This is a genomic window from Synechococcus lacustris str. Tous, from assembly GCF_003011125.1.
In the GTDB taxonomy this organism is placed as follows: domain Bacteria; phylum Cyanobacteriota; class Cyanobacteriia; order PCC-6307; family Cyanobiaceae; genus Synechococcus_D; species Synechococcus_D lacustris.
In genome coordinates this window covers 57672-115342 of record NZ_PXVC01000001.1, presented here as the reverse complement: position 1 = coordinate 115342, position 57671 = coordinate 57672, and the positions used below count along the sequence as shown (strand labels likewise).

The window sequence follows — 57671 nt, the reverse complement described above, 5'->3', positions numbered from 1 at the left end:
ATAAAGTTTTGTTCGACCTTTGAGTTTATATGCCAAAAATATGTTGWTAAAAGCCCAGGYGCCAAATTAGCTTCGCCTCAAAATTTGTCGTTAAACATTGTGAACACAGTTCAAGGATAGAGGCGTTATTGGTCAGAATCMCATCGACGGGATAGGCAGAGCTTTCGGCCCTCCCAGACCAACTCTGTGGTATCCACCAGCAGCAATCCAAAGGAGTTTTCACAATGTTCGACGCCTTCACGAGGGTTCTTGCCCAGGCAGACGCCCGGGGACAATTCATAAATCCTGGTGAGATCGATGCTCTCGCGAAGATGGTTTCGGACAGCAATAAGCGTCTCGATGCTGTCAACCGCATCACCAGCAACGCTTCAACCATCGTGGCCAATGCAGCCCGCCAGTTGTTTGCTGAGCAACCCGCATTGATCGCACCAGGGGGCAACGCTTACACCAGCCGCCGCATGGCAGCTTGCCTGCGCGACATGGAGATCATCCTCCGTTATGTCACCTATGCAATTTTTGCCGGTGATGCTTCAGTGCTCGAGGATCGCTGCCTAAACGGCCTGCGCGAAACCTACCTAGCCCTTGGCACCCCTGGCTCTTCTGTGGCCACCGGCGTGAATTTGATGAAGCAGTCTGCCATCGCGATTGCTAACGATCGCAATGGCATCACCGCTGGTGATTGCACCGCCCTAATCAGTGAAATTGGCACTTATTTTGATCGTGCTGCAGCCGCTGTTGCTTGAAGAATCCGCCGGAATTTTCTAAACCTTTTCACCCAATCAACCAATGAAAACCCCCCTTACCGAGGCTGTTTCAGCCGCAGATTCCCAGGGTCGCTTTCTCAGCAACACTGAGATTCAAGGTGCCTTCGGTCGCTTCAACCGTGCAAAAGCTGGCCTTGATGCGGCTAAGGCCCTCACTGCAAAAGCCGACAGCCTCGTAAACGGTGCTGCCCAAGCGGTGTATTCAAAGTTCCCCTACACCACCCAGATGCAGGGCCCTAACTTTGCCGCCACCCCTGAAGGCAAAACCAAGTGCTCCCGCGACATTGGCTACTACCTGCGCATGGTTACCTACTGCCTAGTGGCAGGTGGCACMGGCCCCATGGACGACTACTTGATCGCCGGCCTTGATGAAATCAACCGCACTTTTGAGTTATCTCCYTCCTGGTATGTAGAGGCTCTCAAGTACATCAAAGCCAACCATGGCTTGAGTGGTGAAGCMGCCACCGAAGCAAACAACTACATCGACTACGCAATCAACGCTCTCACTTGATTCTCAGTTGATTTGTTTTCTCAAACCCCCCTTCTCTGAAGGGGGGTTTTTTCATGTTCTTCAAATAAATTGGGGCAATGGTTAACAGCATCCCAAGTAATGAGCCCATAAGCGAAGCCGAGGCCCTTGAGCGCCTAAGCCAACAGGACGACCCCAGCCTGCAGTGTTAYGGCGCYTGGTGGTTAGGTCGCATGCGCTCAAGCCAYCCTGAGGCAATCCCGCTATTGCTTAATTGCCTTAAYAGGCAGCTGAATTCCATTCAATTAGAACCAGAGGCACTTGCCGTTGGCAGGAGTGCTGCCCGTTCCCTGGGCAAATTGCAAGCTGARGCGGCCTTACCGCTACTGCTCAAAGCCTTAAACCATCCAGACCACGGCCTCAGGGAAGCAGCAGCCCGCTCCCTKGGTGARCTRGGCRACCCAGCTGCCATTGCGGCGCTGATGGGGCGGTTACAACAACCATTGGCCGGCGAGCCAGTGGGCAATGGTTTGAATTTGGCAGAGCCCTGTGAGGCCCTCCTGGAAGCAATTGGCCAGATYTAYCTGGTGAGCGGCRTTAAAGCCAGTGCAGAATCAACTAAARCCCTTGAAGCATTTCAGTGCCACAGCAGGCCYTTGGTAGCCAGTGCTGCCTCACGGGCCCTACTACAACTGAGTGGCGAAGCGAAATGGGCTGAACCCATGGTGGCGTTACTCCAACATCCGCAATTACAAATGCGCCGTGCTGCCCTGATGGATCTTGCCGCCTGCGGCTGGCGGCCGGCGGCAGAGGCAATCAGCGGCTGCTTGGCAGAAAATAGTTTGAAATTGATCGCCCTACGCCGTTTAGTTGAGGMGCCCCTGGGGGAGCCCCATCCTGGGGCGCTTGGYGCCAGGGAAAAAGAACTGCTCGCCCTAATGGATGGCTTGCTTTGAACCCGTTATTGAATTCTTATTTAMTAGCGGTGCAAACAGCAGCCAGCGYCCAGGAATTGGTGGATACCACACGCAATTTGGTGGAGTATTGCCCCAATTTAGAGCCCGATTCCARTGATCAAAAAGCAGCTATTAGCTGCTTAATCGCCTTACTTGGCATAAATAATCCCGGTGCTGCCGTGGCAGCCGTTGATGGCTTGATTGCCTGCGGCGGCGCAGCGGTTGATTRCTTACTTAACAACTTAGATGAACACAACTATGGAGCCAGGGCTTGGGCTGTGCGCGCCYTAGCCCATATCGGTGACCCCCGCGGCTTGCCCGTGCTGAAAAGAGCGATCGAGCAAGATATCGGCCCCAGTGTGCGGCGRGCTGCCGCAATGGGTTTGGGTTACCTAAAGCTAAATGAACTACCCGAATCGCAACGCATAGAAACCATGCAGATTTGCCTTGCTGGCCTCAGCCTCGGTTGCGCCGATGGCGAATGGGTGGTGCGCTATGCAGCCGTTGTGGGTTTGGAGAATTTTCTTGTTAATGCCTCTGCTGCCTATGCCGAGGCCAGCCGCAAATTGCTGCTKTGCCGTTGCCAAATGCAGGAGGAGGTTATCCCTGTGGTGCGCCTGCGGGCTGCCCAGGCTCTGGAAAAATGGCCCGCTCCTTGAACCAGGCCACGATTTGGCTAACCACTTGCTCAATAGCCATGCCATCACTCACTAGCTCAAGSGCATCTGGCGMTTTGCATAGAGGCGCAACAGCCCTGCTGGAATCAACCTGATCCCTYTGGCTAATTTCTTGCTCCAACTGGCTCAAGGCTGGCACCGGCAAACCGCGGGCCGCCAGATCAGCCGCCCGGCGCCGGGCCCTYTCAGCAACGGTTGCCGTTAGGAAAACCTTGAGCTCAGCCTGGGGAAACACTGCGGTGCCAATGTCACGCCCTTCAGCCACCAGGCCGCCCTTGGCGCCAAAACGGCGCTGCTGGCTGGTGAGYGCCGAGCGCACGCTTGGTAATGCTGCCACCGCAGATACCCCAGCTGTTATTGCTGCCGTGCGGATCTGCTCGGTTACGTTTTCGCCATTCACCCATACCAATTGATCCCCCTCCGGCTGGGCCTCTAGCCGCAAATTGAGTTGCCCAAGGGCATTGGCCAATTCAGGGCTCTCCTCGGGCGCAAGGCCCTGGCTTTGCAGCAACCAGGTAACAGCTCGATACATSGCTCCGGTATCTAGGTAAACCAGGCCCAGCTCCCGGGCCACCAAGCGGGTAACAGTGCTCTTGCCGGCGCCGGCGGGGCCATCGATGGCAACAATTGGGAGTCGGGTCATCAAAATACGGTGATCGATTAATCGGGTGCTGCCGCATCGCACGGCAGCAGCAAGTAGTGCAGAACCCTCCAGCTGCTGCAGGGGCTGCAAACTCAAGGGCTGCACCAGTTCCAGATACTCCACTGCTAAACCTGCGGCCTCAAGGCGAGCCCGCACCCACAACAGCAGTGATTCCCCATTCTGCATTTCAGCATCAACATCCAGCTTCAAATCAGCCAGGGCCTGGGGCAAGGCCGCCGCCTGTTGCCGTTGGGCAGCACTGAGATAGGCATTGCGGGAACTAAATGGCAGGCCATCGGCTTCCCTCAGGGTGGGGCAGGCCACCACCTGCACGGGCAAACCCAGATCCAACACCATGCGGCGCAGCACCTGCAGCTGTTGCCAATCCTTTTCACCCAAATAAATTCGGCTGGGATTCACCAGGGCCAACAGGCGGGCTACCACCGTGCAAACACCCTGGAAGTGGCCTGGCCGTTTTGCKCCACAAAGATGTTTCACCAAATCAGGGGCAGGCATCACCTGGGTGAGTCCCCCCTGGCCAAGGGGATATATATCGATGCTTTGGGGAGCCCAAAGGGCATCTGCTCCATGGGCCGCCGCCAAGTTCAAATCTGCCTGCAATTGGCGGGGATAGCGTTCAAAATCCTCAGTGGGGCCAAATTGGAGCGGATTAACAAACACGCTCACAAGCAGCCTTGCTTCAGGCGCGGCGGCCAAAGTRAWAAGCCCACCATGGGCAGCATGTAAGCCGCCCATGGTGGGTACGAAATGAATTGGTTTACCGCTGGCTCTTTTCCAWTGCTCCAAATCTTGAAGGGATTGGAGCAGGGCGATTTCAGCCATGGGAAGTGCTTACTGGAGCACTTCTAGCTTCACCTTTGCGGTGCCGGAAGCAATCAAACCGAGTTCGTGGGCGGCCCCGTGGGCYAAATCGATCACCCGGGCGCCATGGAATGGGCCCCTRTCGTTGATGCGCACCACGGCAGTACGGCCATTCCAGAGGTTGGTAACCCTCACCTTGGTGCCGAAAGGCAAGCTGCGGTGGGCTGCCGTGAGGCTACCGGGCCTAAAAACCTCACCGTTAGCGGTGCGATTGCCAAAAAAGCCWGGGCCATACCAGCTCGCTTCCCCTTGGCTGGAGGCAAGCACCCTTGGGGTGGGCCTCAGGGAAGGGGTTCTTGGTGCAACKGGCAAGGGTGAATCCAGGCCGGGCAGCTCAAGGTTGAGAGATGGGGTGGAAGCGGGCTCAGCAATCGCTGTGAGCTTTAGCAAAGGCTCGGTGTTCTCYTGGGCCAAACCTGGGGCCTCCGTTGAAGCAACGGTGCCAATGCAGAGCAGGGCGCTGGAGATCAGGAGCTTTGCAGCGTGAAAATTTTGCATAACAAACGAAACTGGCTGTTAAACAGCAACTGGGAGACCTTGATCCACCCAACTCAACGGTTAAAAAAGATGCAATTAGTGATCAGAAAAAACAAGATTCTGATAACGAAAAGCCCGTTGCAGTTCCTGATGATTTGAACAACGGATCGAATTTAAACCAAATAAACGGTGGGTTTCGTTCAGACAATCGCCCTAATCTCTGATTAGGAAATGCTATCAATCGCTAAATCAACGTGGTAGCAGAGGCTCTCGCCGCAAATTAAGCGAACAAAGTATCAGGAAATCCGATCAGCGCCATAAGCGGCACTGATCAAAGCTTGTGCCAATCTCAAATGCGTCTAGCAAATTCGGGCGTGGTTTTTGCTTTTGGGTAGGTCAGCATGGCCAATAAAGCGAGGTTTGCTTTGGATTACCGCAGCGCTGGCGTTGATGTGGAAGCTGGCAGGGCCTTTGTTGATCGGATCCGCAGCAGCGTGGAAGCCACCCGCAGGCCAGAGGTATTGGGGGGGTTGGGCGGTTTTGGCGGCCTCTGCCGCCTGCCAGCCGGCATGCGCAAACCAATCTTGGTGGCTGGCACCGATGGGGTTGGCACCAAGCTGGAACTGGCTCAAAAMTGTGAACTCCACCATGGCGTGGGCATCGATCTAGTAGCCATGTGCGCCAACGATGTGATCACCTGCGGCGCTGAACCGTTGTTTTTTCTTGATTACATCGCCACGGGAAAACTCAGCCCCGATGCCATGGCCGAGGTAGTGCTGGGTATTGCCGAGGGCTGTCGCTTGAGCGGTTGCGCTCTCCTMGGGGGAGAAACCGCTGAAATGCCTGGCTTCTATCCCGCCGGTAGATACGACCTCGCTGGCTTTTGCGTAGCTGTTGTGGAAGAGGATGARTTAATCGAYGGCAKCAAAATCACAGCCGGTGATCGCTTGCTGGCAGTTGCTAGCAAYGGGGTKCACAGCAATGGCTTCAGCCTGGTGCGCCGAATCATTAGCGATAACAACATCGATCTSCATGCTGCCCAGCCCGCCCTTGGGGGTAGCTCCGCCGCCACTGCATTACTGCAACCAACACAGTTATATGCACCTCTTGTGAAAGTGCTGCGAGCATCGGGTTTAGCCCTGCACGGCATGGCCCACATCACCGGCGGCGGYATACCTGAAAACCTTCCCMGMTGTTTGCCCCAAGGGGTAAGGGCCCATGTGGATTCAAATAGCTGGGTAAAACCCGCTTTATTCAGCTGGTTGCAACAGCTGGGCGATGTGCCAGAGGCAGATATGTGGCATACCTTCAACCAAGGGGTTGGTTTTGTTTTGGTGGTGCCGGATGTTTCCTTAAATCCCTATCTAGAGCTYATTAATGGCCTTGGCCTAAACGCCTGGCCCCTAGGCCAGATCGAAGCCGGCTCCCCTGGTGTAACTGGATTACCAGCTGGGGCCTAATRCCCCCGAAGATCTGTCAAACTAAATGATCAATTTGCAAGTACCCCTGGCTAACCAGGTCTCTTAACCGAAGTGATTTCAAGCGAAGTGTCCCTTAATCAGCCCCGTATCACCCGCCGTCGTAGTTCCGCTGGCCCGATCCCACCAAACCGCCCCCAGCGTTTTGGCGCAGAGCAGCAAATGCGCAATGGCCCTAGGCCCACTTACCTCACCCTGGCCGACCACGGCAAGGTTTATGTGGCCGACCTGCCACAGATGTCTGATGGTCAATTGGAAACCGTTGAGAAGGAAGCCCAGGAGGTTTTTGAAAGCCTGCAACGGCGAATCACCGAATTRGAACAGCTGGGGGGGGCGAACCTGCGCGATGACGGCTTAATCCGMGCCTGCACCAAACGCGACGTTACCGACCGTTTTTTGCGTTCGGTRGCCCATGAACAGGCCCGTCGCCGGGACAACCCCAGATTGCATGCGGCCGCTGGCGAATCCCTTGCTCGCGCCTTTCTTGAGGTKGCCCGCCATCGCCTGCCAGGCCAAACCTTTGATTCGATTTTGCAAGAGGCGCTTACCGCCTGTGAAACCCAACCACAACCSGAAGCAAGCGGCGATCAAGCCAACGCAGACGACGCCTCTGAACAAGCACTAAAACMACCATCGGTGCTGCCTGTGGTGTTGAGCCCTGAYCTTTRAGTAGCTGATGCCCTCCACCATTGAGGAGCGAAGCAATCCACCAACTGGGCCAGCAACCCAGGAAGTAGCTGGCGACAAAAAGCAGGAGCCAGTTTTATGCAACCACTGCGGCCGCACTGCAAGCAACGGGATTAGCTGTGAAGGTATCTGCGTTGCCGACAGCGGCTACTAATCCGATCACAATGCCCCCAGCYAGTGCTTTGCCATGAAACGGTTTCTGCCCCTGTTTGTCCTATCTCTATGCCTTGCTGGCTTMTTTAAYTATCCAGCCCTAGGYCAAAGAACAGCCGAAAACATTGGCACTTTGATGTTGATCACTAAAAGTTGCAGTAGGAATTTGGAAGATCAAGCCCAAGGCCCCTGTAGCCGTTTGGTGCTTGATCAACTCCAAAARGATGTGATCAGTTTGCGTTTTATTGCCCGTGGCAAGCAGATTGATACCAGTGATCAACTCACYTTTGCAGGCACCAGCCAAGGATCATTGCAATGTAAAAACACCCGTTGCGCATTAAACGGGCCACTTGAACTTGAACTCAGCAGCCTTAGCGAAGTGGCCTACAACCGCAATGGCGTTGCAGAAGAAATGCCAAAGGCTTGGCCAGTRCTTGGTAGTTGCAAACTGGAAGCCAAATCAGTGAGCTGCAAAGCCCGCTCAATCCAAGGACAACGCTGGGAAGCCACAGCCACGTTTTAACCCCTAAAGGCGGCACCCAGATTCGAACTGGGGATAAAGGATTTGCAATCCTCTGCCTTACCACTTGGCCATGCCGCCGGCCCGGGAATCAAAATCCCAAGATCGGATCGTACCAGTCGCCCCAATGACAACTCGCCTGCTGCTGCTCAGCAATGGCCATGGGGAAGACCTAATCGCCATGCGCTTGATGAAGGCCCTGCAAGAACAAGCCAGTTGCCATGGCGAAAATTTAAGGATCAGCGTTCTTCCTCTGGTGGGGGAGGGCAATGGTTTTGCCGCTTTAGAAAATGTGGAACTGCTTGGCCCCAGGCAACACCTACCCAGCGGCGGCTTTAGCAACCAAAGCCWTTGGGCCCTGCTCAAAGATCTCTGGGCAGGSGTTGGCTTCTTAAGCCTGGCTCAAATCAAGAGCATCCGGCGCTGGTGCCGCCAAGGGGAGGGGGCGGTGCTGGCGGTGGGAGATCTATGGCCATTACTRCTGGCCTGGGGCAGCGCTAAGCCCTATGGCTTCATCGGCACACCAAAGAGCAATTACACCTGGAGTAGTGGCCCCGGCCATAGCCCCATGGCTGATGCGTACCACAGGCTTAAAGGCAGTGAATGGGACCCCTGGGAATGGGCCCTGATGGCACGGCCCAGATGCCGCTTGGTGGTGTGCCGTGATCCGCTCACTGCAAGGGGTTTAAGGAGCCATGGAGTGGCTGCTTTAGCGCCTGGCAATCCAATGATGGATGGCTTCCAAAGCCAGCCACTACCGCCTGCCATAGGGGGGATGCAAAGGGTTTGTGTGCTGCCTGGCTCCCGCTGCCCGGAGGCCCTRAGCAACTTAAAAAGTTTGCTATCAGCGATTGCCAACCCAGAAACCACAGCTAAGCGGCTACTGCTACTTGCCTGTGGTTCAAGGCCCACCGCAGCAGAACTAAAACCCTTGCTATCCGCCTTGGGTTACCGCAGCACTGCCATACCTGCCGGCACCATGGCCCAGGAGGCATGGTGGGGGCCCGSTGGCTTGCTTTTGCTTGGTAGCGGTTTATTTGCCACCTGGGCCCCATGGGCCCAGGTGGGGGTGGCATGCGCCGGAACTGCAACGGAGCAGCTCGTTGGCATTGGTTGTGCAGTTTTGTCTTTGGCGGGGCCGGGGCCCCAATTCACCCTTGGCTTTGCCCAAAGGCAAAGCCGCCTCTTGGGCGGTGCCGTGCGGGTATGCCGGCGGGGCCCAGAGCTGCAAAGGGCCCTTGAATTACTGCTAACTACTCCMGCCCTWCAAMTGGAACTGGGCAGGATTGGCCGCAAACGCATGGGCCCTCCAGGCGGCAGTGCGGCCATCGCTGCATTAATCCGTAAGCGATTACTTGATTAGCTGCGATGTTCAAATATTGAACCGAAATGCAACCGATCCAATTCGGAAAAAACCGGAATGCATTTRAAGCACTGCTGGGCCAGCTCCAACCGCTCTTCCCGCTCCAACATGCGATGCAGTTGCTGCCTAGCGGSCAGCAGATAACGCACATCATTGGCGGCATAGGCCAACTGCTGATCACTTAATTCATCCACCCGGCCCCAATCACTGCTTTGGGCTTGCTTATCTAGCTCCACCCCCACAAGCTCCTGCACCACATCTTTAAGGCCATGGCGGGGGCTGTAGGTGCGGCCCAAACGGCTTGCCACCTTGGTGCAAAAAATCGGATTCACCTTTATTGCCAAACCGGCAGCAAGGGCAGCCACATCAAAACGGGCGAAATGAAACACCTTTTCAATTGTTTCTGCTTCCATTARTTGCTGCAGCTTGGGGGCTGCGCTTTGRCCACGGCCGATGCGCACACAACACACCCGATCCTGGTCGTCGCAAATTTGCACCAAACAAAGCCTGTCGCGGCCATGCACTAAACCCATGGCTTCCGTATCAACAGCTAAGGCGGCAGTGCCGCGRTATCGCTCAAACCATTCATCATTCAAGTCAGAGTCAAAAACTACGAATTCCTTAGCTGGTGGCAATGGTTCTGGGGCCATGGGAAGGGAAAACAAAGGGAACCAACCTGGCCAATCTGCACGATCACGGCTTTCTCACTTGCAATTCAAAACAAGACTGGGTTAGTACTTGAGGAGAGCAAAACCTCRCCATGTCCCAGCGACGCCTTCACGAAAACCACAGACTGATYGATATCAAGCGGTTCTTCGACCAACCACCCCTCCAATACCTGGGTTTAGAGCTGGCCGTTTGCTGGATTCTCGATTGCCTACTAGAAGCTGATTCCTATCCCACCGCATTGATGAATCGCCTGGCGGATCTTCACCCCAGGTTGCGTTTATCCGAAACAGTGCTGCAACAGGCGATCAGCTTTTTGGATCAACAGGGTGCCATCGGTAGCTACACCCAGCGCTGCCCCAGCCGCGGCCGCCCCAGGCGCATGTTGCACCTGAGCGAGGGTTACCGCCAGGAGGCGCAAGAGTTGATGCCCGCTTGGCAGCAGTGGCTGGAAGAGGCCCATGCCGCCGCAAATTCCGCTACAACAAGTTCCCTAACCATCAACGCCCTACCCCTACCAGCCGCCGTTTTAAGCCGGTAGTTGGCTAACTGCCATGGATTCGGTGCTCTCTTCTACTTTGCTGCTCACCCTTTTGATGGGTATCGGCTTGCTGTTCTTTCTGAGGGCGGCTAGTAAAGATCGCACCACCGTGGTGGAAGTAAACAGCTCCAGACCACCCCTGGAGGTGCTGGAGGGCCTAAATCAATGGTTGCTGCAACGGGGATGGCAAACCATCGCCGGCGATCCAGAGCAGCAGCTACTGCGTTTTGAGGGCCAGGTAGAGGCAAGTGTGCCCTTGGCGGTGCTGCTAAGCGTGCTCGGCGCTTCAGGGGCCACCGCCCTTGGTTTGGTGCTGCGTCAATTATTGCCAGCTCTCAGTTATTGGCCCCTGCTGCTTGCCTTGTTGGGTCCGCTAGCAGGACGCATTTACCTGATCAGGGCCCGCCGGTTAGAAACCCTTGAGCTGCGTCTTTTGCCCCAACAAGGTTTTGTTCCCACCACCTTGAAACTGAGGGCCCATCGCGATGAATTAATCGCCCTTGAACGCAGCCTCGGCCGTTCCCTTAATCTCCACAGCGATGGCAGGTTGCTTAGTTCACCGCTTTAAAAAACCGCTTGCCAGCTGGCTTGCCTCCCTTTTACTAACTGCCCTATCAACACCAGCTGGGGCGTTAGAACAAGCCAAAGGATTACTRGATCTGCTCAATAGYGTTGGCGTTGATGCCCCAACCCTTCAGCCAAGGGATTTCTCCCTGCCGGTGCCAGCGGGCCGCACTAAAAATTGGCTTGGCACCCGCAGCCACCCCCAAGAACTAGCGATCCTTGTTCTTGCTGGCCATGCCGATTCCCARCGCCTGGGCGGTTCTGGCACCCCTGGCGCAGCGGTTGGCCTTAGGGGTGCAGCACCGATGGATCCAGCCATAACCGATGAGTTGTATTGGAATTTGCTCACCGCCCAAAAGGTGGTGCAAATAGGCAACCAGCGGGGTTTAAATCTGCGCTTCTACGACCCCGGTTTGCGCACGATTGCCAACAGCAATGATCCCCGCAGCAACTGGAGTGTGGGGGCAGCCCATAGCGCCCTGGGCGGTTATGTGCTGGAGATCCACTACGACGCCTACAGCCCCCATGGCAGTGGCCCAGGAATWATTCCTGCTGTGCTCTACGAATTTTCCCGCCTTGATGAGGCCCTAGCCGAGGAATTTGGCAGTTATCCCTAYAACTATCGCGGCATGCTTGGCGCCCCCCGCCGGGGAATTTCGATGCTGGAAATAGATCGGCTTGAGGGGGCCCTTGAGCGCAATTTACGCAATCCCCTCAGCCGAGATGCCAGCCTCACWGCCATCGCCGAACGGGTGGTTAGGGCACTGCAGAGAGGCCTAGCCAACGGCACCACTGGCGGTGCAGCGCTCAAGCAATGAGCCATCTGCAAGCCAATCCTGAGGTTTGGTGAATAAATCGGTTAACAGCGCTTCCCTACTGCCCGGYTCCACTTGATAACCATATTCCCATCGCACTAATGGGGGTAAAGACATCAAGATTGATTCGGTGCGGCCATTGGTTTGCAAGCCAAAAATTGTGCCCCGATCAAATACCAAATTAAACTCCACATATCTGCCACGGCGATACAACTGAAACTGGCGTTCCCGCTCCCCATAATCAAGCCCATTGCGACGTTCAACAATCGGGCAATARCTATTTAGAAAGGCATTGCCACAGGCGGAAGCAAGCTCAAAAAGATCCTCCCAACTGCGCTCTGGCACCAGGCCTGCCCCCAGCTGAGCAGCCGCTCCATCTGGATTTTGACCGCGGTAAAGGGCAGCTCCTGGCTCTTGATAATCATAAAAAATTCCTCCAATCCCGCGGGTTTCAGCCCTATGTTTTAAGTARAAATATTCATCGCACCATGGCTTAAATACTGGGAAATAGGCTGGATTAACACTATCGCAAGCTGCCTTTAAACAGCGGTGAAAATGTTTCGCATCCTCTAAAAATGGGTAATAGGGAGTTAGRTCAGCGCCACCGCCAAACCACCACACCGGCCCCGCTTCGAAATAGCGGTAATTGAGGTGCACGGTGGGCACATAGGGATTGCGGGGGTGCAGCACCATCGAGGTGCCAGTGGCAAACCATGGCTCACCCTCCGCCTCCGGCCGTTGGCTCAAAATTGAAGGGGGCAGATTTATGCCCTCCACTTCTGAAAAATTCACCCCACCCTGTTCAAATACTCGGCCTTCCTTCATCACCCGCGAGCGGCCACCACCCCCCTCTGGCCGCACCCAACTCTCTTCGGCAAATCGCCCTTCCCCGTCTAAAGCCTCTAAACCGGAGCAGATGCTGTTTTGCAGGCCCATCAAGAGGGCCTTYATACGCTCACGGGAATCGGCGGGGCGGTTGAGATTTAGCAAAACATCACACAATGATGCCGTTACCTTTTCATGGATCCCCCAACCAGAGCAAGGCTTTGTAACGGGGCTCCCTAGGATGGAAACCATGGTGAGCACTGATGAGGCCCTCAAGGCCCTAGAAAGCATTCAAGACGCCGGCAGCGGCAGGTCGTTGCTCGACCTGGGCTGGATTAATCAATTACGGCTGCAACAGGGCCGAGCTGTTTTTCAACTCGCCCTACCCGCCTTTGCCCAAGGCCAACGGGAGCGCATCGTGAAGGAGGCCCGTGAGCTGCTTGAACAGCTTGATGGCATTGATTCGGTGCAAATTGAACTGGGCGCCGCCCCCCAAACCCAAGCGATTGGGGCAGCGGGCCACGGCCAATTGCAACCACCCCAAGCAATTCCTGGCGTTGCCAGGGTGATCGCCGTWAGTAGTGGCAAAGGCGGKGTTGGCAAAAGCACCGTTGCCGTAAATCTCGCCTGCTCCCTTGCCCAGCAAGGTTTAAAAGTGGGTTTGTTGGATGCTGATATCTATGGCCCTAATGCCCCAACCATGCTCGGGGTTGAAGGACAAACYCCAGCCGTTGAGGGGGAGGGGTCGAGTCAGCGCYTAACACCTATCGCCAGTTGCGGTTTGCTGATGGTGTCGATGGGGCTATTGATTAACCCCGATCAACCGGTGGTATGGCGAGGGCCAATGCTCAATGGCATCATTCGCCAGTTTTTATATCAGGTGAATTGGGGAAACCTTGATTTATTGGTGGTTGATCTACCGCCTGGCACAGGTGATGCCCAACTCAGCCTTGCCCAAGCGGTGCCCATGGCCGGTGTGGTGGTGGTTACAACCCCCCAAAAAGTTGCCCTTCAAGATGCCCGCAGGGGCCTTGCAATGTTCCGCCAAATGAATATTGCAATTTTGGGAATTGTGGAAAACATGAGTTGGTTTATCCCCCCAGATCAACCGGAACGCCGCTATCCAATTTTCGGGAGCGGGGGTGGCAACAGCCTGGCCGAAGAAGCCCAGGTGCCTCTGCTAGCTCAAATACCCCTTGAACTRCCAGTGCAGCAAGGCGGTGATCAGGGGCGCCCCATCAGCCTGGCCCAGCCAGAAAGCGCTGCTGCCCTTGCCTTTGCCAACCTTGCCCGCCAGGTGTGGCAGCAATGCGCCTCCAACTAGCAATAAAAAGTGGCCCAAAGGGCCAACGCAAATGGCCCTGGGGTAATGCCGATCCGTTGCTCTGGGGCCTACCCATCGCCATCACRTTGCTAGCTGGGCTCCTAATCGCCAGCACCCAAAGGGATTCACCCCTGGCCGATTGGAAAAATCACTGGATAACAGGTGGCGTTGGTTTAGCGATTGCAATACTGCTAGCCAAGCTCGATCTAAGCAAACTAAAGGGGCTATTGATRCCCATTTATCTGCTTACATTGGCTAGTTTATTTGCAGTTAAATTCATGGGCACCAGCGCCTTGGGTGCCCAACGCTGGATATCAGTTGCAGGCTTGCATGTGCAGCCCTCAGAATTCGCAAAATTAGCAGCAATTTTATTACTAGCTGGCATTTTAGCCAAGCATCCCATTGAAAGACCMGTTGATTTAATTCGCCCCCTTGCAGTTATTTCGTTGCCATGGGTGATGGTATTCATACAGCCCGATCTAGGCACCTCGCTTGTTTATGGCGCCATCTTGCTAATAATGCTTTTTTGGGCTGGYCTACCCCTTCCYTGGCTACTGCTATTGATGGCGCCTTTATTTACKGCGATCATTGCGGGCACCTTCGCCTGGGGTTTGCTGCCATGGYTTGCTTTATTGGCTGTTTTGGCCTGGCGCAGCCTGCCCTGGAAACAAATTGGTAGTGCCATCATCCTGGCCATCAATTCTATATTCGCCATACTCACGCCCTATCTCTGGACCCATGGRCTCAAGGATTATCAAAAGGATCGATTGATTCTTTTTTTGGATCCTTCCAAAGATCCCCTGGGGGGTGGTTATCATTTAATTCAAAGCCGCATCGGGATAGGTTCAGGGCAACTATTTGGAACTGGCTTACTGCATGGCAACTTAACTAAATTACAATTTATTCCTGAACAACACACGGATTTTATTTTTAGTGCCCTCGGAGAAGAGCTTGGTTTTATTGGTTCGCTTTTGCTGCTGGTGGCCTATGGCCTAMTGGCTTGGAAACTGCTGCAAATAGCAGGTAAGGCAAGCAACGATTTCGAATCATTAGTGGTTATTGGCATTCTCGCCATGCTGATGTTTCAGGTGGTGATCAACATTTCGATGACGATCGGCCTAGGCCCAGTAACTGGCATCCCGCTGCCTTGGCTCAGTTATGGCCGCTTTGCAATGCTGGTGAACTTCATCAGCATTGGGTTRGTGGCGTCGGTGCAGCGGCGCGCCCAAAGAAACGGTTTCAAATTGCGCTGAACCTTTGCCAAACCCCTCACCATTGCTGGAGGAATTGCGCCAGGAATTAGCTGSGCCAGTGCCCCCTGGCCGCGGCGATGAGGAGGGGGCAAGGCGGCAATGGTGGGCGGCCCTGGCAGTGCTGCAAGACACCCTGCTGGAGCAGCCAAGCCCCCATGGCCTATGGCTGGCCGCGCCCCTGCCTGCCCTATATGAACCAACCCTGTTGCAACGCTTCCAGGGTTGGGTTTGGACGCCCCCTGCCCCCTCAGGTTTGCGGCCGGAATTACCCGGCAAGGGTGTGGGCTTAAACCCCAAAATCTGGCAGCTAGCCCTAAAGGAAACAGACGGCACCGATCCCCTGTTGGTGTTGATCACAGCCAAATTGCAGGTGGCCCTTGCCCTGTTTGGGGAACCGCAGCGGCGGCARTTGATAGTGAGTTTTGACCACAAATTATTAGCCCAGCTGCTGCAACGGCTCGGTGCTCGCCTTGGCGAAGACAACCCAGCTGCCGCAATCGACCTGAAGCAAAAACTTGAAAAACTTGGCCCCCTGCAAAATTCAGCAAGGGCAGCGGAATTGTTTTGGCCCCGCCTGGCTGAACGCCTAGCTGCCGCCGCCCCTGGGCTCACCTTGATCGCTGCKCCCAAGGGTCCCCAAGCCCCCCCMGGTGGCACTGATCAGCTGGGGCTATTGGAGGCGCTTGCCCATGAGGTGCGCACCCCCCTTGCCACAATCCGCACCCTGATCCGCTCCCTATTGCGRCGCCAGGATCTGCCAACGGTGGCCGAAAACCGCCTRCGTCAAATCGATGCTGAATGCAGTGAACAAATAGATCGCTTTGGCTTGATCTTTTATGCAGCAGAAGCCCAACGGCAACCCCAGGGGGAGCGGATGCTGGCCCGCACCGAYCTAGAGGCCCTATTGCTGCAATTGCAACCCGGCTGGGAAAGCCAGCTACAACGCCGGGATCTGCAACTCGATTTAAGRATTGAAACCGGCCTGCCCGCAGTGATGAGCGATGCAGCCCTGCTGGAAAAAATGTTGGCTGGCTTGATGGATCGCTTTAGTCGCAACTTTCCCAGTGGTGTGAGGGTGAAGGTGGAACTMCAGGCGGCTGGGGACAAATTGAAATTGCGCTTTAGCGGCAGCCACAACCCAGGGGAAGACCAGGCCGAGCCCGCCCCTGAAGCAAGGATTGGCCCAGTGCTCACCTGGGATCCCGGCACCGGCAGCCTGCAATTAAGCCCCCAGGCCACCCAGCAACTTTTTGCCAGCCTTGGCGGTCGTTTTACCGAGCGCCGGGGCAGCAGCCTCACCCTTTATCTACCTATCTCCACAGCCASCATTGTTGAAGGCTGTGAAGAGAGCAGCGATCCTGCGTTTAGTGCCGGCGCTGAGTGCTAGCTTCCAGCCAAATCACTCCCTGGCTTCAATGTCCTCGGTAGGAACCCTCAGCGGCCAGCTTCCTGGCTTCATCGGTAGCACCGGTGGCTTATTAAATGCCGCTGAAACCGAAGAAAAATATGCAATCACCTGGACCAGCTCCTCGGCCCAGGCGTTTGAGCTGCCAACCGGTGGTGCCGCAATGATGAATTCAGGCGAAAACATCATGTATTTCGCCCGCAAGGAGCAATGCCTRGCCYTAGGCACCCAGTTGCGCACCAAGTTCAAGCCCCGCATTGAGGACTACAAGATCTACCGGATTTATCCAGGTGGRGACACCGAATTTCTACATCCCAAAGACGGTGTATTTCCWGAAAAAGTAAAAGATGGCCGCCCCATGGTGGGCCATAACCCCAGGCGCATTGGCGAAAATCCAAATCCAGCCAATCTCAAGTTCAGCGGCCGTGAAACCTACGACAGCTGATCTGTTTTAAGCCTCTAGMGCWGGCTTCATCCATTAATCATCTAGAAAGGCGGAACTTGGGTTCCGCCTTTTTTGTTTGCCCAAGCCGCGATGGTTTCTTCACACCAAGGCAGCAGCTTCGAGCCGATGTGGCGGCGCTGGCCGGCCGACCTGGAAACCCCTTTAAGCACTTGGCTAAAGGTGGGCCATGGGCGTCCCTATGGATTTCTATTGGAATCCGTTGAAGGGGGCGACCAGTTGGGCCGTTGGAGTTTTGTGGCGAGCGACCCCCTTTGGGTATTAACAAGTCGCGCTGGCAACTCCACCCTCACCCATCGCGATGGCAACAGCATTGATCTACAAGGCAACCCCTTTCAGTTGCTACGCGAACAGCTGAAGCCTTATCAAACCGTTCCCATTCCCCACCTGCCTCCCGTGGGTCAGTTATTTGGGTTTTGGGGTTATGAATTGATCCAATGGATTGAACCCACGGTTCCCGTTCATCCCCGCGCAAACGATGAACCACCAGATGGCTGCTGGATGCTCTGCGACAGCCTTTTGGTATTTGATCAGGTGCGTCGCCAGATCACTGCCRTCAGCTACGCAAATATCGTTGAGKGGCAAGATCCAAACCAAGCCCGCGCCGAAGCCACCCAGCGMTTGGAGGCCCTTGAGGAACGCTTACATCAACCCTTGCCAGCTGGGATCTCACCATTGCAATGGCAAGAGCAGTCGGCAGATCAGCTTCAGGTAACCAGCAACACCAGCCAGGCAGCTTTTGAAGCCGCCGTTAGCAAGGCGGAGGAACACATTGCTGCCGGTGATGTGTTCCAGCTGGTGTTAAGCCAGCGGCTTGAAGCAAAAGTGCAACGGGATCCCTTTGATCTCTACCGCAGTTTGCGKATGGTTAAYCCCTCMCCATTTATGGGCTTTTTCKCCTTCAACRGCTGGTTTTTGATCGGCTCCAGCCCAGAGGTGATGGTTAAAGCAGATCCCCAAAGCGATGGCAGCGTGAAGGCMAGCGTGCGGCCGATTGCCGGCACCCGCCCCCGCGGYGAAACCRCCATTCACGATCTAGAGCTCGAAAAAGARTTACTTGCCGATCCCAAAGAACGGGCTGAGCACGTAATGCTGGTAGACCTAGGCCGTAACGACCTGGGGCGRGTATGCGAACCGGGCAGTGTTGCAGTGCAGGAGCTGATGGTGATCGAGCGCTATTCCCATGTGATGCAYATCGTTTCCCAGGTGGAGGGGTTGTTGCGCAGCGATTGCGACGTTTGGGACCTGCTGCAAGCCAGCTTTCCCGCTGGAACGGTGAGTGGCGCCCCAAAAATTCGCGCCATGCAGTTGATCAATGAGCTGGAACCCAGTGCCCGGGGCCCCTATTCAGGTGTTTATGGCGCCATGGACCTAAGTGGTGCCCTCAACACCGCCATAACAATTCGCACCATGGTTGTTTGTAAAGACGGCGAAACTGGGTGGCGCGTGCAGGTGCAGGCCGGCGCCGGCATYGTGGCGGATTCCAACCCCAGCGCTGAATACGAAGAAACCCTCAACAAGGCAAGGGGATTACTGAAAGCTTTGGCTTGCTTGTCATGAGCAATAGCTTGTTAAAAGGCTTTGAGGTGGAGCTCTACACCGGTAGGGCCGATGGCACGGTGGTGGGYTGTTCAACTGAAGCAGCCGCCGCCCTAGCTGGTTTTGTAACCGAACCGGATTGCCGCAACCTTGAATACATAACCGCCCCAGAGGCCAGCTACAGCAAACAACTGGAGCAACTGCTGGAACCACGCCGTCGCCTGCGCCGTTGGCTTGAACCCAGGGGTTTAACGCTTCTACCTGGCAGCACCATGAGCCTGGGTGATAGCGGCCGTTTTGAGCGTTCCGATAGCCAAAACCCATACCACAGCTACATCGAAGCCACCTATGGCACCCGAGTTGTAACCGCCAGCGTGCATATCAACCTGGGGCTTGATAATCCAGAACAAATATTTGCGGCCTGCCGCTTGCTGCGCTGTGAAGCCGCTTTGCTGCTGGCCCTAAGTGCAAGCTCCCCMTTCCTTGATGGCAAGCCCACCGGGGCCCATTCCCAGCGGTGGCTCCAGTTTCCAATCACGCCAACACTKGTGCCCCTATTCACAAGCCATGGCCATTACATGGCCTGGATGGAAACGCAATTARGCAATGGCAATATGCGTAATGTGCGCCATCTGTGGTCGTCGGTGCGGCCGAATGGCCCAGATCGACCAAAACTATTAAATAGGGTGGAATTGCGTATTTGTGATCTAATTACCAATCCCAATGAGCTGCTTGCAATAACTGCGTTTGCGGAACTGCGTTTGCTGCAATTGCTTGAAATGCCAAGCCAACATGATCCCCTCTTTGCAAGCAAATTAAGCCCTGAAGAATTGCAGCTATTAGCTGATTCAAACGACCGGGCAGCAGCCAGCAGCAGCCTTAATGCAACCCTGATGCATTGGCGTGACGGGGCAGAAATCAATGCCCGTGAGTGGCTTCTAAATCAATTGGCGCAGTTGCGCAGTTGGCCCGCAGCTGCCCCCTTTCTGCCGCTGCTAAGTCCCCTTGATGGCCTTCTACTAAACGGCAACACCGCCATGGTTTGGCTAGAGAAATTCCAGGCTGGTGAAAGCATCAGTGCAATAGTTGGCGCCGATGCCCAGGCAATGGMAAAGGAAGAAAAAGAGCAAAAGAAAGAAAAAGAGCAAGGGGTATCGCTTAAAGCTGCCAATAACGACGGTTATTTGGGATGATCRASGAYYYCTCCCCCCTCAAGGCTCCGCCCATGCGGCAGACGCTGCCCAGTTCAGATATTTTGATGGGCCGCCGCACCCTGAGGCAGCTAGCCGAACGGCTTGAACTGGTGGAAGACCTCTGGCGCACGGTTTTGCGCAGTGAATGCCCCCCTGATCAAGCGGAACGCCTACTAAAACTTAAGCAACTTTGTGATGAAGAGGAAACATCAAAAGAAATTATCCGTTTAATCGTGGAGATGGATCTAGCTGAAGCCATCGCTGCAGCTAGGGCATTCTCTCTATATTTCCAATTGGTAAATATCCTCGAACAACACATTGAAGAAGATAGATATTTAGCAACAATGGCCCATGGYGAAGAGGATAACGACCCCCTTGAAAATCCCTTCACGCCCCATCTAGCAAGCCACGATGAACCCGCTACCTTTCAGCGTTTATTTCGACGTTTRCGCAGCTTAAACGTACCGCCCGGACTACTGGAACCCCTGCTGCGCGACCTTGATGTGCGCTTGGTATTCACCGCCCATCCCACYGAAATCGTKCGCCACACAGTGCGCCATAAACAACGGCGAGTTGCAAATCTGATCCAAAAATTAGAGGGTTGCGACCGCGGCTTTGGCCCGATTGAAGATCGCCAGGTACTGCGCCAACAATTAGAGGAAGAGATAAGGCTTTGGTGGCGCACTGATGAATTGCATCAATTYAAACCATCAGTATTAGATGAAGTTGATTATGCCCTGCATTATTTCCAGCAGGTATTATTCCAAGCGATGCCATTATTGAATGAAAGGATTCGCAAAGCCCTAGCCCTTAGCTACCCAAATGTAACTCCACCAGAGGATGGATTTTGCACCTTTGGTTCCTGGGTAGGTTCCGATCGAGATGGAAACCCATCGGTTACACCAGATATAACTTGGCGCACCGCCTGCTTCCAACGCAGGTTGATGTTAGAGCGCTACATATCAGCAGTAGCACAACTTAAAGATCAACTCAGTATTTCAATGCAATGGAGCCAAGTAAGCGGCGCCTTACTTGAATCTTTAGAAATGGATCGCCTGCGTTTTCCAGATATCTATGAAAGACTTGCAGCCCGCTATCGCCTTGAACCCTACAGGCTAAAACTCTGCTACATCCTCGAGCGGCTAAAACTCACTCAACACCGCAATGGCCTWTTGGCAGAGGCTGGTTGGGAGGCACCCAGCGAAAACAATGAACCAGCACCTGGCATTGGCAACCTAGGTGTTACACCAGAACTGCATTACCGCTCCTATTTAGATTTCCGCAGTGATCTGGAATTAATCCGCACCAGCCTGCAGGGCACTCAACTTAGCTGCGAACCATTACAACGTTTATTAAGCCAAGTACAAATATTTGGTTTCACATTGGCATCCCTTGATATTCGTCAAGAGAGCAGTCGCCACAGTGAAGCTCTAACAGAGTTGAGTTGTTATTTACAACTGCCCATCACCTACGACGCCATGGATGAGGCCCAAAGGGTGCAGTGGTTGCTGCAGGAGCTCCAAACCCGCAGGCCCCTGATTCCCACCGGTCCCCATTGGAGTGCCGCCACCGCAGAAACATTCGCGGTGTTTCGAATGTTGGAGCGATTGCAACAGGAATTTGGCAATCGCATCTGCCGCACCTATGTGATTTCCATGTGCCATAGCCAGTCGGATCTGYTGGAGGTGTTGGTGCTGGCCAAAGAAGCCGGCTTGGTTGATCCGGTGGAGGGCAGCACGCGCCTACAGGTGGTTCCCCTATTTGAAACGGTGGAAGATCTGCGCTGCGCATCAGAGGTAATGGCAGCCCTATTTAAAACTCCCTTCTACCAACGTTTATTGCAACACGAGGAAATACCSCTGCAAGAAGTGATGCTGGGCTATTCCGATAGYAATAAAGATTCYGGCTTTCTTTCAAGTAATTGGGAAATTCATCGCGCTCAAATGTCTTTACAAAGTTTGTGCAGTAGCCATCAGGTKGGCCTCAGGATTTTCCATGGCCGCGGCGGCTCCGTTAGCCGGGGCGGCGGCCCTGCCTATCAGGCAATTTTAGCCCAACCCAGCGGCACCTTAAGTGGCCGAATAAAAATTACTGAACAGGGCGAAGTTCTAGCCTCTAAATACGCATTACCGGAACTGGCTCTCTATAACCTTGAAACCGTTACCACGGCAGTCTTACAAAATAGTTTATTGGGAACTGATTTAGATGAAACTGAAAGCTGGAATCAGYTAATGGAGCGGCTAGCCATATGTTCCCGCCGCCATTACCGAGCGCTAGTGCATGAAAATCCAGATCTGGTTGATTTCTTTGAACAGGTAACTCCAATTGAAGAAATAAGTAAATTACAGATCAGTTCAAGGCCAGCGCGCCGCAAGCGCGGCGGCCGCGACCTTTCCGCCCTTCGGGCGATTCCATGGGTATTTGGTTGGACCCAAAGCCGCTTCCTCCTGCCGAGTTGGTTTGGAGTTGGCGCTGCCATTCGCGATGAGTTAGATAACGATCCAGCTCAAATGGAAATGCTGCGGGTTTTATATCAGCGCTGGCCCTTTTTCCGCATGTTGATCTCCAAGGTGGAGATGACCTTAGCCAAGGTTGATTTAGATCTTGCCCATCACTATGTACAAGCCCTTGGCAGTCCCGAAAGCCGCGAGGCATTTGAATCAATTTTTGAGCAAATCTCCAATGAATATCAGCTCACTAAAGAGTTTGTTTTAGAGATTTCTGGCCATCGCCGCTTGCTAGATGGTGATCCCGGTTTGCAGCAATCCGTAGAGCTGCGCAACCGCACAATTGTGCCCCTAGGTTTCCTGCAGGTAGCCCTACTGCGGCGGTTGCGCAATCAGCACCGTCAACCACCCATGAATGAATCGGAAGCAACCGATAACCGCACCTACAGCCGCAGTGAACTTTTGCGGGGTGCCCTACTAACAATCAATGGCATTGCCGCCGGTTTRCGCAACACCGGCTGAGCCCTAAATAAATGATGCCCTATTTCCGCAGCTCTAACGCTGCACCTCAATTACCCGAGGGTTACCAGCTCCAATGGGAACCACTGCCCACCGCCGCAGATGAGGTAAATAGGCTTTTGCAAARTTGTGGCGCCCCAAACCGCAGCGATAGTCGCGTGGCCCTTGCCCTTGAGCGCAGTGCTTGGTCTTTGAGGCTGCATAAAGCAAACCAATTGGTGGGGTTTTTACGSGTTACCAGTGATGAGGCCCTTAATGCAAACCTCTGGGATTTGGTGGTGTTGCCGGATCAACCAGAAAAGCAAAAGTTGCTTGAGGTATTGGTTTATGCGGCCCTAAATCGCATGCGTAAACAATGGCCCGGTTGCAGTATTTCCCTTGCCGCCGGTGAGGAATTGATACCTGTACTTGAAACCTATGGCTTCATTTCAGATCCCAACGGCATTCGCGCCATGGGATTAGACCTGAAACAAGAGGGTGAAAGGGAAAAAACGAGCATGGAGGGACTCGAACCCCCGACATTCAGAACCGGAATCTGACGCTCTATCCAACTGAGCTACATGCCCTTCATTGCTTAGCTTAGCTGCAATACCGCCTAGGCCCCATCCTTCTCCACCGCCTGGAGCTCAGTAGTTTTCGCAACTACAGCAGCCTGAAATTGGCGCTCGATTCACCGCGGCTATTGGTGCTAGGCCAAAACGGTGAAGGCAAATCCAACCTGCTTGAGGCAGTGGAAATMCTCGCTAGYTTGCGCTCCCATCGCTGCAGCAGTGATCGCGATTTAATACAAAGGGGAGCCAAATCAAGCGTGATCAGGGGCCTCGCTGGCCCTGATGGCAAAGATGAATTGGTGTTGGAATTACGCAGCCAAGGGGGCCGCCGGGCCCAACGCAACGGCAAAGCACTTGAACGCCAAATTGAYCTACTCGGCCCATTGCGCTGTGTGGGCTTTAGTGCCCTAGATCTCGATCTAGTGCGGGGAGAACCAGCCCTGCGGCGCAGTTGGCTGGATCGTGTGGTGATGCAGTTGGAACCGGTTTATGGCGAGTTGCTCAGCCGCCATGGCCGCTTGCTGCGACAGCGTAGTCAGTTGTTGCGGCGCAGCTTAAATGCCCAAGCCGAATTGCTTGATGCCTTTGACCAGCAACTCGCCGCAGTGGGGGTGCGGCTCCACCGCCGCCGCCATCGAATGCTGCGGCGCCTGGAACCACTGGCCGCCCCATGGCAGGAAAAACTTAGTGGCGGCAGGGAGCKGCTGCAATTGAARTAYTTAGCCGGCACCCAGCTGGAGGAACCAGAACAAGAAAGCATCTGGCAAGCATCCCTACTTTGCCAACTGCAAAACCAAAGGGAGCAGGAATTGCGTTTGGGTGYTTGCAGTGTGGGCCCCCAAAGGGATGACGTGGCCCTACTGCTAGACGGAGAACCGGCCAAACGTTTGGGTTCTGCCGGCCAACAGCGCTGCTTGGTTTTGGCCTTGAAATTGGCGGAATTGGAACTTGTAAAGCAATGCAGTGGTTGCGCGCCAATCCTYCTGCTAGACGACGTTTTAGCCGAATTGGATCCCAGCCGCCAACAGTTGCTATTGGAAGCGATTGGCGAGGGCCATCAATGCCTTGTGAGCGCCACCCACCTGCATAGCTGTGTGGAGGAGTGGCGCCATAGGGCCCAACTGATCACTGTGCAGGGCGGTTCACTGCTGGCGGAGGGGTAGGGGCTTTGCTGGAACCAGAAAACTTCAACAGAAATAGCGAGGTACCCCCAACCGCTACTGCAACCACCAACAGCACCAGCAGCAGCTCCCCCACGGTTAATCCACCTGTTTGCTGAATTCTTCCTTGCTSAATTCTTGTTTGCCGAATTATTTTCATTTTCAAAAGCTGAAAGGCCACTGGGTAGCGCTAAGATTAGGAGCTGTTTTGCCGGATTCAATGGCTAAAGCCCCTTCCTGTTTGCACCCAGATCCAGGACGTTCCACCCCCCTTGCTCCCCCAGTTGAAAATGTCCCAACGGACATGGTGGGCAAACACTGCATTCTCGAGCTGTATAACTGCGATTCCAGCCGGCTCGACGACGAAGCTTTTCTCAGGAGCGCCATCACCTCAGCAGCGAAGCGGGCTGGCGCCACCCTCCTGAATTTGATCACCCACCGGTTCGAACCCCAAGGAGTTACTGGATTRGCCCTACTGGCTGAATCCCATATCTCCATTCACACCTGGCCTGAATCAGGCTATGCAGCAGTTGATGTGTTCACCTGCGGCGAYCACACAATGCCTGAGAAGGCATGTGCGGTGCTRAGTGAAGAACTGGGCTCAACCCGCCAAAGCCTCAGAAGTTTCCGGCGGCGAACCCCATCTGCCATCGCTGATAGCCAGCGGGAACCAGTGCTTATTTGATCAGGGAGCGGTTGAGTTTGCCACTCACCAATCCCTCTAGATCCACACTCACGGCTGTAAAACCCAGCGCCAGGAACTGTTCCASCAGTTCTTGGCGCTGTTTGTGTTTTAAAAGCAATTCAAATTGATCGGTTTGCAGTTCCAGCCGCGCTGTATCCCCTTGGCAGCGCAGCCTCAACTGACTAAAGCCAAATTGACGCAATAAATCCTCCCCTTTTGCAACCCGTTGCAACCTGCTTGCACTCACCGGTTCTCCATAGGGGAAACGGGAAGCAAGGCATGGCTGGGCTGGTTTATCCCACCAGGGGAAGCCMAGGGCRCGGGAKATCTGSCKAACCCCTTGCTTATCAATMCCAAATTGCAATAGGGGCGACRCCACCCCCTGTTCTGCTGCCGCCTGCAGGCCAGGTCGATAGTCGCCTTGGTCGTCTTGGTTAACCCCATCCAGCACTAGGGCGCCCCCAGCCAGCTGAGCCAAAAGGCTATGCARCTCTCTTTTGCAGTAGTAGCAACGGTTTTCAGGRTTGCTGYTGTAACCGGGCTCCTGCAATTCTTGGCTTTCAATTTCGCGGTGGCGCAATCCAAGCCAGCTCGCCTGCCAGCGGGCTTCCTCCAACAGATTTGGCGCTAAAGCGGGCGACACACCAGTAACAGCCTCGGCCTTTTCTCCCAACTGTTCAGCCGCAAGGGCCGCCACCAAGGTGCTATCTACCCCGCCTGAATAGGCAACTAATACAGCTGGTTGCTGGCCCAACCAAGTGCGCAAGGCGAGCAGTTGCGCTTGCCTTGGGGCCGCAAGGCTTTCCACTAATGGATGGGCTGAAATTGGAATTACCACAGTGCTAACCCCAAGCTATCCAGCCTCGTTACAATCGGGCAATGACKAGCTCTAGTGGTGGTGGCATCGGCATCCGCACCGCAGCGGGTAGCGATGAACGCAACCATGGTCARTTACATGTTTACGACGGCGATGGCAAGGGYAAAAGCCAAGCTGCCCTYGGGGTGGTGTTGCGCACCATTGGTCTTGGSATATGCGAAAAGAAACGCACCCGGGTTTTATTGATTCGTTTCCTTAAAGGGCCGGGTAGGGCCTATGCGGAAGATGCCGCAATCGAAGCGCTGCAGCAGGGCTTCCCCCATTTGATTGATCAAGTGCGCACCGGCAGGGCCGATTATTTCAATGCMGATGAAGTAACCCGTTTTGATCGCCAAGAAGCCCAGCGGGGTTGGGAYATTGCCCGTGGCGCCCTTGCCAGCGCTCTTTATTCAGTGGTGGTGCTCGATGAATTAAATCCTGTGCTTGATCTTGGCCTGCTCGATGAACAGGAAGTTGTGCGCACCCTTGCGGCAAAACCAGCGGGCCTTGAAGTGATCGCCACCGGCAGGGGTGCACCGCGGGCACTGGTAAACCTGGCGGATCTGCATTCGGAAATGCGCGCCCATCAACATCCATCCGCCGCTGATCTTGGTGTTGAAGGGATTGAGATTTACACCGGGGAAGGCAAAGGGAAATCCACCAGTGCCCTCGGCAAAGCATTGCAGGCAATCGGCAAAGGCATCAGCCAAGACAAGAGCCACAGGGTATTAATTTTGCAATGGCTTAAGGGGGGCAGTGGCTACACCGAAGACAGCGCAATCGCAGCACTTCGGGAAAGCTATCCCCATTTAGTTGACCACTTACGCTCCGGTAGAGATGCAATTGTTTGGCGCGGCCAACAGCAACCAATCGACTACGTAGAAGCAGAGAGAGCTTGGGAAATYGCMAGAGCAGCTATCGCTAGCGGCCTTTATAAAACCGTAATTCTCGATGAACTGAATCCAACCGTAGACCTRGAATTACTGCCMGTGGAGCCGATAATGCAAACCCTGCTGCGCAAACCGCGCGACACTGAAGTAATAATTACYGGCCGCTGCAAACACCCTCCCGCCTATTTTGATCTGGCTAGCGTTCAYTCTGAAATGGTATGCCATAAACATTATGCCGAAAGAGGAATAGACCTCAAGCGWGGCGTYGATTACTAACAWCYAAGYAATCAATAAYTAGATATTATTTTTTTAATTTACARCCTCCRYYACCCACACTTRATGCATGCTTAGAAACAAAGTTAATTATATGGCTTGAAACTTCGTCGCCATCAGAGATTTTATCCCATATGGAATTGTGATCACGATTCTTGATATCCATTAAACTCACATTGGTAAAACCAACATCCTTGAGATTTGCTACAAATCGATAATTCTGATCTCGCCTCCATTCTTCATCGCCATCGGCAATGATTGCCAACCAAGGCATCTTAGGGGAGGAGGTTCTGCCCCAAAACTGAGGAGTGGTAGAAGCGCTTTCCCAAAATTTCGGATCCTCGCCCCAAACATCTTTAGGYCTATTGGGAGCAACTAAATCAACATCATGAAAAGCACTCACGGGAATAGCCCCACTTATTGCATTCAACTTAAGATCATGCTTAGCCAAATAATCGCCGTTAAGTGCTAGAAGAGTAATAAGATAGGCGCCGGCCGAGTGGCCAACAATATAAACTAAGCTTGGATCTCCACCATAGCTAGCTATATTCTTTTTTGTCCAAGCGAATGCAGCTGCCACGTCTTCCACATGGGCTGGATGAGAAACCTGCGGCGAAAGTCGGTAGTTAATTAYAGCGGCAGCAATTCCAGAAGCCGCAAACAATTTACCTTTTTTCACGTCTTCACTTTTGTCCCCTTTCCTCAAGCCACCTCCATGCACAGACATCAAAGCAGGAAAACATTTAGATTTTGATGGAATATACAAATCAAGCCGCCTACGATCMACTTCTTTAGCATTGGAAGAATTTACARCTTTCATATAATTAACATCTTTAATACTGCGCACATCCTGCTGSGCTAGCRCCGCTGAAGAATACAACCCCAAGCAAATCGCAGGAAGCAAACGCAAAAGRTTRATGRCCATTTWRTTTAAWTTAATTTAATTTAATTTAATTTAATTACATCAATTACACATTAGCACGGGCTGAATGAAGAAAGAAGCGCCTGTAATCCGGATCTTTTTCAAGTAAATCCAAAAACCTATCCCGATCCAAGCGCAACAGCAATCCATCYCCCCTGGCCCTCACAGTTACGCTGCGCGGTTGATCTTCCAACAAGCCTGCATCACCAAAGAAATCCCCCTCCTCAAGCACCCCCTGCTTCACAGGAATTCCACCCCAAAGATCAGCCTGCAACATCTCTAGGGTGCCTGCCACCACCACATAAAAACTATCGGGGGCATCCCCCTCTCGAAAAACCTCTTCCCCAGGACGCACCCGATCGCTCACAAATTCGGAGGCAAGCCACTCCAATAAAGAAGGCTCCACCCCTTCAAATAAGGGAATAGAAGCCAACCTTGCCGCAGTAATGCGCACCCGTTGGCCGGCCCGCAGGTCAAAACCGCCCATCTGGCGATGCCAAAAAGAGGCATAAAGCCCACCCGCTGCCAGCARGCCATGGTGTGAACCCTGTTCCACYACCCTGCCGGCTGCAATTACAGCCACTTGGTCCATGGTTGCAGCGGCGCGCAAACGATGCAAAACAGACACCACCGTGCGCCCTTCCCCCAAGCGGGCAAGGGTTGCATTAATCGCTTGTTCCGTTGCTGGATCTAAAGCACTAGTGGCCTCATCTAAGAGCAATAAATGCGGATCCCTCAGTATTGCCCTGGCAATGGCAATTCGTTGGCGTTGCCCACCCGACAATCTGCCACCATCGCTACCCACAGGCGTATTTAAACCTTGGGGTAGTGCTTCGATAAAACTACCCAATTCAGCCGCATAGGCAGCTGCAGTTACCTCAGCGCTGCTGGCATCAAGKCGGCCCAGTTGAATATTTTCTGCGATCGTAAGATTAAAAAGMACCGGTTCTTGCGGCACTAGGGCCACCTGTTTCAACCATTGCTCCCGGTTGAAACTAGCTAGCGGCAAACCATCCACCAGTAGATCACCKCCCTGGGGATGCAATTGCCGCAGCAGCATTTTCAGCACCGTGCTCTTTCCGCCACCGCTTGGGCCCACCAGGGCAAGGGAGCTGCCAGCTGGAATCTGTAAACAAAGATCCAYAAGGCCGCCACCMTCGGCATAGCGATATTGGATTTGATTTAACTCAAGGCCGATTCGTAAAGGCGGAGGAGCTAACAGCGCTTGCTCTTTTTCTATCAGCCCATGCCTATTAGGTATTTTGCGCTCGAGTAAATCCAAAGCGGTGCTGGCCGCTTGCAGGGGCAGCAAAAGGGGACCCAAYTGCCACATGCCACTAACGAGGGCCGTTGCAATCCCAAGGGCAGCCACCAATTGGCCAACACTTAGTTGTTTATTCAGCACCAACCATGTGCCCAAAGCAAACACACTCACCAAAGTGAGCAAAGCAGAGGCAGTGAGGGCAGCATTTTGCAATCCCGAAACAGTGCCCACCTGCAAACCCTTGCGCTTCAGGGCGTGGTTGCGTTTGCCAAATTCCATCCGGGTGGCCTGGCCTAGGCCAAATAAATCAACCAATTCACGGCTGCGCAGCCGTTCCATGGCAAATTCCAACAACAGGGCAGCTTTTGCAACCCTTCCCTCCTCACTGCGGGCCAGGGCAGGGGTAAATGCCACTTGGCTTAATAGCAGTAGGGGAGTGAGCACCACCGCCACAAGGGCAAGCCGCCAACTGATATGGAATAGCAACAACACACTGAGCACAAGTTGCGCCAGGGTCCAGATATATAAGGGGAATTGCACCACCACTACGTTTTCGATRGTGGGGATCTGTTGGGCCAACAGGGCCTGTTCCTCCCCTTCCAAACCTCTTTCTCCAGGGGCCTTTAACTCCAGCAGTTGTTGAAATAAATGCTCCCTAAAATCATTGCCCAGTTCACCGCCAAGGGCAGCAAATAGTCTCACCTGCAAACCATTGCAGCCAACCGCTAACAACAACCACAAACAGGGCAACACCAACAGTGGTATGGCCCTGGCTGGTTCCCCAGGGGTGATTGCCCTATCGATCACCAGTTGTAACAACACTGGGATCCCCACCATCAAAAGGGGATCGGGCAACACAGCCAAAATGGCCAGCAAAACCTTGGGGCGTTGCTTACCGAAATAGGGCCAGAGGCGCAGGGGCAGCGCCARGGCAGCCATTGGTTTAGAGCATTCGGCAACCCACTAATAGCGAGAATCCAGCTCGGTAATCAATTCAGTAATCAATAACGCTGCACTGAGGGATCTATCTCCTGGCTCCAGGCATCAATGCCACCGCYGATATTGGTGCCCTCAATGCCATGGCGAGCTAAAGCGATCAAGGCCTTAGCGCTGCGACCTCCCAACTTGCAATGCACATATAAGCGCTTACCCCTGCTGATTTCTTGCACACGCCCAATGGCAGTGCCATCTTCAATGGAATCCAAAGGCACTAAAACAGCACCAGCGATTACTGCAATCTGAGCTTCCGGCGGATTGCGCACATCCAATAGCAATATGTCTTCAGCGCCACTATCTAATAGTGCCTTAAGATCTGCAACACTTATGCTTGCCACAGAGCCGGATTCCTCCTGGCCAGGGGCACTGCCTCCAACGCCGCAAAACATCTGATAATCAATCAATTTTTCAATCACTGGTCGCTCCTTAGCGGGACGCAACTTAAGTTCTCTAAACTTCATCGCAAGGGCATCAAATAGCAATAATCTGCCGCTTAATGTGGTACCAATCCCGGTGATAATTTTAACAGTTTCMGTGGCTTGGATTACACCGATAATTCCAGGTAAAACCCCAACYACTCCCCCTTCAGCGCAGGAGGGCACCATGCCTGGAGGTGGTGGCTCGGGGAAAAGATCTCGATAGTTGGGGCAACCTGGCTCCAGGTTAAATACCGTTGCCTGGCCTTCGAAACGGAAGATGGAGCCATAAACATTTGGCTTACCTAAAAGCACACAGGCATCATTAACGAGATAACGGGTKGGRAAGTTATCAGTGCCGTCGCARATAATGTCGTATGGCTTCATTATCTCCAGGGCATTTTCACTCGTTAATGCGGTTTCATATAGGTCAACTTGGCAGTGGGGATTGATTTCATGAATTCGATGTTTTGCCGATTCAATTTTTGGTTTTCCAACCCAACTGGTTCCATGGATCACCTGCCTTTGCAGGTTGCTGTGATCCACCACATCAAAATCAACAATCCCTAAACGCCCCACCCCTGCGGCAGCCAAATAAAGCAGTAGCGGTGAGCCCAATCCCCCCGTACCCACACACAACACAGAAGCAGCCTTCAGGCGCTTCTGWCCCTCCATGCCCACCTCAGGCAGGATCAAATGCCTGGAAAAGCGTGCGATCTCATCTGGGCACAAACTGATTTCACTAGTGTTGAGCGGAAGCATCGCTGCAGGTATTGGTGCCAACGGCACCTAGCTAATCCAATTGTCCCAAACAATCAGCCAATGCCCATGGAGTAGAAGCACACCTGGTTAAACCACGAAGTTCTCGATAACTTGACCCCAGCATCCATTCCAAAAAGTCCATGACGGAGCCCAGCGAAGTGAACATCGACGCTCAGCCAGTGGACAGCAGCACAGCTGAAAACTCCAATCCCCTTGGGGATTTAGGCGGTGCCGCCGCTGATTTCAAAGAGCGCTATAGCGACGTGCTCGGCAAGGTAAATAACGCTCTTGATGGCGTTAATTGGGCCCAGATGGGTCGCATCGGTAAATCCGTTGGCATCTTGGTGGCCGTGATCGTGGCCCAGGTGTTGATCAAAGGSGTGCTCGACACCATCAATCTTTTACCTGTGGTGCCAGGGCTGCTGGAGCTTCTCGGTTTAGTGGTGGTGGGTAACTGGAGCTGGGGCAACCTGCGCACCAGCACCAAGCGGGAAGAACTGGTGCAGCGGATCACCAAATTGCGTCAGGAATACTTGGGTTGAATCAATCCCCCTGGGATGTGGTGGTAGTTGGGGCCGGCATTGCTGGCCTCACCGCTGCTGCCCTAGCAGCAAAAGCTGGCTCACGGGTGCTGCTACTTGAAGCCCATAACCAAACTGGTGGTTGCGCCGGCACTTTTAGGCGCGGACCATTCACCTTCGACGTTGGTGCCACCCAAGTTGCTGGCCTTGAACTGGGGGGTAGCCACCAAAGGCTTTTTRGTGAGCTCGGCGTAAAACTTCCCAATGCAGCCCCCCTTGATCCCGGCTGCGTTGTGGATCTAAACGATGGCCAGCGGCCAGTGATGCTCTGGCGTGATCCCAAGCGCTGGCAACTGGAACGCAAACAACAATTCCCTGGCAGTGAAGCCTTTTGGCAGCTTTGCGCTGGGCTGCATCATTGCAACTGGGCTTTTGCTTCCCGCCAACCAATCCTSCCGCCACGCAACGGCTGGGATCTGCTGCAACTGCTGAAGGCCGTTGGCCCCGGCAGCCTGGCAAGTGGGCTTTTTATCGGCAACAGCGTGGCTGATTTGCTCAGGCTTTGCGGTTGCCCCAACAACAACGCCAATCGCAGGCTCTGGCGCTTTTTAGATCTRCAGCTGCGCCTTTATTCGCAAGAGTCTGCTGAGAACACCGCTGCCCTTTATGGCGCAACTGTGCTCAACATGGCCCAGGAGCCCCTGGGGCTCTGGCATCTTGAAGGTTCAATGCAAGCCCTAAGCGCTGGTTTAGAGCAAGCACTCACAAACCAATCGGGTGAGTTGCGCCTCGGCCATCGCGTTGARAAGTTRCGTTTCATTGATGGCACCTGGCAAATCAGCGGTCAAAGCATCGCTAAGCAAAAATTTGAGCTAACGAGCGCCCATGTGGTKTGCAGCCTTCCACCCCAGTGCCTACCAGGGMTGTTGGGGGAGCAGCTGCCTGAGTTCTATGCCAAGCGGCTCGCAAGCTTTGCTGATCCATCAGGTGCTTTGGTGCTTTATGGCGCAGTAGAGCGGCAATGCTTACCGCAGGATTGCCCCGGCCACTTTCAGCTCGATTGGCAACAGCCGGGTTCAGTTTTTGTTTCGATCAGCAGTGATGGTGATGGCCGCGCCCCGAGGGGCAAAGCCACGGTTATCGCCAGTGTGTTTACTCCCGCCAAACAATGGTTTGACCTTGATCCCAGCTCCTATGCCAGCAAAAAACAAGAAGCACAACTGGGCATAGAAGCAGCCCTAGGCCAGTTGCTTGGGATTGGCCCCAATGATTGGATTCAACGCGAACTATCAACCCCCAGGGGTTTTGCCCGCTGGACGGGGCGACCCTATGGATTTGTTGGGGGCTTAGGTCAACGGCCTAGGCATTTTGGTCCATTTGGCCTCGCTAGCCGCACACCCTTAAAGCGTCTTTGGCTATGCGGTGATGGCATCTATCCGGGGGAGGGAACCGCTGGGGTGAGTTTGTCTGCGGAAATGGCAGTGAAACAACTATTGGCTTCTGGGGATTAGCTGTGCTGATTGKTTGAATTCAGAGAAATTCTGGCCGCAGGGCCTGGCCACRGCTCAGATGTTGTTCCAATTGATCCCACTGCTCAGCTTCGATTAATTGGCCTATCAACTTGAGTTCTTGGTTRTATRAATCGAGCGCGGCCATAAGAGCAACCCGATTTGATTGGGCAATTAAACGACCCAACTGGGGGTTGCCTCCACCCACCCTTGTGGTGTCTGCAAAACCACTGGAGGCCAATTGCCGAGCCAGGTGGCCTCCAGTGGCAGCTGATTGCAGCAGAGCTGCCCCAGCTAGCACCGGCAGGTGGGAAATCAAGGCAACTGCTTGATCATGCGCTTTGGCATCGCAATACACAGGCTTYGCCCCAAGGGCTAAGGCCAGGGCTTCCACCAACTCCACGGCYGTGGAATCCTCTTGCCCTGAGGGGCTAATTACCCAGGGGCGCCCCTGGAATAGTCCCGCCACTCCAGCTTCCACCCCTGCCGCTGCCGTGCCCGCCATGGGATGGCTTGGCACRAACCGCGGCAAGCGCGAGGCAAGGGCTGCCGCAACAGGTGCTTTAACCGATCCCATATCGGTAATTACTGCCCCAGGGGGCATGGCCTGCACCAGGGCTTCATTGGGGGTAATCAATTGATCTAAAGGCAGTGCTAACACCACCAGGCCACAGTTTTGCAAATGAACTGCGGAAATATCCACCGCATCTACCAAACCCCTTTCCATGGCCCGGGTAGCAGTTGCTTGGCGATGCACCCAGCCATTCACCACAAAGCCAAGCCCACGTAAATCAAGGGCMAGKGAGCCACCCATCAAACCCAAACCCACCACACCAATGGGTGCGCCAGCAAGGAGAGTTTTTAGCTGCTGCACCGGATCGAGCTTGGTTGCTGTCATTTTTGGCACGGTGCTGAGGGAAAAGAGGCCATAAAAAGGGGTGCGCTTGGGCAGCTTCCTACGATTGCGYTGCTCAAATTGTGTGAATGCTGGAAGCCCAGGCCCACCTTCGCTTAAAGCAACTGCTTAAGCAGGGTGGTGGATCCAGCTGGCCCCATCACCTAACCCTCACCCGTTTGGTGGCACGCAGCCTGAGGCGGGGGGACCACAGCCTATTTCCAGTGAGTGCCACGGTGGATCGCCCCTGGCTGCTGGGCTTGCTCCTACCGGTGTTGATGGCAAACCATCCGGTGCTGTTGGTGGCAAGTGAAGCTTTACAGCGGCGCTTGCTGCAACGGGAACTGATGTTGCTAGCCGAGGTGGGGTTGCGTCGCCCCCTGTGGCAGGGCATCAATCCACCCCATGAACCTGGGTTATGGATGGTTAGCCCAGCTGAATTAGTGCAGATCTGGCGGAGCGGCAATCTTGGCGAATATCAATTGGTCTGCGCTGAAGCAGAGGAATTGGAGGAACTACTGCGCCAAGGGCAAGCAATTCGTTTAACGCCAAAGGATTGGGATCAATTGGGCAGGGCTAAACCGGAGCTAGCTCAAACCTTGTTGGTTTTACATGAACGTTTGAGCCGGCAATTGCTCAATCGCCCCATTGGCCGCAGCCCGAGTGTTGCGATTGCCGCTGAACAGGAAGCACCCTTACGGCTTTTATTGCAAGGGGTGGAGGGGTTGCCTGAACTCTGGCAACACTGGTGCAAAAGCGATTCACAGCAATGGACCAGCTGGGCGATAACCGAACCGCAGCTGCTGCAATGGAGCTTGGAACGCCAACCGCTTAAACCGCTGGAAAGCCTCAATGGTTTGTTGCTGCAGCGGGGGGCAATTTTSGTGGGTTCTTTGATGCCCSATGGCAAAAGACTGCAAGACCTTGGCCTACGCGAACCGGTATTGGTGCCACTCCACACRCCAGAACGGCAAACGGCCATACCYCTCTATGCCCCAAGGCTKCAGGCGCTGCCAAACAGCCCCTTATTTCCAGAGCAACTTTTGAGCCAATGTAGGCGGCTGGTGCTGGGTCAAACAGGGCTTTCGGTGGTTTTAGTAGACGACAATCCCTTGCGGCAATGGCTTACCAGTGCTCTGGCGGCAGAATTTGGCAGGCGGGTAGACCACGAGCAAACAGCACCGGAAAGCAATGGGGTGATCTGCTGTAGCTGGAGCTGGTGGCTAGCCCACCATCAGCAATTGCCTGCACCAGGCCAACTAATCGTGGGATTGCTGCCGATTGCAAGTTTGGAGGATCCCCTCACGGCAGCTCGGGTAAACGACCTACGGCAGCAGGGGAGGGATTGGTTCAGGGAGCTATTACTGCCGGAAGCGATCGAAAAATTACAAAGGGGKCTTGCACCGCTCCGCGTTASGGAAGCCGGGCGGCTGGCGATGCTGGATGGAAGATTGCGGGGYAGGGGTTGGGGCCAAAGGGTATTGGAAGCGCTAGAGCCCTTCGAGCCACTGGAAMGACTATTGCCGTTCTAGTTGCCAGTTGCACTGCCACACTGCAAATAAGCCGATAAAAAAGMATGGGTGAAGCCCGCCGTCGCTCCAGCCARGGATTACCCCCTAGGCAAACCAAAAAGGCTGCGCCTAAAGACGACTCCCCCCGCATTGTGGCCTGGCTACCGCTAACTCAAAACCAAGCCCGTGAGTTTGTAAGCCTCACCAGCAAAGGMGCCTGGGTTGGCATCGGTGCCATGGCATTGCTCTGGATCACCGTACGTTTTATTGGCCCAGCCGCTGGCTGGTGGCAGCTCTCCGATGGYTGAGCCGGTGCCGYTCCCCACACATTGCAAACCCACTAGGTATTTACACTCCCAAAATCAAAAGAAATCATTAGGATGGGGCAACTTCAGGTGTTACCTGTGTTCCTACGTTTATCCGCCCAGTACCAAGACTTAGTAAAAGATCTGGTTCTCAGCCTGAGGGCCCTGGCCGACACCCTTAAAAAAGAAGGTGTTGCCGCCAGCTGCTATTCCTGCGGTGATGACGGCAGCCATGGCGCCTCCTTCGTTGCCGACCTACTTGATGGCCATGCTGTGCGGTTTCTGGTTTCTGATTGCGGAATCAGCTGGATGGAGATGCGCCACGGGGTAGAGCTGGTGAAACTTGAGGGAGCTGAAGCAATCCAAGAACTGGATCGCCTCAGCAAACAYCTGCGCAGCATCCAAAGCAAAAGGCGCTCTGGAAAGCAAGCGCAAATCCCCGCAGCCGCYTCAGCTCGCCTCGGCTAAGGCCGCAGAGCCGCTGGAATCTTCACTAACGCCCCGCTCAGATCCCTCCTTACGTTTTGCTGCAGCCACAGCAAGAGGTTTCATTGAATTAGCGGTTACATCCGCCCCCTCAGTGAGTTTCTGACGGGTTTTAACTTCAATAACTTCTTTGGCTTCAGGGTTTTGCTCAAGCCAAGTGATCGTGTTGTCACGACCCTGGCCAACGTTGTCTCCGTCGTAGCTATACCAAGCACCCTTGCGAATCACCACACCGGTTTCTTCCGCCAAGTCGAGTAGGCAACCCAAGGTGCTGATGCCGCGGCCAAAAAGGATGTCGAACTCAGCGATGCGGAAGGGYGGTGCAACCTTATTTTTTGCCACTTTCACCTTGGCGCGAATTCCATATTCCTCAGTTCCCCGCTTGAGGGTTTGAATCCTTCTGATATCAAGCCGCACGGAGGCGTAAAACTTCAGCGCATTACCACCGGTGGTTGTTTCAGGGTTGCCATAGGCAATGCCGATCTTCTGGCGCAACTGGTTCAGGAAGATCACGGTGCAGCCGGATTTGCCGATGTTGCCGGTGATTTTTCGCATCGCTTGGCTCATCAAACGGGCCTGACTACCTACCGCCAGATCACCCATTTCCCCCTCAATCTCAGCCCTTGGAGTGAGGGCCGCCACGGAATCCACCACCACGATGTCTACGGCAGCGGAACGCACCAGTTGATCAACGATCTCAAGGGCCATTTCGCCAGTGTCTGGCTGGGACACCAACAGATTTTCGATATCCACCCCCAGGGAGGCCGCATACATCGGATCGAGGGCGTGTTCAGCATCCACAAAGGCAGCCACGCCGCCCCGCTTCTGCACCTCGGCAATGGCATGSAGGGTGAGGGTGGTTTTACCGGAACTCTCCGGGCCGTAAACCTCCACAACCCGACCCTTTGGATAGCCGCCACCAAGGGCGAGATCAAGGGTGAGGGCACCAGTGGAAATRGTTTCAACCCGCATGCGGGAAGCATCCCCCAAGCGCATGATCGAACCTTTACCGAAATTGCGCTCGATCTGGTTCAACACAAGCCCTAGGGCTTTCTCTCGCTCCCCGGCGGAAGGTGCACCAGCTTGGAGGGAACCAGCCGTGGGTGAGCTGGCTTGGGATTTCGAATCAGCGGTCATGGGCTACTCAGCAGCAAAGAAAAAGTGGCTAAATCAAGTGAAAACAGATAGCTCCGGAATATCCGGGCATCGTGCAACCACCAGGAGAGAAGTGCCACCCAAGCCGCCCGGTGTATCGATCGGCAGGGGCAGAACTGGTTAGTTCAAATGTATTGTAACAAATCAGGGCCAATCGTCTAGGGGTTTCGCCAGGGTTTCAGGGTTAAGCAGCCCAATCCGTGCCGGTAGGTGGTCTTTGTCTTCAGGCAGCAGGTAGCCCCAGCTCACCAGCAGGCAACTCACTTGCTCCAATYCTGGGGTTTCCAACACCTCCTCGAGGGTGAGGCGGCGATCCTCTAAAAATCTCCAAACGCTCTGCCCCGTTCTCCGTTCAGCCAGCAAGCGCCTTAAAACTGAGGGCTTAGGCCCCTGTTCGCGGCCATAAACGGCAGCCGGCTCCAAGCCATGGGCTTGCAGCAACTCGCGGGTGAATTCAGCACTTTTAGTTGTAAGCACCTGCCAGGGCTCACCATCCTCCTGAAAACGCCACAAGCGCTCCTGCATCCAGGGGTAAACCCGATGCCTAGCCAGCCAACCTTCACGGTTGCTTGCAATCGCCTCTTGCCGCACCTGGTCGAGCAATTGGGTTAGTTGTGCCTGCTTCCAGCCAAGCAAGGCAAGGCTTGCCTGCAGAGCCGAGCTGTAATTGCGCTGAAAATCGGCTTGGGGTAGGGCCTTTCCAGCCACTAAAGCTGCCAGCACMGGCATTTCCCAACCAGCCAAAACCCTCGGGCGCAGGGCTGTAAATAAGGCTGGAATCGCCTCAGGCAGGGGTTCGAGGGAGGGGAGCAAACGCAGGGCGCAGCTCCTGGCGGCCCACCAATATTCCGCCATGCCATCGATCACCACCCCGTCGAAATCGGTGATCAGCACAGGGATCCCCCCAATAAAAAAGTCAGCAAAGGTAACYAAAAACTGGGTCGCTAGGATTCGAACCTAGGAATGGCGGTACCAAAAACCGCTGCCTTACCGCTTGGCGACGACCCATTGGAGCGGAATCAGGCCCATAACTGCCTGACGAGCTCTTATATAGCCATAAAAGGCCACCCAGCGTCAAACCCTTAGCCCAAACAGCCCAGCTATTCAGCTGTCAACTTTGCACCGTGGTGGCGCAACAAGCGCTCTAGGGCCCGTTGCACCTGGGTCAAACTATTGGCCTTGATCACATGGATTGGCACCCCGCCATCGCGGGCCTCTCGCCGCACCTCCGGGTTCAAACCCAATTGCTGCCTGCCGGCTAATACCGCGTCAGCAAGGGGAAGTTCATCGGCCAATTGCACAGGCCAATGGCGACTGCGGGCCGCCTGCAACACCAGCCKCGGGGCAATGCCGCAGCAATAAACCCGCAGGGGTGCAGYTGTTGGCTGCAATGGTTTCAACACTGGCTTTAAAACCGGCTTGGCCGGCCGCAACAGCAGGCGCGGCARSGGCTGCTCCACCCTCAAGCAACCCTTGCTATCCACGCTGCGAATTTCAGGCTGGGCTGCATCACCCCGGAGCAAGCGATCTACGGTGGCGGCCACATCTGCGTGCACCAGCCAGCGGCTGCGGCTATGCATCTCCACCGCGAGGGGAAAAGTGGGGGCAGCAGAGCGCTCTAAAACCGCCTTGCGGCTTCCCCTGCGGCGGGCTTCATCATCCCCAAGCGTTACAGCTTGAATGCCGCCTACCAGGTCGGAAAGGGTTGGATTGCGCAACAAATTTTCTAAGGCGTTGCCATGGGCGGTGGCCACCAGCTGCACCCCCCGTTCCGCRATGCTGCGGGCAGCAAGGGCCTCCTCGGCGGTGCCGATCTCATCGATCACGATCACCTGGGGCATGTGATTTTCCACCGCTTCAATCATTACCCGGTGCTGCCACTGGGGTTTTGCCACCTGCATGCGCCTGGCGCGACCGATGGCCGGATGGGGCACATCGCCGTCGCCGGCGATTTCATTACTGGTATCAATAACAACAACCCGCTTAGCAAATTCATCGGCCAACACCCTGGCAATTTCCCTTAGGGCCGTGGTTTTACCAACCCCTGGCGGCCCCAAAAGCAGCAGTGATTGGGCTGAATCAAGCAGATCCCGCACCATTGCCACGGTTCCTGAAACTGAACGCCCCACCCGGCAGGTGAGGCCGATCACCACACCAGAGCGGTTACGCAAGGCACTGATTCGATGCAAGGTGCCTGCAATGCCAGCCCGGTTGTCACCACCAAAAGCCCCCAGTTGATCGATAACAAATTGAAGATCCTCKCCACTGATTGGCTTTGATCCCAAATCAACGCAACCATTTAGRTAGCGGGCCTCAGCTGTTCTACCCAAATCAAGAACCACCTCCAGYAGGCCCTCCCGCTGGGCTGCCGTTGCCAGATGGGGTTGAAACGAAGGGGGAAGCACCGCCAGAAGGCGATCCAAATCATCGGTAACCCGATGTTCCTTGATCGTTACCGCAATGGACGTTTGGCCAGCTGCTGCGAACACAATTCCAGTTAGGGCCAGATCCCCACTGGTTTTAGCAGGCCCAGAGCTGCTCCAGGGAGCGTTGSGCCTGGGGCCAGAGGTTTGGGCAATTAAGAAGCCGTTGCCCGCCCAGCTCTGCCTCCAGCAAAAAAGGTTGCAATAGGGAGCGGGCACTACCCCCGTAGGCGATGCCAGCAATCCCGCCACGGGCGGGGGTAAGGGGAAGCTCAAGCCGCTGCAAACGCCTGCGGCTATCRGCATTGGTGCCCCCAGCCAGCTGCAGSCAACCCGGTGGCAAAGAGCGGCGCCACCGCTCCAGCAGAGCAAYGGCGCCATGGGCTGTGCCCGCTCCAATATCACCACTCATCGGCCGCCCATCCAATTGCCACAACCAAGGCCAACCGGATTGTTTTAGGTGGCCGTGCAGCTGCCAGAGGTAAGCCGCGTATGGCAACTGGCCAGCTCCAACAAMACCGGCATGGCAACTCACAGCCAAAAGTTTGAGGGGTAAGCCACTGGCCTTTAATCCCGCCAGCAATTGGGCAAAGGCCTCGCCGCGGCCAACGGCGGTGTGCACTTCGATGGCATCGGGTTTCAGCTCCTGCAAAAGTTGCAAAAGTTGGSCRCTATCAAGCTTTATCGCCTGCTCTTKGATCAAATCCAAGGGGCATATCGATAAACAACGGCCGCAGCCATAACAACGTTCAGCAATAACGCCGYAGGCGGCATCTATCGCCCTCGCCGGACAAACRGGGATGCAGGGTTTTGGGCAATCGCTTGGGCATAGCTGGGGATCAAATACGGCTTTACGAAARTGGGGATCAGCGCCGTCGTTGAGGCTGAGCATCAACCAGGGCCGGCGGGGCACTCCCTGGTTGAGGGCCCAATCAATTCCGCGCTTAACGGCAGCCACCACGCCGAAATCAGCAGCCACATCAAGGCAATGGGCGCCTGCCATGGYGGCCAAAGCAGCCTGATCTTCAAGGCCCTGCAGGTCGTGGTTGCTCGCACCACCAATCCACTTAACCCAGCACCCATTGGCTAGGGCTTCTTTGGGATCAAGCCATGGCTCAGCTGATGCCAAGGTCTGCCAGGGGTTGCCAGCGCAAATTGCGGGAACCACCCATTTCGAGCACAAAATGCAAGCGGGGCTCCCTTTCACAAAGGGCCAGCAGGCTGCTGCGCTCCGCCGCCGATAAAACYTGGCCTTCCAGCAACCAAATCAACACGGGGTTGGGCCCTGAAAGGGCTGGGCCCAGTTGGGGCATCACCATTTGRACCTCCCCCACAGCAGCTTCTTTACCAACCCTTTGATGGCCCAGGTGGGGAGGGCGGATGCCATGGAGACCAAGCAAAAACACCTCTGGATCGCCCAAGCCCCGCACGGAACTCAGYTCGGTGTGATARCCGCAGGCCCGCATGCGCCTCAGCAATCTGGTTTCAGCACCACCTTCCAATGGGGCATATAAGGCCAATGCTTTGGATCGCTCCAGATCTCGGCGGAAAGTGCGGCCGCTGAGCAGCAGGGGCATGGGGGGCACCAGCAATTGAACAGAGTGTGGCAGGGATGGGGGCTAACTCCCATGGGTTAGGATATTTGCTTGCGCATTTGATGTTGCGCCCGAGCGCTAGCCGGGCCTCCAATTTCAATGCTAGGAGCCATCAGAGTTGATGGCCTCCTTTTGGCCAGTGCAGGTTCTGAGTTTTCAGAATTTGCCGGGAAACTTGCACCGGAATTCCTCCCYTAAGGGAAATCGCGGTGATCAGTCTCAGCCACCCCTGTCCTGAAACTTTTTCAGATTCAGACAGATCCCTGCCGGCTTCAACGGTTTTCCGTTGGGGGCTGGCTATTACAGCTGGCGTGTTTCACCTCCCATGTCTATCGGCATTCTTGGGAAGAAATTGGGCATGTCCCAGTTCTTCGACAACGAAGGCAAATCCATTCCGGTCACTTTGATCGAAGCGGGTCCCTGCCGCATCACCCAAGTCAAAACCCCAGCCAACGACGGTTACACCGCTGTTCAAATTGGTTTTGGCGACATCCGCGAAAAACTCGTAAACCGTCCTGCCCAGGGTCACCTGAGCAAATCCGGTAGCGAGCCCCTGCGCCACCTCAAGGAATACCGCGTCGATTCCATCGATGGGGTTGAACTTGGCGGCGATCTCACAGTTGAAGCCTTCAGTCCTGGACAGAAGGTAGATGTGAGTGGCGACACCATGGGCCGTGGTTTTTCCGGATTGCAAAAACGCCATGGCTTTAGTCGTGGACCCATGACCCAYGGTTCAAAAAACCACCGGGAACCTGGATCCATCGGCGCCGGCACCACCCCTGGCCGGGTTTACCCCGGTAAGCGKATGGCTGGTCGCTACGGCGGCACCAAAACCACCGTTAAGGGTTTGGTTGTGCTGAAGGTTGATACCGAACGCAACCTCTTGGTGGTGAAGGGCTCAGTTCCGGGTAAGCCGGGAGCCCTGTTGAGCATCCAACCCGCCAAGCGGGTTGGCTCCAAGGCCGCATCGTGAGGGAGGGAACCATGGTTAATTGTGTAATTCGCGACTGGCAGGGCAAGGAAGCCGGAAAAGCTTCCCTGGATCTAGCCGTTGCCAAAGAAAGCTCCGCCGCCAACATCGTTCATCGCGCAGTGGTGCGGCAGCTGGCCAATGCCCGTCAAGGCACCGCCAGTTCCCTCACCAGGGCCGAAGTGCGTGGTGGTGGCCGCAAGCCCTACAAGCAAAAAGGCACTGGTCGAGCCCGTCAGGGTTCGATCCGCACCCCCCTGAGGCCAGGTGGTGGTGTGATTTTCGGCCCTAAGCCCCGCTCCTACGAGCTGTCMATGAACCGCAAGGAGCGGCGCYTAGCGCTGCGCACYGCGCTCATGAGCCGCAGCGCCGACCTAGTGGTGGTGAAAGCCTTCGGCAGCGAACTGGCAAAACCCCGCACCAAAGATGTGGTGGCTGCCCTCGAGCGCTGGGGAGTTCCCCAGGGCACGAAGGTGTTGCTGGTGGTAGCCGAACTGGCCAGCAGCGTGAAGTTGTCCGTGCGCAATCTGCCCACGGTGAAACTTATCGCTGCTGATCAACTAAACGTTTTTGATCTCCTCAATGCCCAAAAGCTTGTGGTGAGCGAAGACGCCCTTGTGAAGATCCAAGAGGTGTATGGCAATGGCTGAACGTTTTAGCGATCGCCTGGCGGACGTAATCCGTCGGCCCCTGATTACCGAGAAGGCCACCCGCGCCCTCGAGCTAAATCAGTACACCTTCGAAGTAGACCCCAGGGCCGCCAAGCCCGACATCAAGGCCGCAGTTGAACATCTCTTCTCGGTCAAGGTAATTGGGGTTAGCACCATGAATCCACCGCGCCGCACCAGGCGGGTGGGTCGCTTCTCCGGTCGCCGCGCCCAGGTCAAAAAGGCCGTGGTGAGGTTGGCCGAGGGCAGCAGCATCCAGCTTTTCCCTGAGTCGTAAGGAGCGCTAACCATGGGAATCCGTAGCTATCGCCCCTATACCCCCGGCACTCGCACCCGGGTGGTTAGCGATTTCAGTGAAATAACCCGGCGCAAGCCGGAACGCAGCCTGGTGGTGGCAAAACACCGCCGCAAGGGCCGCAACAACCGCGGTGTGATCACTTGCCGTCACCGCGGCGGTGGCCACAAACGCCTCTATCGAATCGTTGATTTCCGCCGCAATAAGCACGGTGTTGTGGGTCGGGTGGCCGCCATCCAATACGACCCCCATCGCAATGCTCGCCTCGCCCTCCTCTATTACACGGATGGTGAAAAGCGCTACATCCTCCACCCCGCTGGAGTGGTGGTGGGTCAGGAGGTTGTTTCCGGTCCCGATTCACCGATAGAGGTGGGCAATGCCCTTCCCCTATCTGCCATCCCCCTTGGTTCAAGCGTCCACAATGTGGAGCTATATGCCGGCAGGGGTGGCCAAATGGTGCGCACCGCCGGGGCCAGCGCTCAGGTGATGGCAAAAGAGGGGGATTATGTCGCCCTCAAATTGCCCTCCACTGAGGTAAGGCTTGTGCGCCGCGAGTGCTACGCCACTTTGGGCGAAGTAGGTAACGCCGAAATCCGCAACACCAGCCTGGGCAAGGCAGGTCGCAAACGTTGGCTGGGTCGCCGGCCCGAGGTTCGCGGCAGTGTGATGAATCCCTGCGACCACCCCCACGGTGGTGGTGAGGGACGCGCCCCCATTGGTCGCTCTGGTCCTGTTACCCCTTGGGGTAAACCCGCCCTGGGCTACAAAACCCGGAAGCGCAACAAGCCCAGCAACCAATACGTTCTCCGCAAGCGTCGCCGCATCTCCAAGCGGAGCCGTGGCGGACGGGATTCTTGATGACTTACCTCTGCCCGCTGATCGCTTAAACCGCCATGGGACGTTCACTAAAAAAAGGACCATTTGTTGCCGACAGCCTTCTCCGCAAAGTGGAGAAGAACAACACTGCCGGAGAAAAGCCTGTGATCAAAACCTGGTCACGAGCTTCAACAATCCTGCCGATGATGATCGGCCACACCATTGCCGTTCACAACGGCAAAACCCATGTGCCGGTCTACGTGACCGAGCAAATGGTTGGCCACAAACTGGGGGAATTCGCCCCCACGCGCTCCTTCCGGGGCCACATCAAGGACAAGAAAGGAGCACGTTGAGATGGCCAAAACAATCCTCACCCCAAACCAAGCCCTTGCCCACGCCCGCTACGTGCGGGGTTCCGTGTCCAAGGTCCGCCGTGTGCTCGATCAAATTCGGGGTCGGAGCTACCGCGACGCCCTGATCATGCTCGAGTTCATGCCCTACCGCTCCACCGGACCCATAACCAAGGTGCTGCGGTCTGCGGTGGCCAATGCCGAGCACAACCTCGGCATCGACCCCGGCAGCCTGGTCATTTCGATGGCCAGCGCCGACATGGGACCTTCCATGAAGCGCTTTCGGCCCCGCGCCCAAGGGCGGGCCTACGCGATTAAGAAACCCACCTGTCACATCTCCATTGGTGTGACTCCCCAAGACGCCTAAAGACCGATGGGACACAAAATCAACCCGACCGGCCTGCGCCTGGGGATCACCCAGGAACATCGCTCCCGCTGGTACGCACCCGCCCGCACCTACCCCACCTTGCTCAAGGAAGACGAGCAGATTCGTCTGTTCGTTAACAAGAAGTACGCAGCTGCTGGCATCAGCAGTGTGCTCATCGCCCGCAAGGCAGACCAGCTTGAGGTGGAACTAAAAACCGCCCGCCCTGGTGTGTTGGTGGGTAGGCAAGGCAGCGGCATCGAAGAGCTTCGTGCCGGAATCCAAAAAACCATCGGAGATACCACCCGTCAGGTGCGCATCAACGTGGTTGAGGTGGAACGGGTAGACGCGGATTCATTCCTGTTGGCTGAATACATCGCCCAACAGTTRGAAAAACGTGTGGCCTTTCGCCGCGTAATWCGCATGGCCGTYCAACGGGCCCAGCGGGCAGGAGTGCTTGGTTTGAAAATTCAGGTGAGTGGGCGCCTAAATGGTGCCGAAATCGCCAGAACGGAATGGACCCGCGAGGGCCGTGTTCCCCTTCACACCCTGCGGGCAGACATTGATTACGCCACCAAAGTGGCCAGCACCACCTATGGGGTGTTGGGCATCAAGGTTTGGATTTTCAAAGGTGAAGTTCTGCCAGGGCAAAAGGAGCAGCCCCCTGTGGGAGCCGCTCCCCGTCGCCGCACCAGTCGGCGRCCCCAAGATTTCGAAGATCGCTCTAACGAGGAGTGAGGGAGTCCTAAACCATGCTTAGTCCACGTCGCGTCAAATTCCGCAAACAACAGCGAGGTCGCATGCGCGGCATCGCCACCAGAGGCAACACCATTGCCTTTGGTTCGTTTGCCCTCCAAGCCCAGGAATGCGGTTGGGTTACCGCTCGGCAGATCGAAGCCAGCCGCCGTGCCATGAGCCGCTWAACCAAGCGGGGAGGAAAAATCTGGATTCGGATCTTCCCAGACAAACCCGTCACCATGCGGGCTGCGGAAACCCGGATGGGCTCCGGCAAGGGCAACCCAGAATTCTGGGTTGCAGTTGTTAAGCCAGGTCGAATTCTCTTTGAGATGGGTGGCCCTGAAATCAACGAAGCCTTGGCTAAACAAGCCATGCGTCTCGCCCAATACAAATTGCCGGTGAAAACCAAATTCATCGTCAAAGCGGAAGAGGAGGCCACCACGGAGGCCGCCGCTGAACCCATCGCAGTGGAGTCTTAAACCATGGCCCTACCCGAAATCGCCAACCTGCGCAGCCTCAGCGACGGCGAAATTTCAGAACAGATCAGCGGCACCCGAAGGGAAYTGTTTGATCTGCGTTTCCAGCAGGCCACCAGCCGTCTGGAAAACCCCCACCGTTTCCGCCATGCCCGCCTCAAGCTGGCCCAGCTACTAACGGTGCAAAAGGAGCGCTCCAGCTCCATTGCCGCCCTCTGACCCCCTAAAAACCATGGCACTCAAAGAAAGGGTCGGCACCGTCGTTAGCGACAAGATGGACAAAACGGTGGTGGTGGCGGTGGAAAACCGTTTTCCCCATCCCATCTACAAAAAGACGGTTAGCCGCACCACCAGATACAAGGCTCACGATGAGGAGAACCGTTGCCAAATCGGCGACAAAGTCCGCATCACCGAAACTCGCCCCCTCAGTCGCACCAAGCGCTGGACGGTGGCCGAGATCATGACCACCCTCCTAGGGGCCCGCTGAGCTAAAACCCATGATTCAGCAAGAAACCTATCTAAACGTTGCCGACAACAGCGGCGCCAAAAGGATCCAATGCATCCGTGTATTGGGAACCAATCGGCGTTATGCCCACGTTGGTGATGTGATTGTTGCCGCCGTTAAAGACGCCATGCCCAACATGGGCGTGAAAAAGTCTGATGTGGTTAAGGCAGTAGTGGTGCGCACAAAGCACACCCTGCGCCGGGATACCGGCAATTCGATTCGCTTCGACGACAACGCCGCAGTGATTATCAATGCCGACAACAACCCAAAGGGCACGAGGGTTTTTGGCCCCGTGGCTAGGGAATTAAGGGAACGCAATTTCACCAAAATTGTTTCCCTTGCTCCGGAGGTGATCTGAAATGGCCGCCTCCACCCCCACCCGGATCAAGATGAAGATCCGCAAGGGCGACACCGTTCAGGTGATCACCGGCAAAGACAAGGGTAAAACCGGCGAAGTAATTCGCACTTTCCCCTGGGAGAACCGTGTTCTTGTTCAAGGGGTAAACCTAAGAACCAAACATGTGAAACCCACCCAAGARGGTGAATCCGGCCGAATTCTCACCGAAGAAACATCCCTGCATGCTTCCAACGTGATGGTTTATTCCACCTCTAAACAGGTGGCCAGCCGCGTGGAACTCGTTGTCGATAAAGACGGCAACAAAAAGCGCAGGCTCAAGAAAACTGGGGAATTTCTTGATTGAGGCCCCAGCCTCCGCCCACCAGTTAAAGCCCCCCTTCTGGCTCTGACCCAGTCCAGAGTCATCACCAAAACCCCGCCATGTCTCTCAAAACTCGCTACCGGGAAGCGATCCAGCCAAAGCTGCTCAAGGATCTCAACTTTTCCAATATCCACCAGGTTCCCAAAGTGGTGAAAATCACTGTGAACCGTGGATTAGGTGAAGCGGCAACAAATGCCAAGGCCCTTGAAGCATCCCTAACTGAAATCGCCACTATCACCGGCCAAAAGCCGATGGTTACCCGCGCCAAGAAAGCGATCGCCACTTTCAAAATTCGCGCTGGCATGCCGATTGGCATCGCTGTAACCCTCAGGGGCGACAGGATGTATGCGTTTTTAGAGCGCTTGATCAATCTGGCCTTGCCACGGATCCGCGATTTTCGCGGCGTAAGTGAAAAGAGTTTTGATGGCAGGGGTAACTACACCCTTGGAGTTCGGGAACAGATCATCTTTCCTGAAATCTCCTTCGACAAAATCGACGCCATCCGGGGCATGGACATAACCATCGTGACCAGCGCCCGTAACGACGAAGAAGGCCGCGCCCTTCTCCGCGAGATGGGGATGCCGTTCCGCAGCAACTGATCGCCCTCGTTCCGGAAACCGCTATGGCCAACCACGACCCAATTTCAGAYATGCTCACTCGCATTCGTAATGCCTGTGAGAAACGTCACCCAACCACCCGCATTCCTTCCTCTCGGATGTGCCGCAGCATCGCCAAGGTGCTGCAGCAGGAGGGCTTCATCTCCGAAATCGCCGAGGAGGGCGAAGGGGTGAGCAAGGAGCTTGTGCTCTCCCTCAAATACAGCGGCAAGCAACGCCAGCCCTCAATCCGCTCAGTGCAGCGGGTGAGCAAGCCAGGTTTGCGCATCTATAGCAATCGCCGCGAGCTTCCCAAAGTATTGGGGGGCCTGGGGGTTGCAATTATCTCAACCTCGAAAGGGGTAATGAGCGACCGCACCGCCCGTAAAGAAGGCGTGGGCGGTGAAGTGCTCTGCTACGTGTACTGATCGGAGAACAAACCATGTCACGCATAGGAAAAAATCCGATCCCCCTCCCCGACAAGGTGTCTGTGGAGATCAATGGCCTCGCCGTAAAGGTGAAGGGTCCCAAAGGTGAATTGAACCGWGTGTTACCTGAGGGTGTAGTTGTCACCCAAGCGGAAAACATTCTCACCGTGGCCGCCCTAGATGGCACMCGCCGTTCGAGGGAGCGTCACGGYCTTTGCCGCACTCTSGTGGCAAATATGGTTGAAGGTGTATCGAAAGGATTCACCCGCAAATTAGAAATTATYGGGGTTGGCTATCGCGCTGCTGTAAAAGGCACAACCCTTGTTGTTAACGCTGGCTATAGCCACCAGGTGGAAATTGAACCTCCCACCGGGGTAACTTTTGCGGTGGAAAACAACACTCAGGTGATGGTTTCCGGGGCAGATAAGGAGATTGTGGGCAATGAAGCCGCCAAGGTTCGCGCCATCCGACCACCGGAGCCCTACAAAGGCAAAGGGATCAAATACGAAGGCGAACGCATCCTTCGTAAGGCCGGAAAGACCGGCAAGAAATAAAGCCGCTCTCCTGTACTTCCAATTCCTGCCATGTCTTCCACTTCCCGCAAACAGCAAACCCAACGCCGCCACCGGCGGCTCCGTCGCCATCTCGAGGGCACACCGGATCGTCCACGGCTTGCTGTTTATCGATCCAACGAGCACATATATGCTCAAGTGATAGATGACGCCGCCCAGCACACCTTGGCGGCTGCTTCCAGCCTCGATAAAGACCTGCGCACTGGTTTACCCAGTGGCTCCAACTGTGATGCTTCCATCGCCGTTGGCCAGCTGGTTGCCAAGCGTGCCCTTGCCAAAGGCATCCAACAGGTGGTCTTCGACCGCGGCGGCAACCTGTACCACGGTCGGGTGAAAGCCCTTGCCGAAGCTGCCCGGGAAGCGGGCCTTAAGTTCTGATCCTGCGAAAACATGACTGAATCCAACGACCAGATCCAGGCCCAGGACATTCCCGGCGCCGCTGATGTTCCCGCCGCTGCCGATGGGCAGGGCGATCGCCGTGGCGGCCGCCAAGGTGGTGGCGGTGAGCGCCGCGGCCGCGGGGAGAGGCGCGGCAACCGCAGAGATCAAGAACGCGATTCCGAGTGGCAGGAACGGGTTGTTCAAATCCGCCGCGTTTCTAAAACCGTTAAAGGCGGTAAAAAAATGAGCTTCCGGGCCATCGTTGTAGTTGGCAACGAAAAGGGCCAAGTGGGCGTTGGCGTTGGCAAAGCCGGTGATGTGATTGGTGCCGTTAAGAAAGGCGTTGCCGATGGCAAAAAGCATCTGGTTAAGGTGCCCCTCACCCGTCACAACTCCATACCCACCATGGGAACTGGTTGTGATGGTGCAGCCAGCGTGTTGATGCGTCCCGCAGCCCCTGGTACCGGAGTAATTGCAGGCGGATCAATCCGCACAGTGTTGGAATTGGCTGGGGTTAAGAACGTTCTTGCTAAGCGCCTAGGCAGCAAAACGCCGCTCAACAATGCCCGGGCAACCATGGTGGCCCTTCGCGGGTTGCGCACCCAYCAAGACACCGCCAAAGAGCGCGGTATTCCCCTAGAGCAGATCTACTCCTAACCCCATAGCCATGTCCCTAACTCTTCAAACCCTCCAGCCACAAAAAGGCTCCCGCCGCCGCAAATTGCGCAAAGGTCGCGGCATCGCCGCCGGCCAAGGCGCCAGCTGTGGTTTTGGCATGCGCGGTCAAAAATCCAGATCCGGTCGCCCCACCAGGCCMGGATTTGAAGGKGGGCAAATGCCCCTTTATCGCCGGGTGCCAAAGCTCAAGCATTTCACCCTGGTTAACCCCACCTTTTTCACAGTGCTCAATGTGGGCAAGTTGGCCCAGTTAAAAGCCGGTACGGTTGTTACTCGCGAGTCTTTAGAGGAAGCCGGGATCCTCACCAGTCCTAAGCATCCCCTTAAGGTGCTTGGCAACGGTGAACTAAAGGTAAAACTCACCGTTCGGGCTGCCGCTTTCACCGCCACCGCCCGGGAAAAGATCGAAGCCGCTGGCGGTAGTTGCGAACTGATCGACTAATTGATTATTCACCTCCTGCGTCCACCGATCCATGGTTGTTAGTAGGGGTCGCACCCCAAGCGCTGGGGAAGTAATCACCCAGTTGATTCAAGCCAAAAGTTTGAGGGATCGTGTTCTCACAACCCTTGGTCTTTTGGTGTTAGTGAGGCTTGGCATCTATATCCCAATGCCAGGGATTGATCGTGTGGCCTTTCAGCAATTCATCCAGCAGGGTGGCCAGCTGATTGGTTTCCTCGACATCTTTACCGGTGGTGGTATTTCATCTTTAGGGATTTTTGCCCTAGGCATTCTGCCTTTCATCAACGCCTCGATCATCCTGCAGTTGCTTACTGCATCCCTACCCAGCCTTGAAGATCTCCAAAARAATGAAGGTGAGGCTGGCCGGCGCAAAATYGCCCAAATCACCCGWTACGTAGCCCTTGGCTGGGGCATTTTGCAAAGCGTGGTTTTTGCTTTGATACTGCGGCCCTATGCCGTGGAATCGGTTTCACCAACCGTATTTGTGGTGCAAACAGCCCTTGCCCTGGTTACGGGTTCAATGGTGGTGATGTGGATCTCAGAGGTAATTACCGAACGGGGCATTGGCCAAGGCGCCTCCCTGGTGATCTTTCTAAACATCGTTGCCACTTTGCCCAAGGCCCTCGGTTCAACCGTTGAGCTGGCTCAAAGCGGAGATCGAGGCACGATCGCTGGCATTCTTGTACTGGTAGTTATTTTCATAATTACGATTTTAGGGATTGTTTCTGTTCAAGAGGGCAGCAGACGCATACCCATAGTTAGTGCGAAACGCCAGGTTGGTAGCGGTGCAATGTTGCCGGAAAGGCAAAGCTACCTACCCCTGAAATTAAATGCCGGTGGAGTGATGCCAATCATCTTTGCCTCTGCCGTGATATTTCTACCCCTAACCGTGGCAAATCTCACAAAAAGTGAATTGCTTATCAAGGTTGCTGGCTACCTAAATCCAAACAGCAGTACCCCATGGGTATATGCATTGGTGTTTTTTGGCCTGATTTGCGGCTTTTCCTTCTTCTACGCCACCCTCACCCTTAATCCCCAAGACATCGCTACGAACCTAAAAAAAGGTGGTGTAGCGGTGCCTGGTGTGCGGCCTGGCACTGCCACTGCCAAGTTTCTTAGTGGGGTTCAAAACAGGCTCACCCTGCTTGGTGGCCTATTCCTCGGKGCCGTAGCAATTATTCCCGCMGCCGTTGAGGGGGCCACAAATGTAAAAACYTTCCAGGGGCTTGGGGCCACATCCCTGTTAATCCTTGTGGGTGTTGCTATCGACACGGCTAARCAGGTGCAAACCTATGTGATTTCCCAGCGTTACGAAGGGATGGTGCGCCAATGAGTTTTCGCTTGCTTTTTCTTGGTCCCCCCGGAGCGGGCAAAGGAACCCAGGCCCAACTGCTCGCCTCAAACCACCAACTGCTCCATCTATCCACCGGTGATCTGCTGCGGGCGGAAGTTAAAGCTGCAAGCCCCTTGGGCCTTGAGGCTGAAGCGGTCATGAATCGGGGTGAGTTGGTGAGCGATGCCTTAGTGCTTGCAATAGTGCGCAGCCGGCTCAGCAACCACGAGGGGGGATGGTTACTTGATGGATTCCCMCGCAATCTGCCCCAAGCGGAAGCATTAGATCAACTGCTAACTGAATTAAATCAACCGCTCCACAAGGTGTTGTTGATGGAATTAAACGATGATGAATTAGTGGAGCGTTTATTAGCCCGTGGCAGGGCCGACGACAACGAAACRGTGATTCGGCATCGATTGCAGGTTTATCGCGAGCAAACCGCCCCACTAATTGATTACTACCAAGCCCGCGGCCAATTGCATGCCGTGCCGAGCACCGGTAGCATTGAAACAGTTGGCAGGGCAGTAGAAGAAGCCCTCAAGGCCGCGTGATARGATCTTTGTTTGTGAATAGGAGAGCACACCAATGAAGGTGCGCGCCTCAGTGAAGCGCATGTGCGACAAATGCCGGGTGATTCGTCGCCACGGTCGGGTCATGGTGATCTGCACCAACCCAAAGCACAAGCAGCGCCAGGGTTAACCCCCTCCCCTAGGTCTAAGGCCTAGGGCCCGCCTCAAATTCATCACTCTCTACAACATTTCCCCAGTGGCTCGGATTATCGGCGTAGATATCCCCCGCGACAAGCGGGTGGAGATCTCCCTCACTTACATCTATGGCGTGGGTCTTACTAGGGCCCAAAAGATCCTTGCCTTGAGTGGCGTTAATCCGGATACCCGGGTTAAGGATCTGAGCGATAGCGATGTCCAGAAACTGAGGGTGGCAGCCGAAACCTTCACCCTTGAGGGTGACCTTCGCCGCCAAGAGGGCATGGCGATGAAGCGCCTCCAAGACATCGGTTGCCTGCGTGGTCGTCGTCACCGCATGGGTCTGCCTGTTCGCGGTCAACGCACCCGCACCAATGCCCGCACCCGCCGTGGTGCCCGCAAAACCGTGGCCGGCAAGAAGAAGTAATTCTTCCTGTTTGTTTGCTGCTGTTTTCACCAGTTCTGCCGCTTGGRAAAGGTTTTTCCTTGCGTCACCAGAACTTCCACTGTTCTTTGATCACCTTCCTGCACCAGCAGGCCCACCACCATGGCAAAGCCAGCCAAAAAAACAGGCCCTAAAAAGGCCAAACGCAAYGTCCCTAATGGCGTTGCCCACATTCAAAGCACSTTCAATAACACGATCGTGTCGATCACAGACACGGCCGGGGAAGTGATTTCCTGGTCGTCTGCAGGGGCTAGCGGCTTTAAAGGGGCCCGCAAAGGCACTCCCTTTGCTGCCCAAACCGCCGCTGAAGCCGCTGGTCGCCGTGCCCTCGAGCAGGGCATGCGTCAAATCGAAGTATTGGTTCGTGGCCCTGGCTCAGGTAGGGAAACGGCCATCCGGGCCCTTCAGGTGGCTGGGCTCGAAATCACCTTGATTCGCGACGTAACCCCCTTACCCCATAACGGCTGTCGCCGAGCCAAGCGCCGSCGCGTTTGATCGCTTCAGTTTTGCTTTAACCGCCCTTCGCCCTTTAGATCTTCCGGCCGTGTTGCAGTTCCAAATTGACCGCGTCGACTACCAGATCGGCGAAGACCGCTCCCAAACCGGAGTGTTCGTAATCGGCCCCCTCGATCGGGGCCAAGCCACCACCCTTGGCAATTCCCTGCGCAGGGAATTGATGAGTGGTTTAGAGGGCACCGCCGTTACTGCAGTGCGCATCAGTGGTGTTAACCACGAATACGCCACGGTTCCTGGCGTTCGCGAAGATGTTCTCGACATCCTTTTGAACTGCAAGGAGCTAATCCTYAACAGCCGTAGCCGCGATACCGAAATCGGCCGCTTGGTGATGAACGGCCCCGCCCTTGTAACTGCTGCTGATCTGCAGTTCTCTTCCCAGGTTTCGGTAGTAGATAACCAAAGGCCAATCGCCACCATCGCCGAAGGCCATAGCCTCGAGCTGGAAATCCACGTGGAGCGTGGCGTGGGCTACCGCCCCGTGGAGCGCGGCTGCGAAGACACCGCCTCCCTTGATCTTCTCCAGATCGATGCGGTGTTCATGCCCGTTCGCCGGGTSAACTACACAGTGGATGAAACCGCTGTGGGTGAAGGCGGTTCCGCCCGGGAAAGGCTGCGGCTTGAGATTCAAACCAATGGCTCGATCACCCCAGACGACGCCATGGCCCAAGCAGCAAACCAGCTGATCACCCTGTTCCAACCGCTGGCCACCCTYTCCATGGTGGAAGAACCAGGCGTGGAACCTGAACCAACAGCTGAAAGTCAAATTCCGCTCGAGGAACTCAATCTTTCAGTGCGGGCCTACAACTGCCTCAAGCGAGCCCAGGTGAACTCTGTTTCAGATTTAATGGGCTTTAGCTATGAAGATCTCCTAGAGATCAAAAACTTCGGCTCCAAATCGGCAGACGAAGTTATTGAAGCCCTGGAGCGCATTGGCATCTCCCTCCCCCAAAGCCGCACCCCTGCCTAAATCCACCCATAATTTCYTCTCACCATGCGCCACCAATGTCGCGTCCCCATGCTGGGACGCCCCGCCGACCAACGCAAAGCCCTGCTTAGGGGCCTCACCACCCAATTGATCAGGGAGGGTCGCGTTACCACAACCAAAGCTCGCGCCAAGGCCCTGCGGGATGAAGCCGAACGCATGATCACCCTTGCTAAAGATGGCAGCCTTGCCTCTCGCCGTAGGGCCATGGGCTACATCTACGACAAGCARTTGGTGCATGCCCTATTTGATAAGGCAGCCGACCGTTATGGCGACCGTAAGGGCGGCTACACCCGCATAATCCGCACCGTGCCCCGCCGTGGTGACAACGCTGTGATGGCCATTATCGAATTGGTTTGAGCCAACGCATTGCCCTTTGTGTGCAATACGACGGCAGCCATTTTTGTGGCTGGCAAAGGCAGGATGGCAAACCCACCGTGCAAGCCAGCCTTGAGCAAGCAATCAATAACCTTGATCCTCTGCCAGGGGAATTGGAGCCCACCGGCCGCAGCTTTGCCGCTGGCCGCACCGATGCCGGTGTTCATGCCGCTGGCCAGGTGGTTCATTTCGATTGCCATGGCCCCATACCTGCCGATCGCTGGGCCGCTGCCTTAAATGGTCGCCTACCCGCCAGCATTCGTGTGAGTGCTGCAGTGGTGGTRGACACCCCTTGGCATGCCTGTTTCTCAGCCAGCTACCGGCGCTACCGCTACACCATTTTAAATAGCAGGCGCCCCAACCTGTTTCTGKCCCCCTTCAGTTGGCATCGCTACCAATGGCAACTGGAAGCRGAACCGATGGCCAGGGCCTTAAACGAACTTGTTGGCACCCACGACTTTGCAGCCTTTCAAAAAGCCGGCAGCTCCAGGAGCCATAGCCGCACCACCGTAGARGAGGTGGATYTACAACGGGAGGGTGACATTCTCAGCATCGAAATCCAAGCCACAGGCTTTTTATATGGAATGGTTCGGTTACTGATGGGTCAATTGGTGGCGGTTGGTGAGGGTCGCCTCAGCGAAGCCTGCTTTCGCAAGCGCTGGCAGGAATGCCAACGCCAGGAAGTGAAGGAAGCCGCTCCCCCCCAAGGGCTTTGCCTTCTTAGGGTTGGTTACCCGCAGCCAATATTTCCCTTAGCTGCGTGGTAYGATTGTCTACCGCGGTATCGGCTGGAGACTTCCGAACCGCCGCCTGTTGCCAGGCTCAACTCAAGCTCCTTATCCACCAGATCCTGCATAGCAGGGCAAACCCCGTGATTCCGGCCTGCCGGCGCGATGAACAAAACAGTAGTCCCCTCCATTGCATCCCTCGAACGCCACTGGTATGTGGTTGACGCGGAAAATAAGTGCCTCGGCCGCCTCGCCAGTGAGGTAGCCCAGGTATTGCGCGGCAAAAACAAGCCCACCTTCACGCCTCACCTGGATGCTGGTGATTTCGTGATTGTGATCAACGCCGAGAAGGTGAAGGTTACAGGCAATAAATCCAGCCAAAAGGTATATCGCCGCCATTCCGGCAGGCCCGGTGGCATGAAGGTGGAAACCTTCTCTGCCCTCCAAGGGCGCATTCCTGAAAGGATTGTGGAAACAGCYATTAAAGGAATGCTCCCCCACAACGCCYTAGGCCGTCAGTTGTTTCGCAAACTGAAGGTTTATAAGGGCACTGAGCATCCCCACGCTGCCCAGTTACCAAAACCCCTTGAGCTCAATCCCGCCGCAACCCTCAAATGACATTAAGCAATAAGCCAGTTGTGTATTGGGGCACAGGTCGCCGCAAAACCGCAGTTGCCCGTGTGCGGGTAGTTCCTGGTAGTGGCACCATCACCATCAATGGCCGCCCCGGCGATAACTACCTCAACTACAACCCCACCTACATCAGTTCCGTTCGGGCACCGTTGGAAACCCTCGGCCTGGCTAAGGAATACGACATTCTGGTGAATGTTCGTGGCGGCGGTTTAACCGGCCAAGCCGATGCCATTAAGCAGGGGGCGGCCAGGGCCTTGTGCGATCTGTCTCCCGACAACCGCAAACCACTTAAAAGTGAAGGTCACCTCAGCCGTGATCCTCGCGCTAAGGAACGTCGTAAATACGGCCTGAAGAAAGCCCGTAAAGCACCTCAATTCTCCAAACGCTAAACACAGCCATGCCAAAGGCCGATATTCATCCAACCTGGTATCCAGATGCCAAGGTGATCTGCAAYGGAGAGGTGGTTATGACCACAGGCTCCACTTCTCCTGAACTACATGTGGATGTGTGGAGTGGCAACCACCCCTTCTACACCGGTACCCAAAAAATCCTTGAYACCGAGGGCCGCGTTGATCGCTTCATGCGCAAATACGGCATGGGCGGCGTTAATGATGCGCCAAAAGAAACCTGATCACATCCTGAGTTCCGCCTGTTTTGGACAGCTCCTTCGTGACCGATCGGCTCGAAGCCACCTGTCGCACCTTTGAAGCCCTTGAACGCCAACTGGCTGATCCCAGCGTGGCGGCTGATCCGCAGCAACTACTAAAGCTTGCAAGGGAGCGTTCCAAGCTGGAACCCCTGGTGCTTGATTACCATCAGCTGCAAAACATCACCAAGCAAAGCCTGCAGGCAAAGGAAATGCTGCGGGAATCAAGGGGTGATGCCGAAATGGAATTACTGGCCCAAGAAGAAATTCAAAATTTAGAAACAGATCGTTTATTACTTGAAGAAAAACTACGCCTAGCACTATTACCAAGCGATCCCCGCGATGAACGCAGTGTGATGCTTGAAATTAGGGCTGGTGCCGGCGGTGATGAAGCTGCCCTATGGGCAGGTGATCTAGCCAGGATGTATGAACGCTTTGCTCAAACTGAAGGCTGGCAGGTGCAACCTGTGAGCACTTCAGAAGCAGAACTTGG

The 57671-nt window shown here is 55.2% G+C and carries 71 protein-coding genes and 3 tRNA genes (2 of these 74 cut by a window edge); 57 read left to right on the top strand and 17 right to left on the bottom strand.

Features of this window, described 5'->3' with window-relative positions; translation table 11 throughout:
• The 5 genes from C7K08_RS00650 to C7K08_RS00630 all read left to right on the top strand — a co-directional run.
• On the top strand, positions 1-23 hold the 3' portion of the coding sequence (locus C7K08_RS00650; protein ID WP_106498709.1) for a phycoerythrobilin:ferredoxin oxidoreductase. It extends 742 nt beyond the left edge of the window; only the last 23 of its 765 coding nucleotides appear in the window; its start codon lies off the left edge, out of view; it ends in the stop codon at positions 21-23.
• A 201-nt stretch (positions 24-224) separates the two neighbouring features.
• Positions 225-743: a phycocyanin subunit beta gene (locus tag C7K08_RS00645; protein ID WP_106498708.1), complete on the top strand. Its 519-nt coding sequence runs from the start codon at positions 225-227 to the stop codon at positions 741-743.
• Positions 744-786: 43 nt separating this feature from the next.
• Positions 787-1275 (top strand): phycocyanin subunit alpha, encoded by a 489-nt coding sequence (gene cpcA, locus C7K08_RS00640; RefSeq protein ID WP_106498707.1) that lies wholly within the window; start codon positions 787-789, stop codon positions 1273-1275.
• 77 nt (positions 1276-1352) lie between these two features.
• A complete protein-coding gene (locus C7K08_RS00635; protein ID WP_106498706.1) occupies positions 1353-2189 on the top strand; it encodes a HEAT repeat domain-containing protein in 837 nt (278 codons plus the stop codon).
• A gap of 59 nt (positions 2190-2248) precedes the next feature.
• Positions 2249-2848, top strand: a complete 600-nt coding sequence (locus tag C7K08_RS00630; RefSeq protein ID WP_241536937.1) for a HEAT repeat domain-containing protein — start codon at positions 2249-2251, stop codon at positions 2846-2848.
• Here C7K08_RS00630 and C7K08_RS00625 read toward each other — a convergent pair.
• Both C7K08_RS00625 and C7K08_RS00620 read right to left on the bottom strand, forming a co-directional pair.
• Complete coding sequence (locus C7K08_RS00625; protein ID WP_106498705.1) at positions 2790-4352, bottom strand: bifunctional pantoate--beta-alanine ligase/(d)CMP kinase; 1563 nt, start codon at positions 4350-4352, stop codon at positions 2790-2792. The two genes, C7K08_RS00630 and C7K08_RS00625, sit on opposite strands and share 59 nt — an antisense overlap.
• Positions 4353-4361: 9 nt before the next feature.
• Positions 4362-4889: a septal ring lytic transglycosylase RlpA family protein gene (locus C7K08_RS00620; protein ID WP_106498704.1), complete on the bottom strand. Its 528-nt coding sequence runs from the start codon at positions 4887-4889 to the stop codon at positions 4362-4364.
• 404 nt (positions 4890-5293) lie between these two features.
• Between C7K08_RS00620 and purM the strand changes: the two genes are divergently transcribed.
• The 3 genes from purM to C7K08_RS00605 all read left to right on the top strand — a co-directional run bounded on the left by purM (position 5294) and on the right by C7K08_RS00605 (position 7709).
• On the top strand, positions 5294-6328 hold the full coding sequence (purM, locus tag C7K08_RS00615) for a phosphoribosylformylglycinamidine cyclo-ligase (RefSeq protein WP_117434624.1): 1035 nt from the start codon (positions 5294-5296) through the stop codon (positions 6326-6328).
• Positions 6329-7022: 694 nt separating this feature from the next.
• The gene (locus tag C7K08_RS15830) at positions 7023-7187 is read left to right on the top strand and encodes a hypothetical protein (protein WP_162532468.1); all 165 of its coding nucleotides are present in this window, start codon (positions 7023-7025) and stop codon (positions 7185-7187) included.
• A 33-nt stretch (positions 7188-7220) separates the two neighbouring features.
• Positions 7221-7709 carry a hypothetical protein gene (locus C7K08_RS00605; protein ID WP_106498702.1) on the top strand — a complete coding sequence of 163 codons (489 nt, stop codon included), beginning with the start codon at positions 7221-7223 and terminating at the stop codon, positions 7707-7709.
• A 7-nt stretch (positions 7710-7716) separates the two neighbouring features.
• On the opposite strand, the gene C7K08_RS00600 is transcribed toward C7K08_RS00605, so the two are convergent.
• Positions 7717-7787: transfer RNA gene (locus C7K08_RS00600), tRNA-Cys, on the bottom strand.
• A 46-nt stretch (positions 7788-7833) separates the two neighbouring features.
• On the opposite strand from C7K08_RS00600, the gene C7K08_RS00595 reads away from it, so the two are divergent.
• Positions 7834-9069, top strand: a complete 1236-nt coding sequence (locus C7K08_RS00595; RefSeq protein WP_106498747.1) for a lipid-A-disaccharide synthase-related protein — start codon at positions 7834-7836, stop codon at positions 9067-9069.
• Here C7K08_RS00595 and C7K08_RS00590 read toward each other — a convergent pair.
• Positions 9066-9719, bottom strand: coding sequence for a ribonuclease D (locus tag C7K08_RS00590; protein ID WP_106498701.1), 654 nt, complete (start codon positions 9717-9719; stop codon positions 9066-9068). The genes C7K08_RS00595 and C7K08_RS00590 overlap by 4 nt on opposite strands.
• Before the next feature lie 110 nt (positions 9720-9829).
• Between C7K08_RS00590 and C7K08_RS00585 the strand changes: the two genes are divergently transcribed.
• The 3 genes from C7K08_RS00585 to C7K08_RS00575 are packed head-to-tail and all read left to right on the top strand — an operon-like array spanning position 9830 to position 11658.
• Positions 9830-10276, top strand: a complete 447-nt coding sequence (locus C7K08_RS00585; protein ID WP_117434622.1) for a helix-turn-helix transcriptional regulator — start codon at positions 9830-9832, stop codon at positions 10274-10276.
• Positions 10277-10289: 13 nt separating this feature from the next.
• Complete coding sequence (locus tag C7K08_RS00580; protein WP_106498700.1) at positions 10290-10844, top strand: cofactor assembly of complex C subunit B; 555 nt, start codon at positions 10290-10292, stop codon at positions 10842-10844.
• Complete coding sequence (locus tag C7K08_RS00575; RefSeq protein WP_106498699.1) at positions 10816-11658, top strand: dehydrogenase; 843 nt, start codon at positions 10816-10818, stop codon at positions 11656-11658. Before C7K08_RS00580 ends, C7K08_RS00575 begins: the two co-directional genes overlap by 29 nt.
• On the opposite strand, the gene hemF is transcribed toward C7K08_RS00575, so the two are convergent.
• The gene (gene hemF / locus C7K08_RS00570) at positions 11617-12732 is read right to left on the bottom strand and encodes an oxygen-dependent coproporphyrinogen oxidase (protein WP_106498698.1); all 1116 of its coding nucleotides are present in this window, start codon (positions 12730-12732) and stop codon (positions 11617-11619) included. The genes C7K08_RS00575 and hemF overlap by 42 nt on opposite strands.
• Between hemF and C7K08_RS00565 the strand changes: the two genes are divergently transcribed.
• From C7K08_RS00565 to ppc, 7 genes are all read left to right on the top strand, one after another.
• Positions 12731-13804, top strand: a complete 1074-nt coding sequence (locus C7K08_RS00565) for an Mrp/NBP35 family ATP-binding protein (protein WP_106498745.1) — start codon at positions 12731-12733, stop codon at positions 13802-13804. The two genes, hemF and C7K08_RS00565, sit on opposite strands and share 2 nt — an antisense overlap.
• Complete coding sequence (gene rodA / locus C7K08_RS00560) at positions 13789-15057, top strand: rod shape-determining protein RodA (protein WP_106498746.1); 1269 nt, start codon at positions 13789-13791, stop codon at positions 15055-15057. Before C7K08_RS00565 ends, rodA begins: the two co-directional genes overlap by 16 nt.
• Before the next feature lie 4 nt (positions 15058-15061).
• The gene (locus tag C7K08_RS00555; protein ID WP_241536936.1) at positions 15062-16444 is read left to right on the top strand and encodes a sensor histidine kinase; all 1383 of its coding nucleotides are present in this window, start codon (positions 15062-15064) and stop codon (positions 16442-16444) included.
• Positions 16445-16472: 28 nt separating this feature from the next.
• Entirely contained in the window at positions 16473-16907 is a 435-nt protein-coding gene (gene psaD, locus C7K08_RS00550) for a photosystem I reaction center subunit II PsaD (RefSeq protein ID WP_106498697.1), read from the top strand.
• Positions 16908-16997: 90 nt separating this feature from the next.
• On the top strand, positions 16998-18485 hold the full coding sequence (locus tag C7K08_RS00545) for an anthranilate synthase component I family protein (protein WP_106498743.1): 1488 nt from the start codon (positions 16998-17000) through the stop codon (positions 18483-18485).
• Positions 18482-19657 carry a glutamate--cysteine ligase gene (gene gshA, locus C7K08_RS00540; protein ID WP_106498696.1) on the top strand — a complete coding sequence of 392 codons (1176 nt, stop codon included), beginning with the start codon at positions 18482-18484 and terminating at the stop codon, positions 19655-19657. Before C7K08_RS00545 ends, gshA begins: the two co-directional genes overlap by 4 nt.
• A 32-nt stretch (positions 19658-19689) precedes the next feature.
• On the top strand, positions 19690-22626 hold the full coding sequence (ppc, locus tag C7K08_RS00535) for a phosphoenolpyruvate carboxylase (RefSeq protein ID WP_241536935.1): 2937 nt from the start codon (positions 19690-19692) through the stop codon (positions 22624-22626).
• A gap of 489 nt (positions 22627-23115) precedes the next feature.
• On the opposite strand, the gene C7K08_RS00525 is transcribed toward ppc, so the two are convergent.
• Positions 23116-23189, bottom strand: a tRNA-Arg gene (locus C7K08_RS00525).
• 53 nt (positions 23190-23242) lie between these two features.
• Between C7K08_RS00525 and recF the strand changes: the two genes are divergently transcribed.
• Together recF and speD are read left to right on the top strand one after the other, a co-directional pair.
• On the top strand, positions 23243-24337 hold the full coding sequence (gene recF / locus C7K08_RS00520) for a DNA replication/repair protein RecF (protein WP_106498694.1): 1095 nt from the start codon (positions 23243-23245) through the stop codon (positions 24335-24337).
• Between the two features lie 217 nt (positions 24338-24554).
• On the top strand, positions 24555-25019 hold the full coding sequence (gene speD, locus C7K08_RS00515) for an adenosylmethionine decarboxylase (protein WP_106498740.1): 465 nt from the start codon (positions 24555-24557) through the stop codon (positions 25017-25019).
• On the opposite strand, the gene larE is transcribed toward speD, so the two are convergent.
• Entirely contained in the window at positions 25012-25857 is an 846-nt protein-coding gene (gene larE / locus C7K08_RS00510; RefSeq protein ID WP_241536933.1) for an ATP-dependent sacrificial sulfur transferase LarE, read from the bottom strand. The two genes, speD and larE, sit on opposite strands and share 8 nt — an antisense overlap.
• A gap of 41 nt (positions 25858-25898) precedes the next feature.
• Here larE and C7K08_RS00505 point away from each other — a divergent pair, with 41 nt between their 5' ends.
• On the top strand, positions 25899-27041 hold the full coding sequence (locus C7K08_RS00505) for a cob(I)yrinic acid a,c-diamide adenosyltransferase (RefSeq protein WP_106498693.1): 1143 nt from the start codon (positions 25899-25901) through the stop codon (positions 27039-27041).
• Between the two features lie 25 nt (positions 27042-27066).
• Here C7K08_RS00505 and C7K08_RS00500 read toward each other — a convergent pair whose 3' ends face one another.
• The 3 genes from C7K08_RS00500 to moeB all read right to left on the bottom strand — a co-directional run bounded on the left by C7K08_RS00500 (position 27067) and on the right by moeB (position 31398).
• Entirely contained in the window at positions 27067-27885 is an 819-nt protein-coding gene (locus C7K08_RS00500) for an alpha/beta hydrolase (protein WP_161955786.1), read from the bottom strand.
• A gap of 121 nt (positions 27886-28006) precedes the next feature.
• Positions 28007-30163: an ATP-binding cassette domain-containing protein gene (locus tag C7K08_RS00495; RefSeq protein WP_106498691.1), complete on the bottom strand. Its 2157-nt coding sequence runs from the start codon at positions 30161-30163 to the stop codon at positions 28007-28009.
• Positions 30164-30225: 62 nt separating this feature from the next.
• Positions 30226-31398, bottom strand: a complete 1173-nt coding sequence (moeB, locus tag C7K08_RS00490; RefSeq protein ID WP_106498690.1) for a molybdopterin-synthase adenylyltransferase MoeB — start codon at positions 31396-31398, stop codon at positions 30226-30228.
• 140 nt (positions 31399-31538) lie between these two features.
• Here moeB and C7K08_RS00485 point away from each other — a divergent pair, with 140 nt between their 5' ends.
• Together C7K08_RS00485 and crtD are read left to right on the top strand one after the other, a co-directional pair.
• The gene (locus C7K08_RS00485) at positions 31539-31940 is read left to right on the top strand and encodes a CAAD domain-containing protein (RefSeq protein ID WP_106498689.1); all 402 of its coding nucleotides are present in this window, start codon (positions 31539-31541) and stop codon (positions 31938-31940) included.
• Positions 31937-33430: a C-3',4' desaturase CrtD gene (crtD, locus tag C7K08_RS00480; protein WP_241536932.1), complete on the top strand. Its 1494-nt coding sequence runs from the start codon at positions 31937-31939 to the stop codon at positions 33428-33430. The genes C7K08_RS00485 and crtD overlap by 4 nt, the downstream gene beginning before the upstream one ends.
• Before the next feature lie 19 nt (positions 33431-33449).
• Here the strand turns inward: crtD and C7K08_RS00475 are convergent, their stop codons facing one another.
• Positions 33450-34325, bottom strand: coding sequence for a prephenate/arogenate dehydrogenase (locus tag C7K08_RS00475; RefSeq protein ID WP_106498688.1), 876 nt, complete (start codon positions 34323-34325; stop codon positions 33450-33452).
• Positions 34326-34411: 86 nt separating this feature from the next.
• On the opposite strand from C7K08_RS00475, the gene C7K08_RS00470 reads away from it, so the two are divergent.
• From C7K08_RS00470 to C7K08_RS00460, 3 genes are all read left to right on the top strand, one after another.
• Positions 34412-35854: a helicase gene (locus C7K08_RS00470; RefSeq protein WP_106498687.1), complete on the top strand. Its 1443-nt coding sequence runs from the start codon at positions 34412-34414 to the stop codon at positions 35852-35854.
• Positions 35855-35898: 44 nt separating this feature from the next.
• A complete protein-coding gene (locus C7K08_RS00465) occupies positions 35899-36141 on the top strand; it encodes a DUF2839 domain-containing protein (protein ID WP_106498686.1) in 243 nt (80 codons plus the stop codon).
• A gap of 96 nt (positions 36142-36237) precedes the next feature.
• Positions 36238-36606, top strand: coding sequence for a DUF1815 family protein (locus tag C7K08_RS00460; protein WP_106498738.1), 369 nt, complete (start codon positions 36238-36240; stop codon positions 36604-36606).
• Here C7K08_RS00460 and recA read toward each other — a convergent pair.
• The 6 genes from recA to ndhN form a co-directional block, all read right to left on the bottom strand.
• Positions 36589-37761 (bottom strand): recombinase RecA, encoded by a 1173-nt coding sequence (gene recA / locus C7K08_RS00455; RefSeq protein WP_106498685.1) that lies wholly within the window; start codon positions 37759-37761, stop codon positions 36589-36591. The two genes, C7K08_RS00460 and recA, sit on opposite strands and share 18 nt — an antisense overlap.
• Positions 37762-37923: 162 nt before the next feature.
• A complete protein-coding gene (locus tag C7K08_RS00450; RefSeq protein ID WP_241536931.1) occupies positions 37924-38673 on the bottom strand; it encodes an HAD family hydrolase in 750 nt (249 codons plus the stop codon).
• A 42-nt stretch (positions 38674-38715) separates the two neighbouring features.
• Positions 38716-38787, bottom strand: a tRNA-Gln gene (locus C7K08_RS00445).
• 92 nt (positions 38788-38879) lie between these two features.
• Positions 38880-40229, bottom strand: coding sequence for an AAA family ATPase (locus C7K08_RS00440; RefSeq protein ID WP_106498737.1), 1350 nt, complete (start codon positions 40227-40229; stop codon positions 38880-38882).
• Positions 40230-40299: 70 nt separating this feature from the next.
• Complete coding sequence (locus C7K08_RS00435) at positions 40300-41370, bottom strand: Light dependent period protein LdpA domain-containing protein (protein WP_241536930.1); 1071 nt, start codon at positions 41368-41370, stop codon at positions 40300-40302.
• The gene (ndhN, locus tag C7K08_RS00430; protein ID WP_106498682.1) at positions 41318-41779 is read right to left on the bottom strand and encodes an NAD(P)H-quinone oxidoreductase subunit N; all 462 of its coding nucleotides are present in this window, start codon (positions 41777-41779) and stop codon (positions 41318-41320) included. The genes C7K08_RS00435 and ndhN overlap by 53 nt, the downstream gene beginning before the upstream one ends.
• Positions 41780-42122: 343 nt before the next feature.
• Here ndhN and rplC point away from each other — a divergent pair, with 343 nt between their 5' ends.
• The 30 genes from rplC to prfA form a co-directional block, all read left to right on the top strand.
• Positions 42123-42770, top strand: a complete 648-nt coding sequence (gene rplC / locus C7K08_RS00425) for a 50S ribosomal protein L3 (RefSeq protein WP_106498681.1) — start codon at positions 42123-42125, stop codon at positions 42768-42770.
• An 11-nt stretch (positions 42771-42781) separates the two neighbouring features.
• Positions 42782-43417, top strand: coding sequence for a 50S ribosomal protein L4 (gene rplD, locus C7K08_RS00420; protein ID WP_106498680.1), 636 nt, complete (start codon positions 42782-42784; stop codon positions 43415-43417).
• Complete coding sequence (locus C7K08_RS00415) at positions 43410-43712, top strand: 50S ribosomal protein L23 (protein WP_106498679.1); 303 nt, start codon at positions 43410-43412, stop codon at positions 43710-43712. Before rplD ends, C7K08_RS00415 begins: the two co-directional genes overlap by 8 nt.
• A 12-nt stretch (positions 43713-43724) precedes the next feature.
• Entirely contained in the window at positions 43725-44588 is an 864-nt protein-coding gene (rplB, locus tag C7K08_RS00410; RefSeq protein WP_106498678.1) for a 50S ribosomal protein L2, read from the top strand.
• A 35-nt stretch (positions 44589-44623) separates the two neighbouring features.
• Positions 44624-44899 carry a 30S ribosomal protein S19 gene (gene rpsS / locus C7K08_RS00405; RefSeq protein ID WP_106498677.1) on the top strand — a complete coding sequence of 92 codons (276 nt, stop codon included), beginning with the start codon at positions 44624-44626 and terminating at the stop codon, positions 44897-44899.
• Position 44900: 1 nt separating this feature from the next.
• A complete protein-coding gene (gene rplV / locus C7K08_RS00400) occupies positions 44901-45263 on the top strand; it encodes a 50S ribosomal protein L22 (RefSeq protein ID WP_106498676.1) in 363 nt (120 codons plus the stop codon).
• Positions 45264-45269: 6 nt separating this feature from the next.
• Complete coding sequence (rpsC, locus tag C7K08_RS00395; protein WP_106498675.1) at positions 45270-45998, top strand: 30S ribosomal protein S3; 729 nt, start codon at positions 45270-45272, stop codon at positions 45996-45998.
• 14 nt (positions 45999-46012) lie between these two features.
• Complete coding sequence (gene rplP, locus C7K08_RS00390) at positions 46013-46477, top strand: 50S ribosomal protein L16 (RefSeq protein WP_106498674.1); 465 nt, start codon at positions 46013-46015, stop codon at positions 46475-46477.
• Between the two features lie 3 nt (positions 46478-46480).
• Positions 46481-46693, top strand: coding sequence for a 50S ribosomal protein L29 (rpmC, locus tag C7K08_RS00385; RefSeq protein ID WP_106498673.1), 213 nt, complete (start codon positions 46481-46483; stop codon positions 46691-46693).
• 13 nt (positions 46694-46706) lie between these two features.
• Positions 46707-46961: a 30S ribosomal protein S17 gene (gene rpsQ, locus C7K08_RS00380; protein ID WP_106498736.1), complete on the top strand. Its 255-nt coding sequence runs from the start codon at positions 46707-46709 to the stop codon at positions 46959-46961.
• Positions 46962-46971: 10 nt separating this feature from the next.
• Complete coding sequence (gene rplN, locus C7K08_RS00375; protein WP_106498672.1) at positions 46972-47337, top strand: 50S ribosomal protein L14; 366 nt, start codon at positions 46972-46974, stop codon at positions 47335-47337.
• Positions 47338-47368: 31 nt separating this feature from the next.
• A complete protein-coding gene (gene rplX, locus C7K08_RS00370) occupies positions 47369-47680 on the top strand; it encodes a 50S ribosomal protein L24 (protein WP_193464796.1) in 312 nt (103 codons plus the stop codon).
• 77 nt (positions 47681-47757) lie between these two features.
• The gene (rplE, locus tag C7K08_RS00365) at positions 47758-48297 is read left to right on the top strand and encodes a 50S ribosomal protein L5 (RefSeq protein WP_106498670.1); all 540 of its coding nucleotides are present in this window, start codon (positions 47758-47760) and stop codon (positions 48295-48297) included.
• A 23-nt stretch (positions 48298-48320) separates the two neighbouring features.
• Positions 48321-48722, top strand: coding sequence for a 30S ribosomal protein S8 (gene rpsH, locus C7K08_RS00360; RefSeq protein ID WP_106498669.1), 402 nt, complete (start codon positions 48321-48323; stop codon positions 48720-48722).
• Between the two features lie 14 nt (positions 48723-48736).
• Positions 48737-49276, top strand: coding sequence for a 50S ribosomal protein L6 (gene rplF / locus C7K08_RS00355; RefSeq protein ID WP_106498668.1), 540 nt, complete (start codon positions 48737-48739; stop codon positions 49274-49276).
• A 30-nt stretch (positions 49277-49306) separates the two neighbouring features.
• Entirely contained in the window at positions 49307-49672 is a 366-nt protein-coding gene (rplR, locus tag C7K08_RS00350) for a 50S ribosomal protein L18 (protein ID WP_106498667.1), read from the top strand.
• A 12-nt stretch (positions 49673-49684) separates the two neighbouring features.
• A complete protein-coding gene (rpsE, locus tag C7K08_RS00345; RefSeq protein ID WP_106498666.1) occupies positions 49685-50332 on the top strand; it encodes a 30S ribosomal protein S5 in 648 nt (215 codons plus the stop codon).
• A 10-nt stretch (positions 50333-50342) separates the two neighbouring features.
• Positions 50343-50795, top strand: coding sequence for a 50S ribosomal protein L15 (gene rplO, locus C7K08_RS00340; RefSeq protein WP_106498665.1), 453 nt, complete (start codon positions 50343-50345; stop codon positions 50793-50795).
• A gap of 31 nt (positions 50796-50826) precedes the next feature.
• Positions 50827-52146: a preprotein translocase subunit SecY gene (gene secY / locus C7K08_RS00335; protein ID WP_106498664.1), complete on the top strand. Its 1320-nt coding sequence runs from the start codon at positions 50827-50829 to the stop codon at positions 52144-52146.
• Positions 52143-52697 (top strand): adenylate kinase, encoded by a 555-nt coding sequence (locus C7K08_RS00330; protein WP_106498663.1) that lies wholly within the window; start codon positions 52143-52145, stop codon positions 52695-52697. Before secY ends, C7K08_RS00330 begins: the two co-directional genes overlap by 4 nt.
• 34 nt (positions 52698-52731) lie before the next feature.
• Positions 52732-52845 (top strand): 50S ribosomal protein L36, encoded by a 114-nt coding sequence (gene rpmJ, locus C7K08_RS00325; RefSeq protein WP_048018126.1) that lies wholly within the window; start codon positions 52732-52734, stop codon positions 52843-52845.
• Positions 52846-52911: 66 nt separating this feature from the next.
• The gene (gene rpsM, locus C7K08_RS00320; protein ID WP_106498662.1) at positions 52912-53277 is read left to right on the top strand and encodes a 30S ribosomal protein S13; all 366 of its coding nucleotides are present in this window, start codon (positions 52912-52914) and stop codon (positions 53275-53277) included.
• A gap of 120 nt (positions 53278-53397) precedes the next feature.
• Positions 53398-53790, top strand: coding sequence for a 30S ribosomal protein S11 (gene rpsK / locus C7K08_RS00315; protein ID WP_106498661.1), 393 nt, complete (start codon positions 53398-53400; stop codon positions 53788-53790).
• Between the two features lie 49 nt (positions 53791-53839).
• Positions 53840-54778, top strand: a complete 939-nt coding sequence (locus C7K08_RS00310) for a DNA-directed RNA polymerase subunit alpha (protein WP_106498660.1) — start codon at positions 53840-53842, stop codon at positions 54776-54778.
• 24 nt (positions 54779-54802) lie between these two features.
• Entirely contained in the window at positions 54803-55153 is a 351-nt protein-coding gene (rplQ, locus tag C7K08_RS00305) for a 50S ribosomal protein L17 (RefSeq protein WP_106498659.1), read from the top strand.
• Entirely contained in the window at positions 55150-56046 is an 897-nt protein-coding gene (gene truA, locus C7K08_RS00300) for a tRNA pseudouridine(38-40) synthase TruA (RefSeq protein ID WP_106498658.1), read from the top strand. The genes rplQ and truA overlap by 4 nt, the downstream gene beginning before the upstream one ends.
• Positions 56047-56064: 18 nt before the next feature.
• Positions 56065-56517: a 50S ribosomal protein L13 gene (rplM, locus tag C7K08_RS00295; protein ID WP_106498657.1), complete on the top strand. Its 453-nt coding sequence runs from the start codon at positions 56065-56067 to the stop codon at positions 56515-56517.
• A complete protein-coding gene (rpsI, locus tag C7K08_RS00290; RefSeq protein ID WP_106498656.1) occupies positions 56514-56921 on the top strand; it encodes a 30S ribosomal protein S9 in 408 nt (135 codons plus the stop codon). The genes rplM and rpsI overlap by 4 nt, the downstream gene beginning before the upstream one ends.
• A gap of 8 nt (positions 56922-56929) precedes the next feature.
• A complete protein-coding gene (rpmE, locus tag C7K08_RS00285; protein ID WP_106498655.1) occupies positions 56930-57163 on the top strand; it encodes a 50S ribosomal protein L31 in 234 nt (77 codons plus the stop codon).
• A gap of 23 nt (positions 57164-57186) precedes the next feature.
• Positions 57187-57671: the 5' end (the start) of a peptide chain release factor 1 gene (prfA, locus tag C7K08_RS00280; RefSeq protein ID WP_106498654.1), read on the top strand. 610 nt of this gene lie beyond the right edge of the window; the window shows 485 of its 1095 coding nt (coding positions 1-485); the start codon lies at positions 57187-57189; its stop codon lies off the right edge, out of view.

Excerpts from the sequence above, each read along its gene's own strand:
- rplB (WP_106498678.1), top strand. The coding sequence starts at position 43,725 with ATGGGAATCCGTAGCTATCGCCCCTATACCCCCGGCACTCGCACCCGG.
- C7K08_RS00645 (WP_106498708.1), top strand. The coding sequence starts at position 225 with ATGTTCGACGCCTTCACGAGGGTTCTTGCCCAGGCAGACGCCCGGGGA.
- C7K08_RS00580 (WP_106498700.1), top strand. The coding sequence starts at position 10,290 with ATGGATTCGGTGCTCTCTTCTACTTTGCTGCTCACCCTTTTGATGGGT.
- rplN (WP_106498672.1), top strand. The coding sequence starts at position 46,972 with ATGATTCAGCAAGAAACCTATCTAAACGTTGCCGACAACAGCGGCGCC.
- rpsI (WP_106498656.1), top strand. The coding sequence starts at position 56,514 with ATGACATTAAGCAATAAGCCAGTTGTGTATTGGGGCACAGGTCGCCGC.
- C7K08_RS15830 (WP_162532468.1), top strand. The coding sequence starts at position 7,023 with ATGCCCTCCACCATTGAGGAGCGAAGCAATCCACCAACTGGGCCAGCA.
- rpmJ (WP_048018126.1), top strand. The coding sequence starts at position 52,732 with ATGAAGGTGCGCGCCTCAGTGAAGCGCATGTGCGACAAATGCCGGGTG.
- rplE (WP_106498670.1), top strand. The coding sequence starts at position 47,758 with ATGTCTCTCAAAACTCGCTACCGGGAAGCGATCCAGCCAAAGCTGCTC.
- rplR (WP_106498667.1), top strand. The coding sequence starts at position 49,307 with ATGTCTTCCACTTCCCGCAAACAGCAAACCCAACGCCGCCACCGGCGG.
- rpsQ (WP_106498736.1), top strand. The coding sequence starts at position 46,707 with ATGGCACTCAAAGAAAGGGTCGGCACCGTCGTTAGCGACAAGATGGAC.
- rpsS (WP_106498677.1), top strand. The coding sequence starts at position 44,624 with ATGGGACGTTCACTAAAAAAAGGACCATTTGTTGCCGACAGCCTTCTC.
- rplV (WP_106498676.1), top strand. The coding sequence starts at position 44,901 with ATGGCCAAAACAATCCTCACCCCAAACCAAGCCCTTGCCCACGCCCGC.
- C7K08_RS00415 (WP_106498679.1), top strand. The coding sequence starts at position 43,410 with ATGGCTGAACGTTTTAGCGATCGCCTGGCGGACGTAATCCGTCGGCCC.